Source organism: Micromonospora parva (assembly GCF_040649675.1).
GTDB lineage: Bacteria > Actinomycetota > Actinomycetes > Mycobacteriales > Micromonosporaceae > Micromonospora > Micromonospora parva.
The window spans coordinates 103,846-156,086 of sequence record NZ_JBEZFX010000015.1 but is presented as its reverse complement, the minus strand read 5'-3'; the positions used below and the strand labels follow the sequence as shown (position 1 = coordinate 156,086).

Below are 52,241 nucleotides of genomic sequence, written 5' to 3'. Positions count from 1 at the left end.
TCGTGTACGCACTATCAGACAACTTGTTCGCCGCCACCGCCGTACCGAAATACCGCCCCTTCTCCGCGGCCGACGCGCCCAGCGTCGTACCGGCGCTCGCCGTGCCCGGCAGGAACGCGGCGCTGGTTGCGGCGAGCAGAGCGGCGGCGGCGAGGACGACCGCCGTACGGGCTCGGGGGCCGAAGCGTGGGCGGGTGTCCTCTTGGCACCGTTCGATCATGTCTTTTCCTTCCGTGAACCCGGGGCAGCGCAGGTGACACGCACCGCCCCTGCGGTGGTGGGGTGCCGGGTCACGACCACGCGCGGGAGTGCGCCCGGGAAGTGGCACACACCGCTGGTCATCGACCTCGGTGGATGTGGAGTATGTCAGCGCCACTGATCGACAGGCAAGAATTTCCGGAAGGATTGCGAGAATTGATTCGGCCCGGGTACCGGAGCAGGACGTAGCTGCCCAGGCCGGGTGCCATCGGAAGGCGACGGCGGTGCCCTGTTACATCGGCCGGGTGGATTCACCAGCCGCAGGGCACCGCAAGTTCCGGAAGTTCTCTCGCAACGCTACCGGAGGTCGCGGCACACCGACCAGACCGCAGACGAGCTGGGGTCAGCGCTGCGCGGCAGCGTAGAGCCGGCTCACGGTCTCGGCCACGCAGACGGGCTTGCCGCCGCTGTCGCTCTCCACCACGACCGTCACGACCAGCTGCACGCCGCCGCTCACCGGCGACACGTCGGCGATGGTGGCGGTGGCGCGTACGGCGGCGCCGACCCGCAGCGGCGCGGGGAAACGCACCCGGTTCAGCCCGTAGTTGACACCCATCGCCACCCCCTCGACCCGGTAGAGCCCACCGGCCAGCGCCGGCAACAGCGACAGGGTGAGATACCCGTGCGCGATCGGCTGGCCGAACGGCCCGGCCGCGGCTCGGACCGGGTCGACATGGATCCACTGGTGGTCGTCGGTGGCGTCGGCGAACAGGTCGACACGGCTCTGCTCGACACGCTGCCACGGACCGGGTCCGAGGCTCTCACCGGTCGCGGCGGCCAACTCCTCGAACGAGGTGAACACTCTCATGCCAGGTCTCCCTACAGCTACTAGAAGGCGTTGACGCCGGTGAGCGCGCGTCCGATGAGGAGTTGCTGGATCTGACTGGTGCCCTCGTAGAGGGTGGCGACCCGGGCGTCGCGCAGGTACTTGCCGACCGGGTACTCGTCGATGTAGCCGTACCCACCGAACACCTGGACCGCGTTGTTGGCCGCGCGGACGGCGGCCTCGCTGGCGAAGAGCTTGGCCACCGACGCCTCGGTGGCGAACGGCTGGTCGCGGTCGATCAGGTCGGCCACCTGCCAGACCAGCAGCCGGGCCGCGGCGGTGTCCACAGCGATGGCGGCGAGCAGTTGCTGAACGAGCTGGTGCCCGGCGATCGGCCCGCCGAACTGGGTCCGCTGCCCGGCGTAACCGACCGCCGCGTCGAGGCAGCCCTGGGCGATGCCGACACACCCGGCGGCCACCGACATCCGCCCCTTGGCGAGGGTGGCCAGGGCCAGCCGGAATCCACCGCCCTCGGCACCGAGCAGCGCCGTGTCGGGCACGCGCACCTCGTCGAAGCCCAGCTCGCCGGTGGCCTGGCCGCGCAGGCCGAGCTTGCCGTGAATCTCCCGTCGGGTCAGCCCCGGACTGCCGGTGGGCACCAGGAACGCGCTGATCCCCCGGTGCCCGGGGCCGCCGGTGCGGGCGAAGACCAGCGCCACGTCGGCGGTGGTGCCGTTGGTGATGAACGTCTTCGTGCCGGAGATCAGCCAGTCGGTGCCGTCGCGGACCGCACGGGTGCGCAGTGCGGCCGCATCGGAGCCGCTGTCCGGCTCGGTCAGCGCGAAGCAGCCGAGCGCGGTGCCGGCGCAGAGCTTCGGCAGCCACTCGGCCCGCTGTTCCGCGCTGCCGTTGGCGGCGATCGACTTCGCGACCAGGCCGAGGGAGACCGAGACGATGCCGCGCACCGCCGAGTCGCCTCGGCCCAGCTCTTCCAGCACCAGGCAGTACGCGAGGTGGTCGCCGCCGGACCCGCCGTCGGTCTCGGCGATGGTCAGCCCCAGGAAGCCCAGGTCACCGAGCATGCCGACGATGGCGGGGTCGACCGATTCGCGGCGATCCCAGGCGGCCGCGTGCGGCAGCAGCTCGCGGTCGGCGAACTCGGCGGCCAGCTGGCGGACCGCCGCCTGCTCGGCGGAGAGGGTGAGGTCCATGACGATCAAACTAGCGGTGATAGTTTAACGCGTCCAGACCGGAGGGTCACCGGTCCGAGGCCAGACCGACGTGCCGTTCGGCGGTGAACGCGCGGGCCAGCTCGGTACGCGACCGGATGCCCAGCCGGTGGAACACGTTGCGCAGGTGGTGATCGACAGTACGGGTGGAGAGGAACATCCGGGCGGCGATCTCCCGGTTGGTGGCGCCCTCGGCGACCAGCTCGGCGATCCGCAGTTGCTGGCCGGTCAGCAATCGTGCCGCGGGCAGGTCCGGCGGGCCGATCGACTCCCCCGCCGCCCGCAGCTCCGTGGTGGCCTGCTCGGCCCAGCACTCCACGCCGAGCAGGCTGAACATCTCGCGGGCCTGGTGCAGGTGCGTCCGCGCGTCGCGGGGGCGTCGGTTGCGGCGCAACTCCTGACCGAAGAGCAGTTCGGTGCGGGCCCGCTCGAACGTGCCGGCCTCTGTCGGGTGCAGCCGCAACGCCGCCTCGAAGTGTCGTTCCGCCTCGGCGCCACTCCGCGGAGCGAGCAGCGCGTGGCACCGCGCGGACAGGGCCCGGCGCAGCGGGCTCGCGGTGCTGCTGGCCCACCTGTCGAAGGCGGCGAGCGCGGCCGTCGCCGCCGGCCGGTGCGCCAGGTGCGCCGCCGCCTCCACCAGGTACGGGGTGGCCATCACCTGCACGAGGACCTGACCTCGACCGGTGCCGAGCCGGGCCAGCGACGCCAGCCGGTCCGCCGCCTCGGCGTGCCGGCCGTCGACCAGGTCGAGCACCGCCAGGGCCCACGCGGCGAGCGCGTGCGGACGGCTGCCCGGCGTCGGTGACTCGCCGATCTCCCGAATCCGCCGCAGGCTGGTGGCCCGGTCGGCCCGGATCGCGGCCAGCACGGCCAGCATGCCCAGATGGACGTTGGCGCAGTTGACCTGGCCGGTGGCCCGGGCGACGCGCAGCCCGTCGCGGGAGGTCTCCGCCGCCGCCTCGTGTCGACCCAGCCAGTATTCGGCGACCGCCCGCAGCTCCAACGCCCGCGACAGCATCGACAGCTCGCCCCGTTCCCGGGCCAGCTCGACAGCGCGCCCGGCGAGCCGGTGGGCCGCGCCGTCCACCGCCACCAGCAGCCCGGCCGCCGCGGCGCAGCTGAGCGCGGTGGGGGTCAGCGCCCAACCGGTCAGCCGGCCGCCCAGCACCACGGCGCGGCGCAGCGCGGGTCCGGCCCGCTCGTGGTCGCCCCGCAGGGTCGCCGCCACCCCGGCGACCAGACAGCCCATCACCTCCAGGGCCGGCGGGTCGTCCGGGCGCCGCAACGCCAGCGCCCGGCGGCCGACCTCGGCGTAGCGGTACTGGTCGCCGGAGAAGCAGACCGCCTCACCGGCCCGCACCAGCCCGGTCAGGGCCAGGGCACGGTCGGTGCCGTCCACGGCCGCCGCGGCGGCCAGCAGCGTGACCGACGCGCCCGACGCGGTGCCGCAGCGCAGCTCCAGCTCACCGCGGAGCAGGTCGGCACGCGCGCGGACGACCGGATCGGGGCAGACCGCGCGGAGGCGGTCGAGCAGCAGCCGGGCCGCGTCGGGTTGCCCACCGGCCCAGGCGTAGCGGGCGGCGGTCAACAGCCGGGCGGCGGTCAACTGGGGTTGATCGCTCAACTCGGCGGCCCACCGCAGGGCCACCGACGCGGTGGCCCAGCCATCGGATCCGCCGACCGCGGCCTGTTCCAACTCGGCGGCGAGGGCCGGATCGGCGCCCGCCGTCGCGGCGGCGAGGTGCATCGCCCGGCGCAGCCGCTGCCCCTGCGCGACCAGCACCTCGGCGAGCAGTCGGTGCGCCGCGCGGCGCTCCGCGAGCGGTGCGCTGGCCGCGATCATCATGCGCACCAGCGGCTGCGGAAAGGTGACACCACGTTGCTCGACGCGGACCAGGCCGGCGACCTCCGCCGGGGCGAGCGCCTCGACCTCGGCGCCGGCGGCTGCGGCGGCCCGGATCAGGGTGCCCGGTGCGCCGTCCTCGTCGAGCGCGGCGAGCAGCAGCACCCGTCGGGTCTCCGGTGGCAGCCGGTCCAGCCGGGCCCGGTACGCCCGACCGAGCGCCCCGTCCGCCGGTGGCGCGGCGGGCAGCGGCTCCTCCCCCCGCCACTGCCCCGCGCTGAGCCCCTCGGCGAGGTCCACCAGGGCCTGCGGGTTGCCGCCGCCGGTCGTGGCCAACGCGGCCAGCGCCGACGCGGCCGGCCGTTCGGGGAGCCGGTCGACGCCCGCGCGCTCGGCGAGCCGACGAAGCCGGTCGGTGAGGACGGCGCTGCTCTCGTGCTCGGTCAGCGCCCGCAGCCGGTGCGCCGGTATCCCGTCGAGGTTGGCGGTGACGTCAGCGGTGAGCAGGACGGCCAGCGGCAGGTGCCGCAGTCGGCGGGCGACGAACGCGAGCACCTGCGCGGTCTGCGGGTCGCCCCGGTCGACGTCGTCCATGGTGGCGAGCAACGGCCGCGTGTGGGCGGCGGCGGCGAGCAGCCCGAGCACCGCCATCGACAGCGTCAGTTGCCGGTCGGCCGGGCAGCTCTCCCCGGCCAGCGCGCGCCGCAGCAGTTGGCGCTGCTCGTCGGGCAGGTCGGCGGCATGGTGCAGCACCGGGTCGACCAACCGTTGCAGGCCGGCGTACGGCAGGGTGGCCTCCTCGGCGAGCCCACTGCCGACGAGCACGGTGCGGTCCTCGGCGTGCCGGTGGGCGTAGCCGATCAGCGCGGTCCGGCCCGATCCGGGCTCTCCGCGTAACAGCAGGGCACCGCCGGCGTTGGTCATGCCGTCGAGCAGGCTCCGGACAGCCCGGCACTCGTCGTCCCGGCCACGCAGCACGGTTAGTTGCACTCTTGATGCAGTAACCATGCCTGCCAGTGTTACCCATCGGAAACCGAATGGAAAGAGGGGGCGATATCGGGCCGGGCCGGAATCAGTCGGGCGTGACCTCGGCCAGCAGCGCGCCCACGGTCCGGGACATCACCGCGCGGGCCTGGTCCACGCCCAGACCGAGCCCGTAGCGCAGCATCGACCAGGCCTGCCAGGTGCTCGCCGCCACCAGGGCGTGCACCAACTGTTCCCGCCCCGGCCCGGCCTCGGCCAGCTCGACGGCGAACAGCTCCTCGACCTCGTCGCGGACCCGCTCGATGTGCTTGAGTTTGTTGCGGTGCAGCTGCTCGGAGACGGGCTCACGCATCTGGGCGGCCCGCGCCGACGGCGCGATGAGCTGGAGCAGCCGAGCCCGCTGGCGGCAGTACGCGTCGACCCGCTTCGCCAGCGGCAGCCCGGGTGAGATCGGCCGGTGTGCGGCGTCCTGCTGACGGAGCACCTCCGCGCCGCTGGCCTCGAAGAGCGTCTCCATGTCCTTGAAGTTGGTCCAGAGGGTGCGCAGCGAGATCCCGGCCCGCTCGGCGATGCGCTCGCCGGTCGGGCGGAGGTCACCCTCGGAGATGAGCGCGAGGTGCGCCTCGACGATGGCCGCGCGGGTGCGTTCGGCGCGGGCGGTGCGCCCGTCGACCCGGCCCACCACATCGACCCCGTCCATCCGCCCCCGCCCCCTCACCGCCATGGCGTCCCCCGACGCACCGCCGAGTCTAGACAGGGGCTGATCAGCGTTCCCGGACGCGCCACCGACGCCGTCATCCGGCCCGGCCGGTCAGCGAGACGCCGCCGTCGCACCGACCCACCCGCGCGCCCTCGGCGACGAGGCACGACCGGCGCCGGTGACGATGGCGACCCGGTCCGCGAGGCGATCCGAATATGCATTCACGGTGCAGATAGTAGGAGCGTCAATCGGCATCGGTCAACGCCTCGGACGGTCGCGCCGGCAGACCGCGTCAGCAACACGCGCGCAGCCGTCCGACCGGGCGTGGTCACGCGAACCAGCCCGGTCGGACGTCCGGACACCCCGGCTCAGGAGCCGGTCGGCACCCCGTTCGCCGGCGGCACCGCCGCAGGGGCGGTGTACTCGTTGACCGCCCCGTCGGCCTCGTCCGTCTCGTACGCCGGCCCGAAGTAGGTCTGCACTCCCCCGCTCACCCGGCTCAACCGCTGGCCGCCGTACCCGGAGTGGTCCTTCTCGGAGAAGCGCAGCGGCACCAGCCCGGGGCCCTGGAAGCCACCCTTCTGCACGGCGTCCAGCACCTTCTCCCGGGTGAGGTCCTTGCCGGCGGCGAGCAGCACCTGCACGAAGAGGTACCCGACCGACATGCCGTAGACGGTGTTGCCGTCGAACGGCGCGTCCCCGTTGTGCTCCTTGTTGATCTTCGTGAAGAGCTGGATCCACGGGTTCGCGGTGTCGTTCTGCATCGGCAGGTAGTTGGTGCCGACCATGCCCTCCAGCAGCGGCGCGGCGGCGCCGAGCTGCTTGGCCAGGGTCGGGTGGTCGGCGCCGACGTTGGAGACCAGCCACTGCGGCTTGAAGCCCAGCCGTGCGGCGGTGCCGATGGAGAGCGCGGTGAAGCCGGGCACCGTGGCGAGCACGACGACCTGGCAACCGGCCGCCTTGAACGCGCCGATCTGCGGCGCCACGTTGGTGTTGCTGGTGACGTACGTCTGCTTGACCGCCACGGCCGACGCACCGAGCACCTTCTCCACGCCGACCAGGCTGTCCCGGCCGAAGTCGTCGTCCTGCCCGAGGAAGCAGACCTTCTGACCAGCCAGGTTCGTCTTCGCGTAGGTGGCGAGGATCTTGCCCTCGACCGTGTAGTCCGGGTTGAACCCGAACGTGCCCGGATACTTGTCGGGCTGGTCCCAGCTGCGGCTGCCCGAGGCGACGAAGAGATCCGGCACGCGGTTGCTCTTGAGGAAGTCGAGCACCCCGGTGTGCGTCGGCGTACCCAGACCGTTGAGGACGGCGAAGACCTTGTCCTGCAGGACGAGCTGACGGACCACCTGCTGGGTGTTCGCCGGGTTGTAGCCGTCGTCCATGATCTTGTAGGTGATCTTGCGGCCGTGCACGCCACCGTTGGCGTTGACGTAGTCGAAGTACGCCTTCGTCGCCGGGGCGATCTTCGAGTAGCCGGCCGAGGCCGGCCCGGTCAGCGGCATGTGGGTGCCGACGGTGATCTCGGTGTCGGTGACGCCCGGCACCGGCGCCCCGCCTGAGCCGGGGCCGTCGTCACCGCCGCAGCCGGCCACGGCGATGAGCAGGGCAAGGGTGCTGGCGATCGCGAGGCCGCGATGCGCTTTACGGTGCATGGGAAACACCGACCTTTCTCGGTCCGGTTGTCTGGGGAACGGTGTGGTGGTGGGGCGCCCGGCCGAGGCCGGACCGAGGACAGCTCAGGAACGCCGGGTCGGCCGCCTGGCCAGCAGAGCCCGGCCGAGACGCGACAGCAGACCTTGCACACCGCCCGGGGCGGCGATCATGACGACGATCAGGGTGAGTCCGAAGATCGCCAGCGGGAGGTTGCCCTCCAGCCGCTGCGCCACCGCGGGCGAGAGCGTCAGCAGCTCGGTCAGCGAGTGGGTGAGATCGGGCAGGGCGACCAGCAGGACCGCCCCCCACAGCGCGCCGCTCAGTCGACCCAGGCCACCGATCACCACCGCCATCAGCAGGAACAGCGACAGGGTCAGCGAGAACGCCCCGGGTGAGACGCTCTGCGCGAGCACCGCCAGCAGCGCGCCGCCGAGCCCGGCGGTGGCGGCGCTGACCACGAACGCGAGGACCTGGGTGCGGGCCACGTGGATACCGGCGAGGCGGGCCGCCACCTCGTCGTCGCGGACCGCCCGGAAGGTCCGCCCGTACCGGCTGCGGATCAGGTTCGCCAGCAGCAGCAACGCCAGCAGGGTGGCCGCGCCGGTGACCCAGAGCTGCCACCGCTCGTACGGGAAGTACGCGCCGAGCGACAACGGCGGCGGCTCCACCGGCACCGACAACCCCTGCTCGCCGTTGAACACGCCGTCGAAGGTGACGGCCAGCGCCGGCACCACCACGGCCACGGCGAGAGTGACCCCGGCCAGGTAGGGGCCGCGCAGCCGGGCCGCGGCCACCCCGACCACCGCGCCGACCGCCACCGTGCTGACGACCGCCGCCGCCAGCGAGAGCGGCAACAGCCAGCCGCCGGTCATCCCCCGGTCGGCGAACGCGGTCTGGCACAGCGCCACTGTGTACGCACCGGTGGCCATCAACGCGCCGTGCCCGAGCGACAGTTGACCGTTGAGCCCGGTGAGGACGGTCAGCCCGGCGGTCGCGCAGAAGTAAGCGGCCACCGTGGCGAGCTGGAAGTTGCGGAACGGCTCCACGGAGTAGCTGACCGCCACCAGCAGCAACCCGGCGGCGAGCACGACCGCCAGGTGACGCAGCAGGGTCGAGCCGCGCCGACGGTCGGCCGGTCGGCCCGCCCCGACGAGCTGCTGTTTCGGCGGCACCGCCGCCCTGGTGGCGCTCACACCCGCCTCGCCGCGACCGGGGCGAACAGCCCACCGGGCCGGACCAACAGCACCGCCAGCAGCAGGACCAGCACCGCGAGCGGCGTCAGGTCGCTGCCGGCGTAGCCACTCACGTAGGAGAGCAGCAACCCCACCACCAGGCCGCCGACCACCGCCCCCGGTGGACTGTCCAGCCCGCCGACCACCGCCGCGGTGAACGCCGAGACGAACACCAGGTCCATCGCGTGCGGGTGCAGGCCCAACTCGGTCGGAAGAACCAGCATGGCGGCCAGCGCGCCCACCCCGGAGGCGAGCGCCCAGCCGAGAGTCAGCATCCCACCCACGTTGACCCCGAGCAGCCGGGACACCTCGGGGGCGAACGCCGCCGCGCGCATCCGCAACCCCACCGGGGTACGCGCGAACAGCCACGCCAGGCCGCTGACCACCACCCCGATCGTGGCGAAGACGAACAGGTCGTACGGGGACAGCACGGCGACGCCGCCCACGGTGAGGGCGGACCGGCTGAACGGGGCCTGCGCGGGGCGGAACTCGCTGCCGTACACCATGCCCAGCACGGCCTGGATCAGCAGCACCAGCCCGAGCGCGACGATCACCGGATTCAGCGGTGAGGCGTGATCGACGTGCCGCATCACCACCCGGTCCACCAGCGCGCCGAGCAGCAGACCGGCGACGATCGCGACCACGAAGCCCAGCCAGTACGAGCCGGTCGCGGTGCTGACGGAGTAGGCGACGTACGCGGCGGCGACGGCCATCGCCCCCTGGGCGAAGTTGACGACCCGCGCCGCCCGCCAGATGAGCACCAGGGCCAACGCGAACGCGGCGTACACCGCGCCCCGGGACAGGCCGTCGACGGTGAGGAAGACGAAGCGGTCCAACAGTCCTCCCTCCGGGGGACGAGGTGGTGGTCAGAAACCGAGGTACGCATGGCGCAGGTCGACGTCGTCGCGCAGTTGCGCCGCCGGGGCGGCGATCACCACCCGACCGAGGGACATCACGACGCCCTGGTCGGCGACGGCGAGCGCGCTGCGCACGTTCTGCTCGACGAGCAGGACGGTCAGGCCGGTGCTGTCGCGCAGTTGGCGGAGCAGGGCCATGGTCCGCGCGACCACCCGTGGCGCCAGGCCGAGGGACGGCTCGTCCAGCAGCAGCAGACGGGGTCGGCCGACCAGGGCCCGACCGAGCGCGAGCATCTGCCGCTCACCCCCGGAGAGCTGGTGACCCAGGTGCCGACGGCGTCGGGCCAGTGGCTCGAAGAGCTGGTAGACCTCGTCGAGAGCCCGTCCCGCGTCGGCCCGGTCACGCCGCCACAACCCGCCGAGCCGCAGGTTCTCGTCAACGGTCAGCTCGCTGATCACGCCCCGGCCCTCCGGGACGTGCGCCATCCCGCGACGGACGAGCTGCTCCACCGGCGTACCCCGAAGGTCCTCCCCGGCCAGCAGCACCTGGCCGGCGGTCGGGCGGATCATGCCGGACAGCGCGCGCAGCAGAGTGGTCTTGCCGGCGCCGTTGGCGCCGACCACAGCGGCGATCGTGCCGGCCGGGACGGTGAGGTCGATGGCCCGCAGCACGGGCGCGGCGCCGTAACCGGCGGCCAGCCCCCGCACGACGAGCAGGTCGGTCCCGGTCACCGTGCCGCCTTTCGTTCGCGACTGCGGGGCTCGCAAACCCGGCTCACTCCTCGCGCTCACACCGTGCCGCCTTTCGTTCGCGACTGCGGGGCTCGCAAACCCGGCTCACTCCTCGCGCTCACGGGGAGACCTCTTCCTCGACGGTGGCACCGAGGTACGCGTCGGTGACCGCGGGGTCGTCGCGGACCTCGTCCGGGGTGCCGGCGGCGATGACCCGGCCGAAGTCGAGCACCACGATCTCGTCGCACACGGCCATCACCAGATCCATGTGGTGCTCGACCAGGAGCACCGCACAGGGATCGGTGTCCCGCCGGGGCAGTTGCCGCACCAGCTCCGCCAGCTCGGCGATGTCGTCGGCGCCGAGGCCACCGGCCGGCTCGTCGAGCAGCAGCAGCCGGGGCCGGGCGGCGAGCGCGCGGGCCAGGGCCACCCGCTGACGTACCGCGAAGGGCAGGGTGCCCGGCGCGGCCTCGGCGTGCCCGGCGATGCCCAGCTCGTCGAGGATGGCCAGGGCGTCGCCGCGCAGCCGGCGCTCGTCGCGGTCGCTGGCCGGCAGCCCGAGCAGCGCCGGGACGAAGCCGGCACGGGCGGTGTGCGACGCGCCGGTCATCACGTTCTCCACCACGCTGAGCCCGGCGAAGAGCCCGGTGCCCTGCAGGGTCCGGGCGATGCCGAGCCGGGTCAGCCGGTGCGGTCGGGGCCGCAGCGGCCGGCCGTCGAGGGTGAGCGAGCCCGTCTCCGGCGCGACGAAACCACAGATCACGTTGAAGAGCGTGGTCTTGCCGGCGCCGTTGGGCCCGATCACGCCCACCACCCGGTTGGGTGGCACCCGCAGGGACACGTCGTCGAGGGCGGTGAGGCCGCCGAAACGGACGCCGATGTGGTGCAGTTCGAGGCCGCGCTCCATCACCCATCCCTCTGTCGTGGCGGGTGTTTATTTACACTCGCAGTGTACGTTTCTCGGGTATGGCGTCAAGACCTTCAATGCTCCCGCGCGCAGGTGGACGGGGCGGCCGCCAACGGCGACCGCCCCGGTGACCGCCGTCAGGCGCTCGGACAGGTGTTGCGGTACTCCTGGATGGCCGAACCGCTCGGGCCGGGGCAGAGGAACTGCTCGTAGCGGGTGTCGTCGTCGACGAACCGCTTCAACCAGGCCACCATCTGCCGGGCGGTCGGCGTGTTGGTGGTCTGCGGGAAGAAGTGGCTCGCCCCGTTCAGCTCCAGGTACGCCTTCTCCGCCGAGGCCGGGATGCTGTTGTAGAAGGGCACCGAGTGCGTCGCCACCGGCGCGACGCTGTCGCTCTCCCCACCGATGATCAGGGTCGGCACCCGCAGCTCGGACCAGCTCTTGTCCAGGTTCCACGGCGCCAGTGGCACCGCGGCCTGCAACGAGGGCCGCGACGAGGCGGCCTCCAGGCTGCCCCCGCCACCCATGGAGTGGCCGGCCACAGCGAGTCGGCTGCTGTCGATCCGGGTCCGCACCGAGCTGCGTTCGGTGAGGTAGTCCAGCGCGGCGAGCAGCTGCCGGCCCCGGCTGTCCGGCTGGTCCAGCCGGGTGTTGGTCTCGATGCCGATCACCACGAAGCCGTGCGAGGCGATGCGCGGTCCGAGCCAGCTGATGCTCGACCAGCTGGCGGTGTAGCCGGGCGAGATGGCGATGGCGCCGAAGGTGCCCTCGCTGGTGCTGGTCGGGTAGTAGATGACGCCGCCGCCGAAGCCGGTGACGCTCAGCGAGGACACGCTCTGCGAGGCCGTGGCGAACGGGCCGCGACTGGCCTCCAGGATCGCGGTGGTCGGGGCCGGGCCCCGCTCGTACGGGCTCGCGGCCTGGGCGGCACCGGCCGAGCCGGCCACGACGCCGCCGGCGGCCAGGACGGCGGCCAGTGCGAACCGGGCTACGACGGAACGGGGACGGGTGGTGGTTGGTGAGGACACGTCGGGCACTCCCTAGAGTCGAGGGATATCGACGTGTGTCAGTTTCAGCCGCTCCGGCGGTCCCGGCATCGGCGAAATCACCAGTCCCCGCGAAGGATGCCGCGCCCAGATGTGTTTCGACCCTCTGACCAGGGGTAGCAGGGCAGGCGCCTGCCCGTACACGCGCCATGGAGAGGGTTCGTTCAGTGGATTCCAGCAAGCCCGCCGAGGCGGTCAAGAACGCCGTGAAGACCGCCTCAGGAAAGATCGCCGACGCCCTCACCCCGGACGTCCCCGGTGCGCCGGGGAGCGCGCCACCGCCCGTCGAGGAGCCGACGACGCCGCACGAACCGCTGCCGCCGAAGCCGGAGCAGGGGGCACCGCAGACGCGCACCCCGACCGGAGCGGAAACCGGCGCGCCGACGACCGCGAACGGTCAGCAGGGGGCCTACCTCACGACCGCGAACGGTGCGCGGCTGCGCGACACCGACCACTCGCTCAAGGCCGGCCCGCGCGGCCCGGTGCTCCTGCAGGACCACCACCTCCGCGAGAAGATCACGCACTTCGACCACGAACGCATCCCGGAGCGGGTGGTGCACGCCCGGGGCGCCGGCGCGCACGGCGTGTTCACCGCGTACGGCACCGCCGAGGCGGTCACCCGGGCCGGGTTCCTGAAGAAGGGGCGGGAGACCGAGGTCTTCGTCCGCTTCTCCACGGTCCTCGGTTCGCGGGGCTCGGCCGACACCGTCCGCGACACCCGTGGCTTCGCGACGAAGTTCTACACCGACGAGGGCACCTTCGACCTGGTCGGCAACAACATGCCGGTGTTCTTCATCCAGGACGCCATCAAGTTCCCGGACATCATCCACGCCGGCAAGCCGCACCCGGACCGGGAGATCCCGCAGGCGCAGAGCGCCCACGACACCTTCTGGGACTTCGTGTCGCTGCACACCGAGGCGCAGCACCACACCATCTGGAACATGTCCGACCGGGGCATCCCGCGTTCGTACCGGACGATGGAGGGCTTCGGTGTGCACACCTTCCGGCTGGTCAACGAGGCCGGTGAGACGGTGCTGGCGAAGTTCCACTGGAAGCCGAAGCTGGGTGTGCACTCGCTGACCTGGGAGGAGGCGCAGCTGCTCGGCGGCATGGATCCGGACTTCCACCGCCGCGACCTGTACGACGCCATCGAGGCCGGCGCGTACCCCGAGTGGGAGCTGGGCATCCAGGTCTTCCCGGACACTCCCGAGGAGACCTTCGCCGGCATCGACCTGCTGGACCCGACGAAGATCGTGCCGGAGGAGCTGGCCGAGGTGCAGCCGATCGGCCGGCTGGTGCTCAACCGGACGCCGACGAACTTCTTCGCCGAGACCGAGCAGGTCGCCTTCCACCTGGGCCACCTGCCGCCGGGCATCGACGTCACCAACGACCCGCTGCTGCAGGGCCGGCTCTTCTCGTACCTCGACACGCAGCTCACCCGGCTGGGCGGGCCCAACTTCGCGCAGATCCCCATCAACCGCCCGCACGCCGCAGTGAACGACATGCTGCGCGACGGCTTCCACCAGCACGCCGTGCACGCGGGCGTCGCGCCGTACCGGCCGAACTCGCTCGACGGCGGCAACCCGTTCCCCGCCGGGGACGCCGAGCACGCCTTCGTCGACGTGCCGGTCACGGTGGCGGAAGCGCCGAAGGTACGCGCCAACCCCGCCTCGTTCGACGACCACTACAGCCAGGTCCGCCTGTTCTGGCTGAGCATGTCGCCGGTCGAGAAGGAGCACATCATCCGGGCGTACACCTTCGAGCTGGGCAAGTGCTACCACCAGGCGATCAAGGAGCGTCAGCTGCAGAGCCTGGCCAACATCGACCCGGTGCTGTGTGAGCAGGTCGCCACCGGCCTGGGTCTGCCCGCGCCGCAGCCGAGCGTGCCGCTGGCCGACGTCGCGCCCAGCCCGGCGCTGTCGCAGGTCGGCCGGGAGTGGCCCGGCGACGGCCGTACCGTCGGGATCGTCGTCGACCCCGCCGGTGACCTGGACGGTGTCGACGAGGTCCGCCGGGCCGTGTTCGACGCCGGCATGGTGCCGCTGCTGATCGCCCCGCACGGCGGCATGGTGGGTGACCTGCCGGTGCAGCGCACCTTCGCCACCGGCCGGTCGGTCGAGTTCGACGCGGTCCTGCTGGCCGGAGCGCCGGCACCCGCGCCGGACGCCCTGCCCGCCCGCGACGCCAAGGCGGGCCGGCCGGAACCGACCACTGTCGACCCACGGGTGCTGCTGCTGGTCGAGGAGTGCTGGCGGCACGCGAAGGCGATCGGCGCCTGGGGCGCCGGCGTCACGGTGCTGGAGCAGGCCGGCGTCGCCGGCACGCCGGGTGTCGTCGCGGCGGGCTCGGGCACCGAGGCACTGACCGCGGTGCAGCAGTTGATGGCCGCGCACCGGGTGTGGGAACGATTCCCTGTCTCGGTCGCCTGACCTGACCTGACCGACCGACGAGGGCCGTCCTCCGCTCCACCGGGAGGACGGCCCTCGTCGGTGTCCTGACGCTGTCGCCGGATCCACCGCGGCTGTCTCGTGTCGACACCGCCAGTCGCGGCCCCCGTCAGCCGATGTCGGCCAACCGGGGCAGCACCTCGTCGCCGAGCCGCTGGGCGAACTCGACCGGGTGCCGATCTGGCGTCACCTGCACCTCGCTCACGCCGAGCGCCGCGTACGCGGACACCTCGGCGAGGAACGCGTCGGTGTCGTCCAGCGGCGCCTGGGCGGCGACCACCGTCTTCTCGATGGTGTCGTAGTCGCGGCCCTCGGCGGCGCAGTGCCCGCGCAGCACATCCAGCTTGCGCGCGACGTCGTCGATGCCCGCGCGCCCGAACAGGTTGCAGGCGTCGGCGTACCGGGCCACCAGCAGCAGGGTCTTCTTCTCGCCCCCGCCACCGATCATGATGGGCGGGTGCGGGCGGCTCAACGGCTGCGGCGAGTTGATGGTCTCGGCGAGCTGGTAGTGCTTGCCGTTGAACGGGCCGTCGTCGGCGCTCCACATCTGCAGGCAGATGCGCAGCGTCTCCTCCAACCGCTCGAACCGTTCGGCCACCGGTACCACCGGCACACCCAGCCCGAGCTGCTCCCGCTCGTACCAGGAGGCGCCGATGCCGAGGCGGGCCCGGCCGCCGGAGAGCACGTCGAGGGTCGTCACGGTCTTGGCCAGCAATCCCGGGTACCGGTACATCACACCGGTGACCAGCACGCCCAGCGTCATCCGCTGGGTCTTCGCCGCGACGTAGGCCAGCGTGGTGTACGCCTCCAGCATCGGTTCGTCGGCCGCGAACACCGCGTCCATCTGGAAGAAGTGGTCCATCACCGTGAACGACGCGACGCCGGCCTGCTCGGCGCTGGCGGCGGCCTGGGCCAGTGTCGGTGCGATGGCGGCCGGGTCGGCCGGGGTCGAGTAGTTCCAGTAGTGCAGCCCGAGCTTCATGTTCGGCACCTCCGCAACGAGCCTAGTGCCGCCCGGCCCGCGCCGGGGCGGCTCCGCGTCGCCGACGAGTCGGGTGCGGCCACGTCCATTACCGGATCATGACAATTCGGGGATCACGCGCGGATATCCGGCTGGCAGCTTTCGGTGGGTGATCCAACAGACCACCGAGTCCCGGCCCACCGAGCGGGAGCCCGACGCGACGCGTGTCCGGTTCCGCCACCGCCAGCGGACCGGACCCACCCCTGCCACCGTGTCCGCGCCCGCCGCCGGATCACCGCGGGCGCAGTGGGCCGATGCCGCGAAGGGCGTCTGCATCGTCCTCGTCGTGCTGTGGCACGTGGTGGTGAAGGACTACCTCCAGATCGACTGGCACATCGGCGTACCGGTGCCGGGCTTCTGGGGAACGCTCGGTGAACAGTTCCTCCCGCTGCGGATGCCGCTGTTCTTCACCATCTCGGGCGTCTTCGCGGCGAACGCCGCCCAGCGGCCCTGGCGGCTGGTCGCCCGCGGCCGGATCGCCGGGTTCCTCTACCTGTACGCCGTCTGGCTGCTGATCCACACGGCGGTGCTCGCCGCCGCGCCGCAACTGCCGACCGACCGGGCCACCTCGGCGCTCGGTCTGCTGGAGCAGCTCACCATCACGCCGTCCAACCTCTGGTACCTGTACGCCCTGGCGGTGTACTTCACGATCGCCAAGGCGACCCGACGGCTGCCCCGGACGCTGGTCCTGCTCCCCGCCGCCGCGCTGTCCGCCGTCGCCGCCGCCGGCCTGCTCGACACCCCGGGCAACCGTGCGGGTCTCTACCAGAACCTGGTCTTCTTCCTCGCCGGCCTGTCCCTGCGACAGCAGATCGAACGGTGGGCGGCCACTGCCAACCGCCGCCGGCTGGTGCTGACCTCGGGGGCCTACCTCCTGGCGCTCGCCGCGATGGCGGTGACCGGCGCGCAGCAGTGGTTCGGTGTGTGGCCGGCGGTCTCCGTGCTGGCAGTGATCTTCGGCATAACCGCCGCCGCCCGGCTGACCTCCTGGTCGGTGCTCAGCGATCCACTGGCTAGGCTCGGCCGCATCACCCTGCCGATCTACGTCGTCCACATGCCGGTCCTGGCCCTGCTGCACCGGCTGTTGCTCGTACCGGTTTCCGGGTTGGGTGGGTCTGCTCAGGGCCTGATCGTGTTCGGTTATCCGATTCTGCTGACCGGGCTGGTGATCGGCCTGAGCCTGGCCGTGCACCGCGCGCTGCTCGCGGTCCGCGCGGGCTGGCTGTTCGCGCTCCCCGGCCGGCGGCGGGTGGAGGCGGCCCGATGAGCATGCTCGCCGAAGCCCTGGTCGACCTGGAGGCGATCTCCACCAACGTGCGGACGATCGCGTCGGTCACCGGCACCGGGCTGATGGCCGTGGTGAAGGCCAACGGGTTCGGCCACGGCGCGGTGCAGGTGGCCCGGGCCGCGCTCCGGGCCGGCGCCGCCTGGTTGGGGGTGACGTCGACGGCCGAGGCGCTGAGCCTGCGCGAGGCGGGTGTGACAGCGCCCACGTTGAGCTGGCTGCACCGCCCGGACGACGACTTCGGTATGTTGATCAAGGGTGGCGTCGACATCGGCGTGTCCACGACGACGCACCTGCACGCCGTCGCCGACGCGGCCCGTCTGCTCGGCGCGCCGGCGATGGTGCAGCTCAAGGCGGACACCGGGTTGTCCCGCAACGGGGCCGCCGGGGACGACTGGCCCGAGATGGTCGGTTGGGCCCGCAAGTACGAACGGGAGGGCGGTATCCGGGTGCGCGGGGTGTGGTCCCACCTCGCCGACGCCGACCTGCCGGGCGCCCCCGCGCTCACCCGACAGGTGGCGATCTTCGAGGAGGCGCTGCGGATCGCACGGTCGGCGGGTCTGGACCCCGATCTCGTCCACCTGGCCAACTCGGCGGCCGCGTTCTGCGCACCAGAGACCCGCTTCGACCTCTGCCGGATCGGGATCGCCCTGTACGGCGTGGACCCGTTCGGCGCGAGTGGTCCCGGCGAGTACGGGCTGCGCGCCGCGATGACACTGCGGACGAGCGTGGTCAACGTCAAGCGGGTGCCGGCCGGTACGGGTGTCTCCTACGGGTTCGAACACGTGACCAGCGCACCGACCACGCTGGCGCTGCTGCCGCTCGGCTACGCCGACGGGCTGCCCCGGGTCGCGGGTGGGCGCGCCTCGGTGTGGCTCGGCGGTCGGCGGTGCCCGATCGTCGGACGCATCGCCATGGACCAGTGCGTGGTCGACGCCGGCGATCTTCCCGTGACGATCGGCGACCCGGTGGTGGTGTTCGGCCCCGCCGAGGGTGACCACCACCCTCCGACCGTCGTCGAGTGGGCCCGTTGGGCCGACACCAACCCACACGAGATCTTGACCGGCATCGGGGCTCGGGTGGCCCGCGACCACCTCGACGGAAGGGCACGGAAATCATGACAACGCGACTGGCGGTCCTCTACGGCGGGCAGAGCGGCGAGCACGAGGTGTCCTGCCGCTCGGCGGCGAGCATCCTCGCCCACCTGGACCGTGAGCGGTACCAGGTCACCGAGGTCCTCATCGACCGCGACGGCGGGTGGCACGTCGGCGGTCGACCGACGCCACTTCCCGCGGCGTTGCGTGTGCTGCGCGCCCAGGACGTGGTGTTCCCCGCCCTGCACGGCCCGTACGGCGAGGACGGCACCGTGTCGTCGCTGCTGGAATGGCTCGGCGTGCCCTACGTCGGCAACGGTGTGTTCGCCAGCGCCGCCGGCATGGACAAGGGCGTCACCAAGCGGCTCCTCGCGGCGGAGGGCCTGCGGGTCAGCCCGGGGGTGACAGTGCGTCCCGGCGAGGAACTGTCGCCCGATGACCAGCGCCGGCTGCAGCTGCCGGTCTTCGTGAAACCGGCCCGGGCGGGTTCGAGCCTGGGTGTGGTCAAGGTCGACGACTGGGCGGGGGTTCCCGCCGCGCTGGAGCAGGCCCGTCAGGTCGACCCGAAGGTGCTCATCGAGCAGGGCGCGCGCGGACGCGAGATCGACGTGGCCGTCCTCCAGCACCCGGACGGGCGGGTGCAGGCCGGCCCGCCGCTGGAGATCAGGGTGAGCGGCGCGGGTTTCTTCGACTACGACGCGAAGTACGACGGCGGGGCGACCTTCCAGATTCCGGCCCCGCTCGACGCGGCGACCACCGAGGTGCTCCAGGACCGTGCGATCCGCGCCTTCCAGGCCCTCGACTGCCGCGGGCTGCTGCGGGTCGACTTCTTCCTGCCCGCCGAGGGGTCGCCCGAGCCCATCGTGAACGAGGTCAACACCTTCCCCGGCTTCACCGCCGCGTCACAGTTCCCGCAGATCTGGCAGCAGGCCGGTATCGGGTTCGCCGCCCTGATCGACATCCTGATCTCCGGCGCGCTGGCCGATCAGGACCACCGCCACCACAGCGGCCTGCCCCGGCAGGCCCGAGCTGTCGACCTGGTGTGAGGCGGTGGGGCCCGGTCACCTGGCGGGACACCGGCGGGCTGGCTGGGCACCGTCGGACCCGACGATGGTGACCGGGCCCGAGCTTGCCACCACGCCGGCCTGGGCGGCGGCGTCGGACACCGTACAGATGATCTGGTCGGTCGCCGTCGGCGACAACGCCTGCGCCGTCCCGGTGACGCGCACCGTGAGACCACCGAACCGACCGGCCGTGGGCGTCACCTCGACGACCGGGTTCAACCCGGTCGGCACGTCGCTGGTCAGACCCTGGTCGCGTTCGTTCGGCTGCGGGCCGGCGGCGAGCAGGGCAAGTGCCTTGGTCGGTGAGGAATCCCCCCGGGCCGGGCGCAGGACCAGCACCAGTTCGCCCTGCGCGACCAGGTAGAGCCCGACTCCCTGCGCGGGGCCGCTGACCGCGGGACGACCGGTGATGACGAGGCTGGGCCGTACCCCGCACCCCGCCAGCAGCGGACCGAGCAGCAGTGCGCCGGCGAGCAGCGCCCGCCCGGTGCGCCGGCCGGTCACCGGGCACCCCCGGTGTCCGTCGTCTCGCGGGGCAGCCGGAGCGTGAAGACCGCGCCGCCACCCGGGGCGTTGCCGGCGACGAGAGCCCCCCGGCGCTCGCCGTGGCGGTGCAGCCGCGCGTTCTCCCAGGAGATGGCGAGGCCGAGGCCGCTGCCCTCGGAGCGGGTCCGCGCCGTGTCGGCCTTGTAGAAGCGGTCGAACACGTGCGGTAACACCTCCGGGTCCAGCCCCGGCCCCTGGTCGGCCACCTCGATGGTGACCCAGTCCGGATCGGCGCTCACGCGTACGGTCACCGGCTCGGCACCGTGCCGGAAGGCGTTGCCGACCAGGTTGGCGACGATGACGTCCAGCCGGCGGGGATCGAGCCGGGCCACCACAGCGGGAGGCAGGTCGGCGCGTACCCGGTCGGTCCAGCCGCGGATCCGCAGGGTCGCGGTCACCGCCGCGCCCACGTCCACGTCGTCGAGGGCGAGCCGGGCCGTGCCGGAGTCGAACCTGCTGATCTCGATGAGATCGTTGACCAGGTGGGTGAGGTTCTGCGTCTCCTGGCTGACCAGCCGAGCGGCCCGGCCCGCGTCCCCGGGCAGGTGCTCGGCCTCCTCGTCGAGCACGTCGGTGACCGCCGTCATCGCGGCCAGCGGGGTGCGGAGCTCGTGCGAGACGTCGGCGACGAAGCGGCGGGCGTCGGATTCCATCCGCCGCAGCTCACCGACCTGCCGCTCCAGCGTGCCGGCGGTGTCGTTGAAGGTCCGCGCCACGTCGGCCAGCTCGTCCACGCCCCGGACCGTCAGCCGGGTGCTCAGGTCGCCCTCGCCGAGGCGGCGGGCCGCTCGGCCCAGGTCGCGGACGGGTCGCAGGACCCCCCGGGCGGACAGCAGGGCCAGCAGGACGGCGAGGAGCAGGGACAACCCTCCGGTCCACCACGCCCTGGTGGCGAGCTGGTCGATGCTCTGCTGCTCGGGCACGAGATCGCGCACCGAGTAGACCTCCAACCCGGACGGGTGGGCCGTGCCGTCGGGGCGCTCGAGCCGCAGTTGGGTGCCGATGAGCAGCCAGGGCCGCCCGTGCTGCGAGACACGCTGCCAGGCGATCTGACCGTCGCCGACCTCCGCCCGCAGCTCGGGGCTGAGCGGGGCGGGTGTCTGCGAGCCCTGTGCCCGCATGTCCCGGTAGATGACCACCGCGAAGCCCTCGCGGTCGGAGAGCCGCTGGGCCAACAGGTCCAGGTCGTTCTGGGTCGGCGGAAGCTGGGCGATCGGGTAGACCTTGGTGAGCTGGTCGGTCAGCGACATCACCGCGGCGTCCTGCGCCTGCTGGAGGATGACGGTCCGGGCCTGGAAGTAGCTGCCGCTGGCCACGACGGCCGTGGTGGTGACCCCGAGCAGCGCGAACGCCAGCAGCAGCCGGACCCGCAGGCTCGATGCCTGGGCGGCGACCGAGCGCCAGAAGGTCACAGCGGCCCGAACCGGTATCCGAAACCACGCACGGTCTGGATGAAGACCGGCGCCGACGAATCGGCCTCGATCTTGGCGCGGACCCGCTGGACGCACGCGTCCACCAGTCGCGAGTCACCGAGATACCCGTGCTCCCACACGGCCTCCAGCAGTTGCTGCCGGCTGAGCACCTGACCGGGCGTGTGCGAGAGTTCGAGCAGCAGCCGCAGCTCCGTGGGGGCGAGGCTGACCGGCGTCCCGTCCTTGCTGACCACCAGGGCCGCCCGGTCGATGGTCAACGCGCCGTGCTGTTCCAGGCCGGCCCGCTCGCCGCCGCGCCGCGAGTCGCCACCGGTGCGTCGCAGCACCGCGCGGATGCGCGCCTCCAGGACCCGGGCCTGCACCGGCTTGACCACGTAGTCGTCGGCGCCGGCCTCCAGGCCGGCGACCACGTCCATGTCGTCGTTGCGGGCCGTGAGCATGATGATCGGCAGGTCACCGAGCTGCCGGATCCGGCGGCAGACCTCGAACCCGTCCATCCCGGGCAGCATGAGATCGAGCACCACGACATCGGACGGGGCCGCGCGCAGTCGCTCCAGCCCCTGCTCACCGGTGCCCACGGCGTGCACCGTGTGGCCCTGCCGGGTGAGCGCCAACTGCAGTCCGTCGCGCACCGTCTGGTGGTCTTCGATCAACAGCACCTGGGACATGTCGTCAAGTATCCCATCATGAGATCTTTCGGGCTTCGGTCGACGGCTGCGGCTGCGCGGGGCTCCGCGCCGCCCTCGGCACCGCGAAATCCGTCGAACGCACCAGGAACACCACAGCGCCCACCAGGAACATCGTCGAAACGGCCGCGGCCACGATCGCAACCAGCGGCCCGCGCTGCACCGACGCGGCCAGACCGGGCACGACCACCACCAGCGCCCAGACCAGCACGACCAGCCCGACCGCCGCCTCGGCCAGCCCGCGCCAGAGGCCGCCGCCGGCCGAACCGCCGGCCGCGTCGTGGTCGGTGGGCCGGGCCGCCAACGCGGCCGCGGCCAGGAGAAACAGTGTCACCCCCAGCAGTACGCCACCGAGCACGTCGCTGAACCGGTGCCAGCCCGCGATCATCGTGGCGGCGGCGATCACCGAGACTCCCGCCGCACCCGGCACCGCCAGCCAGCGCCGGGCCCAACCGGGAAGGACCAGCAGAAACGCCAGCAGCAGGGCGGTCGCCGCCGCGACGTGACCGCTGGGAAAGCTGTTGTGGGTGGTGGAACTCTCGATCTGCAGGTCCGGGCGGGGCAGTTGTGTCTTCACCGCGCCGGCCACCAGCACCGCGCAGACGACCATGCCCACGCCGACGACGCCCGCCACCAGCCGGCGGCGCAGCACACCCACCAGCAGCACCACGCCGAGCAGGGCCGCGATGAGCGTCGGGTTGCCGAAGGTGGCCAGCACGGTCTTGGCCGGGCCCACGAGCGCTGTCCGCTGCTCGTACCCGCCGCCGGATTCGGCGGGCGGCAGGAGCACCCCGTCCAGCCACTGCCCGGGATAGGTCCGCACGAAGACAGCGGCGGTGAGGGTCAGCGCGAGCAGACCACACAGCGCCGCGGCGAGCAGTCGGAGCCCCAACGGCACCGCCGCGCGGGCGTGGGGCAGCGGGCGCGCCGGACCGGGTGTCGGGCGCCCGACGGAGTACAGCGATCCGGTGGACATGGCGACCATGCTCGCCCCCGCAGGTCCGTACGCCGTCCTCGGATTGTCTTGGTTCTGTCACAACCACCCCCGCCGCTTCCGGAGAAGCGCATGGTCGGCGGTGGGGTCGGGTGGCCTGGTCGGCGCAACGGGATTCACATGCTTACATGCAACTATGTTTTACCCAGCCGAGATCAGCCACCACTAGGGTCAGGACGCCGATCGATGTCTCGGTCGGCGGTACGACAATCCATCCGGAGTGATGTGGGGAACCGGAAGGTGTTGGCACATGCAGGAAATTCCAGTCGCCAGCCTGGTCATCGGCATCGCATCCTCGCCGGCCGAGCGGCGACATCTGGCCCGGCTGCTCGGCGGCAGCGACGCCTTTCTGATCGTCTCGACAGTCGACCAGGCGCGAGAGTTTCTCGGGGTGGTCGAGGCGCCCGCCGCACCGGCCCCGCCGACCACCGCGGCGCGCGCCGAGGTGGCGCCGAGCCCGCAGCCCCCGCCACCGGACCTGGCGGTCGACTCCGACCGTCGGGTGCTGCGGTGGCGTGACCAGGAGATCGACCTGACCCGGTTGGAGCACGACGTGCTGCTCTGCCTTGTGCACGCCCCCGGGCAGGTGTGGACCTACGAGCGGCTGCACCTGGAGGTCTGGGGCAACCGGCACCTCGGCCGGGGCTCGGACATGCACTCGGTGGTCCGCCGGGTGCGCGCCAAACTCGCCAGGCTCAACGCCGCGGCGACGATCCACTCGGTACGCGGCGTCGGATTCCGGCTCGCGCCCGTCTGATCACCCCGGGCGCGGTCCGGCCCGCCTGGTCGAGGACCAGGCGGGCCGGACGTCACGCGACTAGTGCTCGGCCGTCAGCACCTGATGGGCGCCAACCCGAAGTTCTCCACCGTGGGGGTCGCGGTGTCGATCCGGGTCTGGCGGGTCTGCGGCTTCCAGCCGTCCTTGGCCACGATCATCGTGAGCGGGTTGTTGCGGCGGTCCACCCAGTAGGCGTACTTGCCCTCGGCATCGGTGGCGAAGGTGTACGACGCCGCCCACGAGTCGACCTGCACGACCGCACCGGCGAGCGGCGAGGTCGCACCCTGGCAGCTGGTGCCGGTGACCGTACCCATGAGCTTGCCCCAGGTCTTCGGGGGGTTCGCGGTCATGGTCACCGCGACCGGCGCGACCGAGTACGGGGTGTTCTCGGAGATCGCTACCGCGCCGGAGTAGGTGCCCGGCTGGTCCACGTTCGCCGTCAGACCGACGGTGACAGTGACCTTCGCACCCGGTGCGAGGGTGACCTCCGACTTGTCGACGGTCATCCAGCTGACGTCGGCGGCCGACTCGGAGCATCCCTCGAAGCCCGGGAGCACCTCACTCTCGGGAGCCGCGTCGAAGCTGCCGGACGAGCCGCCGATCTTGTAGAAGCCGCACGCCGCGCCGCCGCGGTACCGCGCGGTGTTGGCGTTGGGCAGGTTGGACCACGAACCGGCGGCCGGGTCGTAGGCGAAGCCGGCGTTGCTGATGGCCCCGCCCTGCGAACCACCGACGACGAGCAGCTTGCCGCTGGCGACGGCGTACGCGCTGGCCCAGTTGTCGGTCGGCGCGTCGGCGATGGCGGTCCACGTGTTGGCACCCGGGTCGAAGGCGTAGCTGGACTTCTGCGCGGCGGAACCGTCGTTGCCGCCGGTGCAGTAGAGGACGCCGTCGATCCCGCCGCAGGAGGCGAAGGCCACCGACTTCGGGTAGTTGGCCATCGTCTCCCAGGTGTCACTGGTCGGGTCGTACCGGACCACGCTGTTCGACATCGGCGTGCAGGACGCGGTCGTGCAGCCACCGACCGCGTACAGCTTGCCGTCGACGACACCCTGACCGGCCGCGGCCCGGGGCGCCGGGTTGTCGGCCAGCTCGGTCCAGGTGTTGGCCCCGGGGTCGTACGACCAGGTGGCGGAGTCCGGGCCGGCGTCGCCCCAGCCACCACTGACGATGATCTTGCCGTTCACCACGCCGGCGGTCACGGCGTTGCGGGCGCCCGGAAGGTCGGCGATCGCCGTCCAGGTCTGCGCGGCCGGGTCGTAGGCGTAGTTCTTGGTGGTGGACGCCTCACCGTTGCCGCCACCGAGCGAGTACACCTTGCCGTCCAGGTTCACCACCCGGTTGTCCATGATCGTGGCCGGGTAGTTGGCGATGTCGGTCCACGGCGCCGCGTTCGGGCCGACCGCAGCGGCAGCGGCCTTGGCCTCCTTGCCGGACGCCTTGGCGGCGAACGACGTCGGCACGGTGAGCCGCTGCTCCGGCGCGCCGCCGGACCCGAGCACCTGCTGCCGGGTGACAGTGGAGCCGTCCGCCCGCAGGAGTTCGAACCCGTTGTCCCGCTCACCGAACTTCACCTCGACCGGCGCGCCGCCGGTGTTGGTCACCGTGAACGTCTTGCTGGTCTTGCCGTTGGGCATCTGGAGGGTGGCGCTGAGCTGCGTCGGCGTCACCGACAGCCGGCCGGCCGCGAGCTGGAAGTTCGCGGTGGTCGCCCAGTCGGCCTCGACGTCGACAGTCTTGGTCTGGCCGACGTAGTTGCCGGCGGACGCGGTGAACGGGTGCTCGCCGGTCAGCGACGAGTAGATCCAGTAGAAGCCGTCGGCCAGCTCCGGGTCGTCCGGGGTCGCCACCGTGACGGCCTTCTCGGCGGGCCGGTCCTTGCTGGTGACGGTCGCGCCGTTGACGTAGCTGCCGTCGTTCTTGTCACGGACGTTGCCGACGACCAGACCACCGTCGACCGGCACGCAGGTCACCTGGCTGCCGATCAGGACGTTGTCGACCTCCCACCACCACTCGTACGAGGCGTCGTAGTAGTGGAACCGGACCTGCACCCGCGCCTGACCGGCGGCCTGCGGGATCGGGATCTCGGTCAGCTTCGGTCCCCGGACGTCCGTCTCCTGCCGGAGCACGTTGGTCCAGGTGGCACCGCCGTCGATGCTCAGGTCGACGTCGGCGGTGTCGTCGTTGAGCTGGTTGAAGTCCTGGTTGAACCGGATCACCGGGGCGGTGACGGCGGTCAGGTCGACCACCGGGCTGACCAGGGAGGTGTCCTGGCTGGTGCCCGCACCGTAGTCGTCGCTGTCGATCATCGCGAAGTTGCCGCTGCCGCCGGTCAGGTTGCCCCGGTTGCCGTCGTCGGTGAACTTCCAGACCTGACCGCTGCCCGCGTTGTCCACGACGGTCCAGCCGGCCGGCGTGGTGGTGGCGTCGAAGGTCTCGTACTCACCGTCGGAGCCGAACGTGTACCCGGCGGCGGTGGTGCAGTCGGTGGTGTCCACCGGCACGGCGACGTTGGCGGTGACGTTGCTCGAGCCGACCACTACCTGCTTGGTGACGGTCTGGTAGCCGGGGTACTGCGACTCGTACGTCAGGGTGTACGTCTGCCCGGCCGGCAGCTTGATGCTGTAGCGGCCGTTCGACGGGGTGGTGTAGTCGTAGACGCCGGACACGCCGGTCACTGTCACCTTCGCGTACAACGGCCAGCCGTGGCCGGAGCCGTCGGTGACCGCTCCGGTGACGTTGACACTCGGCACCGCGGTGAGGGCGACGTTGAGCGTCGTGGTCGTGCCCTTGGCGATGGTTGCCGTCGTGGTGGTGCCGCCGTACCCGAACGCCGCGACGGCGACCTGGTAGTCACCGGTGGGCAGCTGGGTCGAGAACTTGCCGTCGGCACCGGTGGTGAGCTCACGCTCGGACGGGCCGGTGAGCGTCAGCGTCGCGCCGGCGATCGGGGCGCCGGAGGTCGCGTCGGTGACGGTGCCGGCCAGCGTGCCGATGTCGCCGGTCGGGGCGGCGTTGAGCAGCGCGAGGGCGTCCAGTCGGCCTTCGCCGTAGACGTTGTTGTCGGCGGCGGTGCCACCGCACTGGTCGTCGGCCTTGTCGATCGCGGCGCCGTTGAGCAGTGCGCGGGTCGCGTTGACGTCACCGACCAGCGACGGCGCCGCCGAGTACAGCAGCGCGATCGCGCCCGCGAGGTGCGGCGCGGCCATCGAGGTGCCGCTGATGCTGCCGTAGGCGCTGCCCGGGATGCTCGACCGGACATTCACGCCCGGCGCGGAGATGTTGGGCTTGATCTCGCCGTTCTGCCCGGCGCCGCGGGAGGAGAAGCCGGCGACGTTGTTGTTGATGTCGTACGCGCCGGTGGAGTAGTTGCTGGCGAGGCTGCCCGGCGAGCCACTGGTCTGGCAGGCCGGTCCGCTGTTGCCGTTGGACCAGACGCCGAAGATGCCGGACGCGGCCCAGGCGTTCGTCACGTCCTCCATGAACGGCTCGTTGGACGGGTCCCGGGTGCCCCACGAGTTGTTGATGATGTTCGGTCGCTTGCTCGCGTCCGCGTTCTGACCGTTGAGGTCCAGCGGCTCCAGCATCCACTGACCGGATTCGATCAGGGCGGCGTCACTGGGGCAGCACCCGTTCGCCGCGATCCACCTGACCCCGGGGGCGACACCGATCTGGTTCGCGCCGTCGGAGCCGGCCATGGTGCCCATCGTGTGCGTACCGTGACCGTCGCCGTCGCAGGGAGCTGTCGCGCAGGCCCCGGTGGCGTTGGCGGCGTTGAACCAGTTGTAGTTGTGGTCGAAGGTCCCGTCACCGTTGTTGCCCCGGTAGGAGTTCACCAGCGCCGGGTGGTCGAACTGCACCCCGGTGTCGATGTTCGCGATGGTGATGCCCTCGCCCTTGACGCCGTACTGGGACCAGACGTCGTCGGCGTTGATGTTGGCGATGCCCCACTCCAGGGCGTTCACCGTCTTCTCGTCGGCGCCCTTCGTCGTCTCCGGCACCTTGTACGCGACCGGGGCGTAGAGGCCCTCGACCTCCGAGTGGCCGGCGAACTTCTGCGCCATCGCCAGCGAGCCGCTGTTCACCTTGATGGCGTTGGTGGCCCAGAAGGTCTGGTACTTCGTGCCCGAGCTGTCGAGGTCGGCCCGGATCTTGCCCTGGCTCGCCGCGGCGGTCTTGCGCAGCGCGTCCGCCACCGCTGTGCCGCGCTTCGACCAGTCCTTGATGGCGCTGGCCTTGCTCAGGTCCGCCCGGTCCTTGAACCGGATCCAGAAGTCCCCTTCACTCTTGGCCTGGAGCTGCTTGGCGAGTTCGGGTCGGATCTTGTCCCCGGTCGAGGTGCCCGCCCCCATCGCACCGCCCGGCGCGGCCTGCGCGCCCGAACCGATGGTGACCAGGCATGTCGCGGCGAGGATCGTCGCCGCACCGGCGCTCACCAGCGATCTGGCTGCGCGCCGCCATTGTGGACGTCTGAACATAGGTGCTGCCTCCCTCAGAACGACCCAGGGTGTAGTGGGCCATGGTGGACCTCCCCATGCACCGCGCGGGTCACGCCGGTTGCCCGAGTGGACACTATGATCGAGAAGAACGGACGATCAAGAACTTGCCGTGAGCAACTTGTCGCTAAGAGTCGCAGTGGCCGGCGGCGCGCTTGCCAATCATTGTCAGAACCGTGACGAGAGCTGGGCAGGGATGCCCATCGATCCCGGGTGGTGCGGTGGCCAAGGACGAGGCAACGGTGAACAGGGGTGATGCGGCCGACGAGCCGTTCCCGCTGCTGATCGCGGTCACCCCGTCGCCGGCCGAGCGCATCCGGCTCGCGGAGCTTCTCGACGGCATCGCGCCGCTGCTGCTGGTCGCCGACCTCGACGAGCTGCGCCGGCTGATCGCCGCTCCGCAGCAGGTCGCCGCCGCGTCCGAACCGGCGCCGGTCGCCACCCTGGTGATCGACTCCGCCCGCTCCAGCGCCCGCTGCGGAGATCGGGAGATCGACCTCACCCGGCTGGAACACGACCTGCTGACCTGCCTGATCACCGAGCCGGCCCGGGTGTGGAGCTACGCCGAGCTGCACCGGTCGGTCTGGGGTGACGAGGGGCGCGAACGCAAGGCGGACGTGCAGTCGCTGGTGAAGCGACTGCGCCGCAAGCTGACCGACCTGGGCACCGGGGCCACCATCGACGTGGTGCGCGGGGTGGGGCTACGGCTGACCGATCACCAGCAGGCCCGGGTCGAACGGGCCTGACAGCGACGTCGCCTGAACCGATCTCGACCGGAAGATCAGCAACAACCCCGGACCCCCCACGCTGTCGCCCCAGGTGACGACCGGTCAGATCAGCCCGGCCCGGGCCCACAGCAGACGCCCCGGCCCCGCCACCAGGCCGACACCCGCCAGGTTGGCGTGCACCCGCGCCGCCGACCAGCGCAGGGTGGCTCGCCAGTGCGGGTTGGCGCGGGCGGCGGCACGACCGACCGCCGGTGGAATGCCCACCGCCGCGTACACGTCGGGATGGACCAGGCGGTTGGCGATCGTGTAGGCGGCGCGGCCGACCAACAGCCGGGCGTACGCCATGCCCACCGGGCCGGTGGCCGCCACCGCGGCGGCCAACTCCTCGCGGGCGAACCGGACGTGCCGCGCCTCCTCCACGACGTGGATGCGGGAGACCATCCGGATCAACGGTTGGAGCGACTCGTCCGCCATGATCTCGCGCTGGAACGCGTCGAGGATCTCCTCCGCGATGAGGATCGCGGCGTACATCCGGGGTCCGCTGGCGGTGGCCTTGAGGAAGCGCCCGAGGTGGTGGTCCACAGTGCTCGCGCGGTAGACCGGGCAACCCATCGCCTCGATCAGCCGGCCGAACATGATGGAGTGGCGGCACTCGTCGGCGACCTCGGTCAACGCGTACTGGGCCTGGCGGCTGGTCGGGTCGGCGCGGTAGTACTCCCGGATCAGCATCTGCATGAGGATCGTCTCGAACCACAGCCCGGCGCTGGCGGCGCTGGCCACCTCGTGCCTCGTCAGTTCGACGCGCTGCTCCTCGCTGAGCCGCTCCCACAACGGCGTGCCGTAGAGGCTGCTGCGTTGTGGGGGCAGCCAGTAGGCGCCGGGAATGTGCGGGGCGTCCCAGTCGATCTCGACGGTGGGGTCGTAGCTGGTCCGCAGTGTGGACGTGAGCAGTCGCTCGGCGACCGCCGCGCGCTCGGTTTTCGCCGGTGCGGCCTCCATGACTCCTCCATATTGACGTGACGGCCGGTAACTGTTACGAGTAGTAGCATGCAATCGCCGCTCACTGATGTCAATGCATCCGACCCACCTCCGGCCGACGATCCGAAAGCGAAGGGCAACGGCCGCCGGGACCGCTGGGCAGACCATCGTGAGCACCGACGGCAGGAGTTGGTCGGCGCCGCCGTGCAGGCGCTGCTGCGACACGGCCCGGACGTCGACATGGAACAGGTCGCCGCCACCGCGGGCGTCAGCAAACCGGTCCTGTACCGCTACTTCGCCGACAAGTCGCAGCTCTGGGTCGCGGTGAGCGAGGTGGTGGCGGCCCGGGTGGTCGACGCCATCGCGCCGGCGATCGAGCAGGTCCGCGAGGAACGTGACCTGGTCGAGGCGACGATCGACGCGTACCTCGGGGTGATCGAGTCACAGCCCACGCTCTACCGGTTCCTGATGCGACAGTCCGGTCAACCCGGCATCCACCAGGTGGTCGCCGGCACCAGCCGGCAGGTCGCCGCCGGGCTGGCCCGGGTGATCGGTGACCGGTTACGGGCGCTGGGGCTGGACGCCGGCCCGGCGGAGCCCTGGGCGTACGGCCTGGTGGGCTTCGTGCAGGCGGTCGGCGACTGGTGGACCACGCACGGCCAGCCGATCAGCCGGGCCGCCCTCACCGACTACCTGACCACTCTGCTGTGGAGCGGCATCGAGGGGGTACGCGCCAGCGCCGACCTGCCGCCCGAGCTGACCCGCGCCCACGAACGGATCGTGCCGTGACCTACCACGGCCCGGCGGGTGTCGAGGGCATCTCGGTCCGGGTGCATCTCAGCGGGCGGTGGGAGCCGGTCGACGGTCGCTTCCACTGGGGTGGGCGGATCGAACCGGCGCCACTGGTGACCCACCTGCTGCGCCGCGGGCGGCGCGACGTCGAGGTGCGCATCGCCGACCGGGTCCGACCCGCCCGACTGGCCGAGGTCGACCCGTGGGGCGGCGTACGCGTCACCGGCGTGGGCGATCCGCCCTGGCCGCCCGAGCCCGACCCAGCCGCCGCAACCGAGCCCACGGAGGAGTGAATGGAGACAGACGTTGCCATCATCGGCGCCGGCTTCGGTGGCCTGGGCGCCGCCATCCGCCTGCAGCGGGCCGGCTTCACCGACTTTCTCGTCTTCGACCGGGGTGACGACGTCGGCGGCACCTGGCGGGACAACAGCTACCCCGGCTGCGCCTGCGACGTCCCGTCGCACCTCTACTCGTTCTCCTTCGCGCCCAACCCGAACTGGTCCAACACCTTCTCCGGTCAGCCGGAGATCTGGGACTACCTGCGCGGCTGCGTCGACCGCTTCGGGATCCGCCCGAGGTTGCGGCTGCGCCACGAGGTGCACGAGGCGAGGTGGGACGATCAGCGCCAACGGTGGCTGCTGCGCACCTCCGGCGGCGAGCACACCGCCCGGGTCCTGATCTGTGCGGCCGGCCCGCTCAGCGACCCGGCCATCCCCGACCTGCCCGGGATCGACGAGTTCGCCGGCACCGTGTTCCACTCGGCGCGGTGGCGGCACGATCACGACCTCACCGGCCGCCGCGTCGCGGTGATCGGCACCGGCGCCTCCGCCGTCCAGTTCGTGCCCCAGATCCAGCCGACGGTCGAGAAGCTGACGCTCTTCCAGCGCACCCCCGCGTGGATCATGCCGAGGCTGTCGCGCCGGATCAGCGCTGTCGAGCAGGCCGCGTTTCGCACAGTGCCCGGCGCGCAACGCCTCGCCCGGGCACGGCTCTATCTGCTCCGCGAGAGCCTGGGCCTGGGCTTCCTGTACCCGGCGCTCAACCGCTTCGCCTCCCGGCTGTCACTGCGTACGCTGCGCCGGCAGGTCCCCGACCAGCACCTGCGGGACAAGCTCACCCCCCGGTACACGATGGGTTGCAAGCGGGTGCTGATCTCCAACGACTACTGGCCGTCGCTCACCCGGCCCAACGTCGACGTGGTGACCGCCGGCATCGCCCGGCTCGTGCCGGACGGCCTCGTCACCGACGACGGTGTGCACCACGCGGCGGACACGGTCATCTTCGGCACCGGCTTCCATGTCACCGACTCCCCCGTCGTGCGGCGCATCCACGGCCGTGCCGGACGTAGCCTGAGCGAGGCCTGGACCCCGAGCATGCACGCGTACCGGGGCACCACCATCGCCGGCTTCCCCAACCTGTTCTTCCTGCTCGGCCCGAACACCGGGCTCGGGCACACCTCGGTGGTGCTGATGATCGAGGCGCAGTTGCGCCTGGTCCTCGCGGCCCTGCGGCACATGCGGGCCACGGGCATCCAGGCCATCGAGCCCACCGCGCAGGCGCAACAGCGCTGGACCGAGCGGATCGACCAGAAGATGGCCGGCACCGTCTGGCAGACCGGCTGTTCGAGCTGGTATCTCGACGCCACCGGCCGCAACACCACCGTCTGGCCGGGCCTCGCGACCAGCTTCCGGATGCGTCTGCGCCGCTTCCGCCCGGCCGACTACCGGACCGTTTCGGCCGGCAGCACCCCCAACGACTCGGAACGGGAGCATGCCGATGCGCTATGACCTGGCCGGCAAGACCATTCTCATCACCGGCGCGGCGCGCGGCATCGGGGCGCAACTGGCCCGCGAGGCCGTCGCCCGCGGGGCCCGGGTCGCCCTCGTCGGCCTGGAGGGCGAGCTGCTCGAGCGGCTCAGCGCCGACCTCGACGCGCACTGGTACGAGTGCGACGTCACCGACCAGGCGGCGTTGGACGCCGCCGTGGCCTCGACCGTGGACCGCTTCGGTGGCATCGACGTCGTCGTGGCCAACGCGGGCATCGCGAACCTCGGCACCGTCGCCGTGGGACCGGTCGACGCGCTGGTCCGTACCGTCGAGGTGAACCTCTGCGGCGCGATCCGCACGGTCAGCGCGGCGCTGCCCCACGTCACCGCCGCCCGTGGTCACGTCCTGATCGTCTCGTCCGCCGCGGCCTTCACGGCGATGCCCGGCATGGCCGCCTACTGCGCGTCCAAGGCGGGGGTGGAGCAGTTCGCCAACGTGCTGCGCCTGGAGACCCGCCCGCAGGGCGTCACCGTCGGCACCGCGCATCCGATCTGGATCGACACCGACCTGGTCCGCGACATCCGTGACGACCTGGCGTCGTTCCGCACCGCGCTGCGCCGGCTGCCACGGCCGCTGTCCACGGTCGTCCCGGTCGAGCAGTGCGTCGAGGCCCTGCTGCGCGGTGTCGAGCGCCGCAGACGCAAGGTGTACGTGCCACGCTCGCTCGCCGTGGTGCAGGCGCTGCGACCGGTGGTGCTGAGCGGCTTGACGGACGCGTTGATCACCAGGTTCGGCGGCCGGACGATGGTCGACCAGATGGAGGACGAGGTGCGCCAGCTCGGGCGGTCCTTCGGCAGGACGTCGGTGGGAGGGCGGTCATGACAGTTCATTTCCGCCGGGCGGGCAGCGGGGAGCCGCTCGTGCTCGTCCACGGCATCGGTCACCGTCATCAGGCGTGGGAGCCGGTGTTCGACCGGCTCACCGCCCACCACGACGTGATCGCGCTCGACCTGCCCGGGTTCGGGAACTCGCCGGTGCCCGGCACCGGCATGCCCGCCGACATGGCCGCCACCGTGGCCGGGGTCCTGCCGGTCCTGACCGGGTGGGGGCTGACGCGTCCGCACGTCGCCGGCTACAGCCTCGGTGGGGCGATCGCCCTGGAACTCGCCGCCGCCGGGGCGGTCGCCTCGGCCACCGCACTTTCCCCCGCCGGCTTCTTCACCCCGGCGGAGCGCCGCCGGGCGCTGGCCATCCTCCGGATGCTCCGGGCCAACTCGTACCTGCCCACGCCGATCATGCGGGTCGCGCTGCGCTCGGCGTACCTGCGGGCGTTGTGCTTCGCGCCGCTGATGGCCCGCCCGACGCTGCTGGACGTCGAGCGCGCGCTGGGCGACGCGCTCGCCCTACGCCGTGGACGCGGCTTCAACGCGGTGGCCAGAGCCGCCCGCGACTACCGCTTCGACTGCCATCGACTGTCCGACCCGGCGGTGCCGGTGACCGTCGGCTGGGGCGACCGCGACCGGATCTTCGGCGTTCACCAGGCCGAGCGCGTCCGGGCGGGCCTGCCGGCGGCACGGGTGGTGACGCTGCCCCGTTGCGGTCACGTGCCGATGAGCGACGACCCGGACCTGGTCGCCGCGCTCATCCTGGAGACCACCGGCGCCGTCCCCCGCGGCGACCGGCCGGATCCGTCGGTTGCCGTCTGACGGTCCCGAGTCAGGAAGATCACTTCACACGCTAAAAACTTGCAGTCTGTGCAACTTCGCTCCTAGCCTCGCTCGCGTGACCGACACCGACAACGTCGCCATCGGGCGTCGGGACCGCAAGAAGGCACAGACCCGGGCCGCGCTGACCGCCGCCGCGTTGCGACTGGTGGCCGAACGCGGCCTGGAGCACGTGACCGTGGAGGAGATCAGCGAGGCCGCAGACGTCTCCTCGCGGACCTTCTTCAACTACTTCACCTGCAAGGACGAGGCACTCACCGACGATCCGGCACTCGACGGCACACCGGTCGTGGCGCGTCTGGCCGCCGTCCCCGCGCACGTGCCGGCCTTGCGGGCCGTCCGGCTGGCCCTCGACGAGGCGATCGACACGATCCAGGCCGACCGGGAGCTGTGGCGGTTGCGGCTCACGGTCATCACCCAGAACCCCACGCTGCTGCCTCGGCTGGTGTCCAGCAACATCGCGACCGAGCGGGCCATGGTCTCGGTCATCGCCACCCGCCTCGGCGTGGGCCCCGACCACGGCCTCCCGCCACTGATCACCGCTGTCACCAGCGCCGCCTTCCACACCGCGATGCTGCGGTGGGCCGCCGGCGACGACACCCGCCCGCTCCGCGACCTCGTCGACGAGGCCTTCGCCGCGGTGGCCGCCGGCCTGCCGGATCCGCCACCCGCCTCGTGAACCCCCACCGGTCCCGCCCCGCCGCATCAGCGCCGGGGCCAGTCACTCCGCCACAAACCCGATAAGGGAGCGTCAATGACCACAACCGCCCCGCCCGCCGACGTCGCCGCCGGCACGCGCATGTCGCGTCGGGAGGTGCTCCAGGCCCTGTCCGGCCTGATGGTCGGCATGTTCGTGTCCATCCTCGCCTCCACGGTGGTGGCGAACGCGCTGCCGCGGATCATCGCCGACCTCAACGGCAGCCAGACCGTCTACACCTGGATCGTCACCAGCGAACTGCTCGCCATGACCGCGACGGTGCCGCTGTGGGGCAAGATGGCCGACCTGTACAGCAAGAAGCTGCTGATCCAGCTGTCGCTGGGACTGTTCGTGGTCGGTTCGCTCATCGCGGGCTTCACGCCGAACGTCGAGGTTCTGCTGCTCAGCCGGGTCGTCCAGGGCATCGGCGCCGGCGGCATGACAGCGCTGGCCACGGTCGTCATGGCGGCGATGATCCCGCCGCGTGAGCTGGGCCGCTACGCCGGCATCTTCGGCGCGGTCTTCGGTGTGGGCACCATCGCCGGTCCGCTGATCGGCGGCCTGCTCGTCGACACGTCGTGGTTGGGCTGGCGGTGGTGCTTCCTGATCGGCGTCCCGTTCAGCATCATCTCCATCGCCCTGCTCCAGCGCACCCTTCACCTGCCCGTCGTCCGCCGCAAGGCGACGATCGACTGGCTGGGCGCCCTGCTCATCACCTCGGGCGTCTCCACGCTGCTGATCTGGTCGTCGCTGGCCGGGAACAAGTTCGACTGGGCCTCCGGCTGGACGGCCCTGATGGTCGCCGGCGGCCTGGTCCTGCTGGCGCTGGCCGTGGTCGTCGAGTCGCGGGCGGCGGAGCCGATCGTCCCGCTGGACATCTTCCGCAACCGGACGGTCTCCCTGGCCACGATCGCCAGCGTGCTGGTCGGCGTCGCCATGTTCGGCGGCACCGTCTTCCTGTCCCAGTACTTCCAGATCTCGCTGGGCAAGTCGCCCACCGTCGCTGGCCTGATGAGCCTCCCGATGATCTTCGGTCTGCTGGTCTCGTCGACGGTGGCCGGCCAGCTCATCACGAAGTACGGCCGCTGGAAGGCGTACCTGGTCGCCGGCGCCGCGGTGATGACCGCCGGCATGCTGCTGCTCGGCACCATCGACGCCAACACCAGCGTCGTCGTCCTGTCGATCTACATGGCCGTGCTGGGTGTCGGCGTCGGCATGCTCATGCAGAACCTCGTGCTCGCCGCGCAGAACGACGTGCCAGCGCAGGAGCTCGGCGCTGCCACCTCCGTACTGACGTTCTTCCGCAGCATGGGCGGCGCGATCGGGGTCAGCGCCCTCGGCGCGGTCCTGGCGAGCCGGGTGACCTCACTGACGACCGAGCGTCTCGGCCCGGCGGCCACCGCCGGTGGTGGCTCCACCGAGGTGCCCGACCTGTCCACCCTGCCCGAACCGGTGGTACGCATCCTCCAGGACGTGTACGGCATCGCCACCGCGGACCTCTTCCTGGTCGGCGCGCCGTTCGCGCTGCTGGCGCTGATCGTCGTGCTGTTCATCAAGGAGAAGCCGCTGCACACCGTCAGCGGGGACGAACGACGCGCCCAGGAGGAGGCGGCCGCAAAGGCCGCGATGCACTGAGCGGTACGACAGAGAGTCGGGGGCGGGCCGGAGGGCCCGCCCCCGCTTCGTGCCCCCTTCCGGCCTCAGCCGCGGGCGCCGACGTCGCCATCCCCGCGTTTTTCGGTAATCACATGACGTGCACAAGTCGCCACGTAACGTGAGGTAGAGCCGGTAATCGGCTGATCGCCAGACGTGCGCCCGGCCGCCACTGCGGCGGCGCCGCTCGGCCAACTGCCGGGTCGGACAGCTCCGCAACGTCGCTCAGCCGCAGGAGGTGTGGACGATGCCCATGCTCTCGGTCTTCGATCCTCGGCACACTGTCGCTCCCCCGGGATACAGCCGCTGGCTCATCCCAACCGCGGCACTGGCTGTGCACGTGTGCATCGGTCAGGTCTACGCGACGAGTGTCTACAAGAACTCCCTCATCGCGCACTTCGACAGCAGCCAGACGGCGATCGGGGCGATCTTCAGCATCGCCATCGTCATGCTGGGTTCGTCCGCCGCGGTGGGTGGCCGTTGGGTGGAAAAGAACGGGCCGCGCCGGGCGATGTTCGCCTCCGCCTGCTTCTGGGCCACCGGGTTCCTGGTCGGCGCGCTCGGCATCGCGACGCAACAACTCTGGCTGCTCTACCTCGGATACGGCGTCATCGGCGGCATCGGGCTCGGCATCGGCTACATCTCACCCGTCTCGACACTGATCAAGTGGTTCCCGGACCGCCCCGGCCTGGCCACCGGGCTGGCCATCATGGGGTTCGGCGGTGGCGCCCTGGTCGCCGGCCCGCTCGCGCGCCAACTGCTCTCCCTCTACGACTCCGGCTACAACCCCGACAACCCGGCCGCCGTGGCGTCGGGCAGCGCCCTCGTGGCGCTCTTCGTCACGTTCGGCATCGGGTATTTCGTGATCATGATGTTCGGCCCGTTCAACGTCCGGGTTCCGGCACCGGACTGGCGGCCCGCCGGGTTCGACCCGGCGAGCGTTGCCGCCAAACCTCTGGTGACGACGGCGAGCGTGTCGGCGTCGAACGCGGTGCGTACCCGGTCGTTCTGGTTGCTGTGGATCGTGCTGTTCTGCAACGTCACCGCGGGCATCGGCATCCTGGAGCAGGCCAGCCCGATGATCCAGGACTTCTTCCGGGACAACGGGACCGCCACCACGGTCTCGGTGTCGGCGGCGGCCGGCTTCGTGGGGGTGCTGTCGCTGTTCAACATGGCGGGCCGGTTCGTCTGGTCCACGACGTCCGACCTCATCGGCCGCAAGCCCATCTACATGGTCTACCTCGGCGTCGGCATGGTGTTGTACCTGCTGCTCGCCGTGGCCGGGCACTCCGCGACAGCGGTCTTCGTGCTGATCGCCGCCGCGATCATCTCCTTCTACGGCGGTGGCTTCGCCACCATGCCGGCCTACCTGCGTGACCTGTTCGGCACCTTCCAGGTCGGGGCGATCCACGGCCGGATCCTCACCGCCTGGTCGGCCGCGGGTGTCGCCGGCCCGCTGATCGTCAACGGGATCCTCGACACGCAGGGCAAGCCCGGCACACTCACCGCGGCGGCGTACCGGCCCGCGCTGTTCACCATGGTCGGCGTCCTCGCCATCGGGTTCATCGCGAACCTGCTGGTCCGTTCGGTGCCCGAGCGGTTCCACGAACCAAACCGGGGGCCGACGTCGCCCGTGGCGAAGGCGACCATCACCGAACCGGTGGCCATCGGGCCGCAGAGCCAGCCGCCCGCGCCGCCACGAGTCGGTAGCCAGACCGGACGACTGTGGTTGTCGTGGCTGCTGGTCGCGGTGCTCCTCGGGTACGGCATCGTCCAGACCGCCATCACCGCCGCGAAGCTGTTCACCGGCTGACCGGCCGCGCCGGCGGTGGCCCGTCGCGCCCACACCTCTCCTCGGATCCGAGGAAGGCGCCCCGTCGGGGGGCGCCTTCCTCGTCGGTCCGCTCAGAGTGGGGTCGTCGACCGGCTCTCGTCGAGCCGCTCCCGCTGGGGCACGACCGTGTACTTCGGATCGCGCGCCGAGACCCGTCCCGCCTCGAAGACACCGAACCGGGTCGCGATCGACGACGCCACCAGGGCGGCGCCGGAGAGCGCCGACAGGATCCGGCTGCGTCGACTGACCAGTGCGGCGACCGTGCCCACTGTCAGCAGGACGCGTCCCGCCTTGACCAGCCGGCCGCTGCGTCCGTGCGTGTAGGGCTCACCGGTGAGGCCCTGCCGCTCCAGATGGTGCCCCCCACCGAACTCGACGGCCGCCGCGGCCACTGCGAGTCGCCGTAGTGGGGCGGTCTCCGAGGGCGGTGCCGCGATCAGTCCGACCCCGGACGCGGCGGCGAGCGCGCTGCCGGCGAAGACGAACGGCAGCGAGGGGTAGGCGTCGTGCCAGGACGGCACGGCCGTGTCGGCGAGCAGCACCCCGGTGTACGTCGCCAGCGCCGGTGCCGTGGCCGCGGCGGCCAGTCCGGCGACGTTCCCGACGGGCGGTCCGATCCGGCGGGCGAGGCCGAGCACACCATGCCGCGGGAGCAGCGGTGCGAGTTCGGCGACCGCTGCCACGCCTGCGAGGGGCCCGAACGCGGCGAGGATCCAGGTGCCGACCGACATCGGCGAGGTCACCTTGGCCACCCGGAGCATGTGATGGAACCGGGTCGGCCGGCCGAGGTCGTGGATCAGCAGGTACGTGCTGGCGGCGACGCCGCCGAGCGCCGTCCACCGGCCCACCTTGCGCAGCCCCGGTCGTCCGGTCAGCTGGGCGCCCGCGCCGACCAGCGCGCTTCCGGCGGCGAGGCCACCGGTGAACAGGTAGCCGGCGATGTCGTACTTCCACACCGGCGGCTTCAGCACGGGCCGGCCGTAGTAGGAGGCGAAGTCGGCCGGCGGCACGGTGAGCTGCTCACCGCCGTCGCCGCGTCGCCGGCCGGGCTGCCGGTGGCGCTTCCCGTCGGGCTGGTCGAGGCCGGCCTGGAACTCGCGGAACCGGGCGCCGACCGACTCGTTCGATGGTGTCTCGTCGGTCATTGCCGCCTACCCAGGAACGCGACCGCCGCGGCGACCGCCATCGTCATCGCCGCCAGGCCGGCGCGTTTCCACATGGCCGGTAGGTCGCGGGTGGTCACCACCGGGTCGGGTGGCAGGCCGTACACCTCGGGCTCGTCCAGGAGCAGGAAGAACGCCCCGTCCCCACCCACACCGTCGTTCGGGTCGTGCCCGTACAGTCGCGCCTCCGCAACCCCCCGCTCGTGCAGCGTCGCCACCCGCGCGGCAGCCCGCTCCCGCAACTCGTCCAGTTCCCCGTACTGGATCGACTCGGTCGGACACGCCTGCGCACACGCCGGCGTCATCCCCACACCCAACCGGTCGTAGCACAACGTGCACTTCCACGCCCGACCATCGTCCTTACGCTGGTCAATCACCCCGTACGGGCACGCGGAGATGCAGTAACCGCAGCCGTTGCAGATGTCCTCCTGCACCACCACCGTCCCGAACTCCGTCCGGAACAACGAACCCGTCGGACACACGTCCAGACACGCCGCATGGGTGCAGTGCTTACAGACATCCGACATCATCAACCACCGGAAATCCGTCCGACCCTCCGCACCCGAACCCCGCCCCGGCGGCTGCGCACCCGGCATCCCCAGAAACTCCGGCCCACCCGACATCCGCGCCGCCGCCCCCGGCGAACCGGTGGGCAGACCCGGATCCGTACCGGTGTCGGTCTCGGTACGCGCGCCGACGGCAGCCGTGAGCGGACTGACCGCCGGCCCGTCCGGGTTGTCCTCGAACGCCGCAGTCGCCCAGCCCACCGAGCGGGGCTGTTCGATGAACGCGACGTGCCGCCACGAGTTCGCGGTCAACGCACCCGTGTTGTCGTACGACATGCCCAGCAGGTCGAGGCCACTCTCCGGCACACCGTTCCACTCCTTGCAGGCCACCTCACACGCCTTGCAACCGATACAGACGCTGGTATCGGTGAAGAACCCCATCCGCGGCGGCGCGTCCTCGTAGCCCGCGTCCGGTGCGGGGTCCAGCGGCCCGTACAGGGCGTTGGCGTGGGGCATCGGTCAGGCCTCCTGGTCGCTGGCGCTGTCGGCGACGTCGGTCGTGACCATCGGTGGGTAACGGTGCACGAGGTTCCCCGACCGCCGTCGGTAGTCGACGACGAGGTCCAACAGCTCCTGGCCTCTGGGGCGTCGTCCGGGCCGGACGTCGCACGTGCCGACCTTGCTCTCCTGAATCAGGACGTTGGGGTCGAGGGTGATGCCGAACAGGTCGTTGGCCGAGTCGCCGGTCACCAGACCCTCAAAACCGAAGTGGTACGGCAACCAGACCTGGTGGATGATCCGGCCGTCCACCCGCAACGGCGTGACACGGTCGGTCACCAGCACCTTCGCCTCCACCGACGCGCGGCTGGTCACCAGATGGGCCCAGCCCAGATGGCTCAGCCCTCGCAGGGCAGCCAGCTCCGGCGACACCTCGACGAACATCTCGGGCTGCAACTCGGCCAACGGCGACACGTTGCGGCTCATCGCGCCGGCGGTGTGGTGCTCGGTGAGCCGGCTGACAGTGAACACGTACGGGAACACCTGACTGTGCTCCTGCGGCGGGCTCGGATTCAACGTGTTGATCGGGTGCGTGTAGACCTTGCGGGTCGGGTTGGCCTGCTGCCGGTAGAGCGGGTTACGCACCGGCGACTCCACCGGCTCGTAGTGGGTCGGCAGGGGCCCGTCCAGGACGCCGGTGGGCGCGTACAGCCAACCCTTGCCGTCGCCCTGAAGGATGAACGGGTCGTCGCCGGCGATGCCCGCCACGCCTGCGGCGTCGTGCTCCGGTCGGTAGGACGGCGGTTTGGTCTTCTCGAAGTCCGGCACGTCGTAACCGGTCCACTCGCCCTTGTCCGCGTCCCACCACACGTAGCGTTTGCGCTCACTCCATGGGTTGCCGTCCGGGTCGGCCGAGGCCCGGTTGTAGAGGATGCGCCGGTTCGCCGGCCACGCCCAACCCCACTCGGGCGCCACCAGTGACTGCTGCGCGCCGGGTTTGCGCCGGGCGGCCTGGTTGACGCCGTCCGCGTACACCCCGGTGTAGATCCAACAGCCGCCGACGGTGGAGCCGTCGTCCTTCATCTCGGTGAACGACGCCAGCGGCCGGCCGGTGGCCACGTCGTACCCGTTGATCTCGCGCAGCACCGCCTCGGCGCTCGGCTCCGCGTACGGACCGTGCGTGGGATAGTCCCAGGCGAGGTCGAGCAACGCCCGGTCGCGCGGCATGGTCGACGCCGCCAGCCGTTCCCGGATGATGCGCCCGAGGTGGTAGAAGAACCACAGCTCGGAGCGGGCGTCGCCCGGCGGCTCGACGGCCTTCTCCCGCCACTGCAACAACCGCTGCGTCTGCGTGAACGTGCCTTCCTTCTCCACATGCGACGCCGCGGGCAGGAAGAACACCTCGGTACGGCACTCCTCGGGCACGATCTCCCCGGTCTCGATCTCCGGCGCGTTCTTCCAGAACGTGGCGCTTTCGATCTCGAACAGGTCCCGGACGACGAGCCAGTCGAGGTTGGCCATGCCGAGGCGCTGGGCCCGACCGTGGGCCGACCCGACGGCCGGGTTCTGCCCGAGCAGGAAGTACCCCTTGATCTTCCCGTCGATCATGTTCAGCACCTGCTGGTAGGTGCCGTGATCACCGGTCATCCGCGGCATGTAGCCGTAGCAGAAGTCGTTCTCGGCGGTGGCGGCATCTCCCCAGTACGCCTTGAGCAGGTTGACGCCGTAGGTGCGGGCGTTGCCCCAGAACCCCTTCTGCCCGGGGTGCGCGATGCTGTCCACCCACTCGGTCAGGGTGGGGTGGTCGGCGTGGTGCGGCATCGGCAGGTAACCGGGCAGCAGGTTGAACAGTGTCGGGATGTCGGTCGACCCCTGGATGCTGGCGTGCCCGCGCAGGGCCATCACCCCGCCGCCCGGGCGACCCATGTTGCCCAGCAACAGCTGGATGATCGCGCCAGTTCGGATGTACTGCACACCCACGCTGTGCTGCGTCCACCCCACCGAGTAGACGAGCATGCCGGTGCGGTCCCGGCCGGAGTTCTGCGTCCAGGCCTGGGCCAGTTCGAGGAACTTCTCCTGTGGGATGCCGCAGACCCGTTCCACCATCTCCGGCGTGTAGCGGGCGTAGTGCCGCTTGAGGATCTGGTAGACGCAGCGCGGGTGCTGCAACGTCTCGTCACGCTCGGTCTCGCCGCCGACGGGGGCGCCGTGTGACTCGTGTTCCAGCCCGGCCCCGGTCTCCCGCTGCGTCTCGGTGTCCCGGGTCGTCTGGTTCTGGCCTTGGCCCTCGTAGCGCCAACTGGTCTGGTCGTACGAGGCGTTCTCCTCCTGGAAACCGGAGAAGAGCCCGTGCATGTCCTCGGTGTCGACGAACTCCTCGGTCACGATCGTCGCGGCGTTGGTGTAGGAGACCACGTACTCCCGGAAGTCCAGTTCGTTGTCGAGGATGTAGCGGATCACCCCGCCGAGCAGCGCGATGTCGGTGCCCGCCCGGATCGGCAGGTACGCGTCGGCCAGCGCGCTGGTGCGGGTGAAGCGAGGGTCGATGTGGAAGACCTTCGCCCCCCGGCGCTTGGCCTCCATCACCCACTGGAAACCCACCGGGTGCGCCTCGGCCATGTTCGAACCCTGGATGACGATGAGGTCGGAGTTCGACAGGTCCTGCTGGTACTGGGTGGCGCCGCCACGACCGAAGCTGGTCCCCAGACCGGGGACGGTGGAGGAGTGTCAAATACGAGCCTGATTCTCGATCTGAAGCGCCCCCATCGCGGTGAACAACTTCTTGATCAGGTAGTTCTCCTCGTTGTCGAGCGTCGCCCCGCCCAGACTGGAGATGCCCAGCGTCCGGTTGAGCGGTCGTCCCTCGGCGTCGACGTCCTCCCAGGTTTCGTCCCGCGCGGCCAGGACCCGATCGGCGATCATGTTCATCGCGGTGTCGAGGTCCAGGTCCTCCCACTCGGTGCTGTACGGGCGGCGGTAGCGCACGGTGGTCTGCCGCAGCGGGCTGGTCACCAGGCTCTTGCTGGCCGAACCCTTCGGGCAGAGCCGACCCCGGGAGATCGGGCTGTCCGGATCGCCCTCGATCTGACTGACCTGCCCGTCCTTGACGAACACCCGCTGACCACACCCCACCGCGCAGTACGGGCACACCGACCGCGCCACGCTGTCAGCGGTATCGGTACGGGCAGTCAGCGCGCGGGACCCGTCCGACTTCGCGGCGGCACCCCGGCCCAGCGGGTCCGTGCCGGTGAGCTGGCGGTACACCGGCCAACCCGCGAACCAGCTGCGCACCCCCATCGCCGCACCTTCCCGACCAATCCGCCATATATGAACACTCTGACGGTAGATGAGGTGCCGGTCCGGTCGCAGCGGGATCACCAACAGTCATGCCTGCCCCAGCTGTTCGTGCCGGCCGGGCGCGGCATGAAGTACGGCGATGGTTAGTGCGGTTGCAACTCGCCGACCGGGTGCTCGCCGAAGGTGCGGTAGCGGCGCAGCGCCCAGAACAACCAGCCGATGCTGATGATCGCCACCACGACGAAGACCAGCGAGCCGGAGAACGTGTCCCAGAGGGTGTGCAGGGCGACGACACCCAGAAACGTGCCGATGAACCCGAAGATCCGACCGACACTCGGGCTCGCCAACAACGCCCACAGCGCGCCAGCGGTGAGCCCGGTCCAGGCGGTGTGCCCGGCCGGCGCGGTCAGCCCACGGATGAACAAGGTCTGCTCCACCGCGCCGATGTTGCCCTGCGAGCTCAGCAGCGCGGTGAAGGCGTAGCCCATCGTCTCCAGCGCGGCGAAACCCATGCCGGCCGCGACCCCGATGATCAGCCCGTCCGAGGGCACCCGACGCCGGTGCTGGGCCACCACCGTGAACAGCAGGATCACCGGGACGATCAACTTCGCCGACTCCTCGATCAACGCCACGAACAGCATCGGCAGGGTGCCGAGCCCCCGCAGGGTGTCGTACTCCAGCGTTCCGGCGACCACCGTGCCGATCACACCACCGAAGAACGCCGACGTCACCAGGACCGACGCCGGCACCTGCCACCGCCCGGTACGAGCCTGCGCGAACGTCAGGAACGTCAACGGCACCAGCGTCGCCCCGAGCAGGATCAACGCCGGTACGAAGTTCGGATTCTTGGTGCTGACCAGGGTGCGCAGCACCGCCAGATAAAGGATCAGCCCGACGACGAACACCCCGACCCACGCCCACCGGCGCCAACCATCACGCATACCGCGCAGTCTGTCGGACCAAGGTTACGAAGACGAACAACGGCACTGAGATCCTGGCGACGTCCCGGCGGCAGCGCTGCTCCCTCGATCGTTGGCAGCTGAGCTGTTCGACACGCCGAGCGCTGCCCCGCTGAGCTGCCACCGATCGACGTGCCAAACCCCGCCTACTCCGCTTGCCCGGAAGCAGGGTGGGCACTGCCGCCTGGCTGCGGCCGGCGATCCCACAGCACCAGGCCCGCGAGCAGCATTGCCACACCCAGGCCGATCATGGCCAACCCCACGGCGGTGCGCGCACCCCCGCTCAGGTGGCCCGCCACGATCCACCCACTGTCGATTCCGAACGCCAACGGCATCACCCCCTGCGGGATGACCGGGATCCACCCCACGGTGAGCAACCCCAGCGCCCACGCGGTCAGCTTGTTCTCCCGGAACCACTGTGCGTCCCAGGTCGGCGGGAGCACCGTCTCCGTGGGCCGGCTGCGCTGGCCGGCGGCGGCGAGCACGTCGAGCCCGCGTCGGGTGAGACGTTCGTCGGCCAACCAGATGCCGCCTCGCCAGGCCGCGGCGCCGCTGAGCAGCCCGACCAGTGGCAGCAGCGGCGTCACTCCCGACGGACCCCAGATCACCAGGGCGAGCACCGGCGCGGCAGCGACCAGCCCTGACCCGGTGGCGACCAGCACGCTGACGATGTCCGTGGGGTTGTCGGCCGCGGTGGGGTGCCGGGGGTCGGCCACCGGCCGTACCCGCAGCAGCGACACCCACACCGGCACCGACGCGCCCGCGCCGAGCAGAGCCGGCAGGGTGCAGAGCGCGGCCAGCGGGTCGACGTCCGGCGCGAGCAGGACACCGGCGACGGTGAGCAGCACCCCGATCGGGGTGACCAGCACCAGCCAGGCCAGGGCCCGTCCCCGGACCTCGGCTCGTTCGCCGCCGGGCGTGGTGAGCGGCAGCCACAACGCGGTGCCGTCCAGCCCGACCAGGCCGGCCGACATGGCCGCCGCGCCGAGCACGGCGAGCGGCCCGGCCCACGGCAGCAGCAGGTCCACGTCGGACAGCAGCGGCAGCCCGGCGAGCAGCGCCCCGTACACCACCGCGAACGCCAGATACTGCAACCGCAACGGATGCCGCATCCAGGCCCGCAGCTCACGACCGGTGACGGCCCGCGTCGCGGCCGGCACCCATCCCAGCCACTCGCGGTCAGGTGCGGCCAGCGACGCCGCGGTGGTCCGGCGCGGCCGGAACGGCACGCCAGCGGCGATCACCCTTCGGACAAGCATGAGGTACGCGGCGGCGCAGAGCGCCACGATGCCCACCAGGGCCGCCATCATGCCCACCCCTCGCCCGGTTGGCCCGGTCACGGCGGCGATCGGCCAACCGCTCGGCACGTACGCCATGGCCCGGACCACCTCCTGCGGCGCTGCCACGAGCAGGACCGACACCCACGGGAAGACCGCCCAGAGCGACCCCGCGACACCCATCGCCGTGCCGGTGAAGACGCCGGTGAGCAGCGCCCCGGCGGGACCACCGGCGTGGCCGACGACCTCCAGCGCGATGGCCGAGCCGATCAGCCCGAGCAGCCAGAGGAGCACCGCGCCGCCGGCGGTGACGAGGACCGCGACGGTGCCGTGCCGGGCGGCGTGCACCGGCAGCGCGGCGAGCGCCACCAGCGAGACGGCCGGACCGATGCCGATCGCCGACGCGGTGAGCAGACCGATCGCGGCCGGGACCCCGCCGATCGGCTCCAACCTCAGGTGGGCCGGGCGGACCCGGCCGCGCCCGCCGCCGAGCAGCAGCGGCAGGACGATCCAGCCGAGCACCCAGGCACCGGCGAGCAGGCCGAGGGTGTGCTGGTCGCCGCGCAGCGCGTACCGGATCAGCCAGGCGGCGGCCAGCAGACCGACCAGGGCGGCCACGGTCGGCCCGGGGTGCTCGCGCAGCGAGCGGCGCAGCATCGTCGTGCGCATCCGGGCCGGCACCGCGATCGCGCCGAGGGTGTCGGCCAGCGGGGCGAGGGAGGGTTGCGCGCTCATCGTGCCCCGGTCAGCCAGTCCAGGCCGGCGCTGCCGGAGGTTTCGGCGCCGACCAACTCGACGAACCGGTCCTCCAGGCTGCTGCCGGCGGCGACCTCGGCGACCGGCCCGGCGGCGACCACCCGGCCCTGGTGGATCACGGTGACGTCGTCGCACATCTGCTCGACGAGCAGCATCGAGTGGGTGGACAGCACACAGGTGCCGCCGCCGGCCACGAACCGGCGCAGCACCCGGCGGATGGTGGCCGCCGACACCGGGTCGACCGCCTCGAACGGTTCGTCGAGCACGAGCAGCCGGGGCGCGTGCAGCAGCGCCTGGGCGAGGCCGAGCTTCTTGCGGGTGCCGGTGGAACAGTCGGCCAGGGGTGTGCCGGCACCCTTGGTCAGGCCGAGCACATCGATCAGTTCGGCGGCCCGGTCGGTGGCCGCGGCCCGGGACAGCCCGCGCAGGCCGGCGCTGTAGCGCAGCAGCTCGGCACCGGTGAGGCGTTCCGGGAAGTCGAGGCCGTCGGGGAGTACGCCGGTCAGCGCGCGGGTCACGCCGCGCTCGCGCAGCGCGTCGTGGCCGAGGATCCGGATCTCGCCGGAGTCCGGGGTGACCAGGCCGACGGCCATCCCGATGGTGGTGGACTTGCCGGCGCCGTTGGGACCGACGATGCCGTGGAAGGTGCCGGGGTGGACGGTCAGATCGACGCCGTCCACCGCGCGATGCGCCGCGAAGGTCTTGACCAGGCCACGGATCTCGAGTGCCGGGGGGATCACGCGCCGAGCATAGGTGACCTTGCACGACCGTGTGGCCCGTCGCGGACCGGTGCACGGCGGCTCCGGTCGCTCAGACGACGTGCACCAGCCGGAAGCGTTCGGTCACGACCAGGGTGTCGTCGTCCACTGTGAAGTCGGGGTCGCCCAGTTCGGCGCGCACGGCGGCGCTGTGCCAGAACGTCTCGTGTCCCGCGCGCCACTGGGCCACCGACTCGTCGCCCTCCCCCTCGGCAAGGGCGTGTGCCAGGTCGACGTCGGCGAGCCGGATCACCCGTACGTCGGTCAGCTCGATGGCCGCGACCCGCCGACCGGCGGAGTCCACCACGGCGGACAGTTGGCCCACCGTCGGCAGCGGCTCGTCGGCGCGCTGGTAGCCGATCAGCAGACCGGTCGTCGAGGTCTTCGCCCCGGACAGGATCGCGCCCACGAGTTTGTCCCGCAGTGGCCCCGGAAACGCGAACTCGGCGAGCGGAAGATCATCGAGGTCCATCCGCGAAGGCTACCCGGATCATCGGAGGGGCTGTTGCGGTGACCGACCGGTACGGGGGCACCCGGATCGCCACGAATCTGCGCGCCCTGCTCACCTCCCACCACGCGGAGGCGACCCGCGGGGCGGTGGTGGTGATCGGGTCGGACGGCTGGGACGCCGATCCGCCGGCCGAGCTGGCCGCCGTGATGGCCCGGCTGAGCCGCCGCGCGTCGAATTCCCTGCACATCCCGGTCATTGCATTCGGCCATCATTCCCTCACTCGATTGGGTGACCACGTATCGGGTGATTCTGTCTGGCGTTCGCGATTTGAGATCGTCAGGCGCGGTCGGAACGCCACTACTGCGACTCCTGCAGGCCGCATGACGGGGGAAACGAATATGGTTCGCGGGGAACGCCGATGGTTCACATCAGCGCTGGCGGCGGTCGGCGCGTTTGCCGCGTCGTCCACGCTGGTGGTTGTGGCGTCAAGCCAACCCGCATTGGCGACCGTGCCGGGCCTGCCCGGAACGCCTCAGCCCGGCACCCCGATTTTCACTGAGGACTTTTCCAACGAGAGCGCGGCTGCGGCGCCGATTCGCATTGGTTCCTACACCGGATCGCCAGGTTCCGTTTACGTGCCGGGGCCGGGTGGCAGCGGCGCGGACGGTGAGACCTATACGGCGGATCCCGCGTGGAGCCCCGGCGCGGGCGCGTGCAACGGCTGGATCATGCGTCAGACGTCGCCGCTGCCGCCCAACGGTGGCGACCCGCCGGTCACCAACAACGACCAGTGCGGTCGTTCAGACGCATGGGGCCGGCTACAGGAGATGGCCCGTGACATGGGGCTGTTTCAGGGGCAGAGCCCCGGGGAGGCCGCCACGAACCAGGTACTCACCGAGTACACCAACAGCGTGACCGGCGCGCAGCTTCCCGGATACCAACTGGAGACCGACAACAACACCATTCCGGCGATCGGTGGCCACTTCTACTCGGTCTCGGCGATCTTCGCTGAGAGGAACTGCACCGTTCCGTCCGCCCAGCGGGCGCGACTTCGGTTCGAGCTGCTTCTCAACGGCGTCCCGACGGTGCTCGCACAGAACCTGAGCCCATGCACGGATCCCGGCGCCGAGATCGTCAACAACACCTGGATAGCCAAGCTGCAATCGTTGGCACTGCAATTGTCGGTGGCTGATACACCGACCCTGGGCCTGCGCCTCTACAACGCGACCGCAACGGGCATCGGCAACGACGTCGCGTTCGACCTTCCGCAGATCGTCGACGTCACCCCCCAACTCGACAAGGCTTTCAACCCCACCACCATCGGGCAGGGGCAGACGTCCACGCTGACGTTCACCATCACCAACACCGACGATCTGCAAGCCAAGAACGGGATGAGTTTCACCGACACCCTTCCCGCCAATGTGACCGCCACCGGGGTCAACAGCACCACGTGCTCGGACGCCACTGTGACCGCTCCCGCCGGCGCCACGTCCGTCGACTTCGCCGGCAACCTGGACCTGAACGTCGCCTCCTGCACGATCTCCATCCAGGTGACCAGCACTGTGGTCGGCTCGTACACCAACACCGGATGCGTCGCCCCGGACGGCTCCACGATCCCCGGCTGCGAGAGCAACTTCCCACCATCGTCGGGATCAACCCGCCCGGCTCCACCACCCTCACCGTCATCCCCACTGTTGACCTCGCTGTGGTGAAGACCGCGTCGCAAAGTCCCTACGTGCCGGGCGCGCCCTTCTCCTACACGGTGGCAGTGACCAACGGCGGACCGTCCGATGCGGTTGGGGCAACCCTGACCGACCCGCTGCCCGCACCGCTGGCCGGGTTCACCTGGAGCTGTGAGGCGTCCGCGGGAAGTTCCTGCACCGCGTCCGGCACCGGCAGCATCAACGACACCATCACCGTTCTCGCAGGCGGGACCGTGACGTACACGATCAGCGGGACCGTGCCGTCGGGCACCACGGGCGACCTGACCAACACCGCAACGCTCACCCCACCAGACGGCGTCTCGGATCCGGAGTGCACACCGAACTGCTCGTCGACGGTCGTGACCCCGGCGACGCTGACGGTGGATCTGGCGGTGGTGAAAACCGCAAACCCGAGCCCGTACGTGCCGGGTGCACCCTTCTCCTACACGGTGACAGTGACCAACGGCGGACCGTCCGATGCGGTCGGGGCAACCCTGACCGACCCGCTGCCCGCACCGCTGGCCGGGTTCACCTGGACCTGCGAGGCGTCCGCCGGCAGTGCGTGCACCGCCTCCGGCACCGGCAGCATCAACGACACCATCACCGTCCTCGCGGGCGGGACCGTGACGTACACGATCAGCGGAACCGTGCCCTCCGGAACCAGCGGCGATTTGACCAACACGGCCACGCTCACCCCGCCCACCGGCGCGACTGACCCGGACTGCACCCCGAACTGCTCGTCGGCTGTGGCCACGCCCGCCGGACCAGTGGTCGACCTGGCCGTCGTGAAGACCGCATCCCCCAACCCATACGTGCCAGGCACGCCGCTGACCTACACGGTGACAGTGACCAACGGCGGGCCCTCCGACGCCGTCGGCGCGAACCTGACCGATCCCCTGCCTCCGCCGTTGGCCGAATTCACCTGGACCTGTGCACCATCCCCTGGCAGCGCGTGCACCGCGTCCGGAACGGGCACCATCAACGACACGATCACCGTCCTCGCGGGCGGAACGGTGACGTACACGATCAGCGGAACGGTCCCGTCGGGCACCACCGGCGACCTCACCAACACGGCCACTCTCACCCCACCGGAGGGCGTCTCAGATCCGGACTGCACGCCTAGTTGCTCATCGACCGTCGTGACTCCGGCGACGCTGACGGTGGATCTGGCGGTGGTCAAGACCGCAAACCCGAGCCCGTATGTTCCGGGCGCGTCCTTCTCCTACGCAGTCACCGTGACCAACGGCGGCCCGTCCGACGTCGTCGGCGCGAACCTGACCGACCCGCTGCCCGCACCACTGGCCGGGTTCACCTGGACCTGCGAGCCGTCCGCCGGAAGTTCCTGCACCGCCTCCGGCACCGGCAGCATCAACGACACCATCACCGTCCCGGCCGGCGGGACGGTGACGTACACGATCAGCGGCACCGTCCCGGCGGGCACCACCGGCGACCTGACGAACACCGCAACGCTCACCCCGCCGGAAGGCGTCACCGACCCGGACTGCACACCGAACTGCTCTTCGACAGTGGTCACCCCCGCCGGACCAGTGGTCGACCTCGTCGTCGTCAAAACCGCGTCCCCAAGCCCCTACGTGCCGGGCGCAGCCTTCTCCTACACGGTCACCGTCACCAACGGCGGACCCTCTGACGCCGTCGGCGCGAACCTGACCGACCCGCTGCCCGCACCACTGGGCGGATTCACCTGGACCTGCGAGCCGTCCGCCGGAAGTTCCTGCACCGCCTCCGGCACCGGCAGCATCAACGACACCATCACCGTCCCGGCCGGCGGGACAGTGACGTACACGATCAGCGGCACCGTCCCGTCGGGCACCACCGGCGACCTGACGAACACCGCAACGCTCACCCCGCCGGAAGGCGTCACCGACCCGGACTGCACACCGAACTGCTCGTCGACCGTCGTGACCCCGGCGGCGCTGACGGTGGACCTAGCCGTCGTGAAAACCGCGTCCTCAAGCCCGTACGTGCCGGGTGCACCGCTGACCTACACGGTCACCGTCACCAACGGCGGACCCTCCGACGCCGTCGGTGCGACAGTGACCGACCCGCTTCCCGCACCCTTGGCCGGGTTCACCTGGACCTGTGCGCCAGCTACCGGAAGTTCCTGCACCGCTTCGGGTACCGGCACCATCAACGACACCGTCACCGTCCTCGCCGGTGGGACGGTGACGTACACGATCAGCGGAACGGTGCCGTCCGGCACCACCGGCGATCTGACCAACACCGCCACCGTCAGCCCACCGGCCGGAGCCTCGGATCCGGAGTGCACTCCGAACTGCTCGTCGACCGTCGTGACGCCGGCTGCCCTGACGGTGGACCTCGCCGTCGTCAAAACAGCCACCCCGAGCCCCTACGTGCCAGGCGCAGCCTTCTCCTACACAGTGACCGTCAGCAACGGCGGCCCTTCGGACGCGGTCGGCGCGAATCTGACCGACCCCCTGGCCGCACCCTTGGCCGGATTCACCTGGACCTGTGTGGCATCCCCCGGCAGCGCGTGCACCGCGTCTGGCACAGGCAACATCAATGACAGCATCACCGTCCTCTCGGGCGGGACCGTGACCTACACGATCAGCGGAACCGTGCCCTCCGGCACCACCGGCGACCTCACCAACACCGCCACCCTCACCC

Annotated in this window: 38 protein-coding genes and 3 pseudogenes; 16 read left to right on the top strand and 25 right to left on the bottom strand. The window is 71.2% G+C overall.

Annotated features, from left to right (window positions below; genetic code table 11):
* The 11 genes and pseudogenes from AB0C03_RS29555 to AB0C03_RS29505 all read right to left on the bottom strand — a co-directional run.
* A pseudogene (locus AB0C03_RS29555) lies at nt 1-220 on the bottom strand (endo-1,4-beta-xylanase); the annotation flags it as partial.
* A 381-nt stretch (nt 221-601) separates the two neighbouring features.
* Complete coding sequence (locus AB0C03_RS29550) at nt 602-1,066, bottom strand: MaoC family dehydratase (protein ID WP_030336986.1); 465 nt, start codon at nt 1,064-1,066, stop codon at nt 602-604.
* A gap of 20 nt (nt 1,067-1,086) precedes the next feature.
* A complete protein-coding gene (locus AB0C03_RS29545) occupies nt 1,087-2,235 on the bottom strand; it encodes an acyl-CoA dehydrogenase family protein (protein WP_357640373.1) in 1,149 nt (382 codons plus the stop codon).
* A 46-nt stretch (nt 2,236-2,281) separates the two neighbouring features.
* Complete coding sequence (locus AB0C03_RS29540; protein WP_357640370.1) at nt 2,282-5,104, bottom strand: AAA family ATPase; 2,823 nt, start codon at nt 5,102-5,104, stop codon at nt 2,282-2,284.
* Between the two features lie 64 nt (nt 5,105-5,168).
* Nucleotides 5,169-5,780 (bottom strand): TetR/AcrR family transcriptional regulator, encoded by a 612-nt coding sequence (locus AB0C03_RS29535; protein ID WP_030336992.1) that lies wholly within the window; start codon nt 5,778-5,780, stop codon nt 5,169-5,171.
* A 368-nt stretch (nt 5,781-6,148) separates the two neighbouring features.
* Nucleotides 6,149-7,435 carry an ABC transporter substrate-binding protein gene (locus AB0C03_RS29530; RefSeq protein ID WP_030336994.1) on the bottom strand — a complete coding sequence of 429 codons (1,287 nt, stop codon included), beginning with the start codon at nt 7,433-7,435 and terminating at the stop codon, nt 6,149-6,151.
* Nucleotides 7,436-7,519: 84 nt separating this feature from the next.
* Nucleotides 7,520-8,629 (bottom strand): branched-chain amino acid ABC transporter permease, encoded by a 1,110-nt coding sequence (locus tag AB0C03_RS29525; protein ID WP_210858723.1) that lies wholly within the window; start codon nt 8,627-8,629, stop codon nt 7,520-7,522.
* Nucleotides 8,626-9,504, bottom strand: a complete 879-nt coding sequence (locus AB0C03_RS29520) for a branched-chain amino acid ABC transporter permease (RefSeq protein ID WP_210858724.1) — start codon at nt 9,502-9,504, stop codon at nt 8,626-8,628. The genes AB0C03_RS29525 and AB0C03_RS29520 overlap by 4 nt, the downstream gene beginning before the upstream one ends.
* Nucleotides 9,505-9,534: 30 nt before the next feature.
* Nucleotides 9,535-10,257, bottom strand: a complete 723-nt coding sequence (locus tag AB0C03_RS29515; RefSeq protein ID WP_210858725.1) for an ABC transporter ATP-binding protein — start codon at nt 10,255-10,257, stop codon at nt 9,535-9,537.
* A 118-nt stretch (nt 10,258-10,375) separates the two neighbouring features.
* Nucleotides 10,376-11,164: an ABC transporter ATP-binding protein gene (locus AB0C03_RS29510; protein ID WP_030337000.1), complete on the bottom strand. Its 789-nt coding sequence runs from the start codon at nt 11,162-11,164 to the stop codon at nt 10,376-10,378.
* A 137-nt stretch (nt 11,165-11,301) separates the two neighbouring features.
* The gene (locus AB0C03_RS29505; protein WP_030337001.1) at nt 11,302-12,192 is read right to left on the bottom strand and encodes an alpha/beta hydrolase family protein; all 891 of its coding nucleotides are present in this window, start codon (nt 12,190-12,192) and stop codon (nt 11,302-11,304) included.
* Nucleotides 12,193-12,377: 185 nt separating this feature from the next.
* Here AB0C03_RS29505 and AB0C03_RS29500 point away from each other — a divergent pair, with 185 nt between their 5' ends.
* Nucleotides 12,378-14,639: a catalase gene (locus AB0C03_RS29500; protein WP_030337003.1), complete on the top strand. Its 2,262-nt coding sequence runs from the start codon at nt 12,378-12,380 to the stop codon at nt 14,637-14,639.
* Nucleotides 14,640-14,766: 127 nt separating this feature from the next.
* Here AB0C03_RS29500 and AB0C03_RS29495 read toward each other — a convergent pair whose 3' ends face one another.
* A complete protein-coding gene (locus tag AB0C03_RS29495) occupies nt 14,767-15,639 on the bottom strand; it encodes an LLM class F420-dependent oxidoreductase (protein WP_030337005.1) in 873 nt (290 codons plus the stop codon).
* A gap of 148 nt (nt 15,640-15,787) precedes the next feature.
* On the opposite strand from AB0C03_RS29495, the gene AB0C03_RS29490 reads away from it, so the two are divergent.
* From AB0C03_RS29490 to AB0C03_RS29480, 3 genes are read left to right on the top strand one after another with little or no spacing between them, the layout of a single operon-like run.
* Nucleotides 15,788-16,945 (top strand): acyltransferase family protein, encoded by a 1,158-nt coding sequence (locus AB0C03_RS29490; RefSeq protein WP_357640360.1) that lies wholly within the window; start codon nt 15,788-15,790, stop codon nt 16,943-16,945.
* Nucleotides 16,942-18,084, top strand: a complete 1,143-nt coding sequence (gene alr, locus AB0C03_RS29485; RefSeq protein ID WP_210864359.1) for an alanine racemase — start codon at nt 16,942-16,944, stop codon at nt 18,082-18,084. The genes AB0C03_RS29490 and alr overlap by 4 nt, the downstream gene beginning before the upstream one ends.
* Complete coding sequence (locus AB0C03_RS29480; RefSeq protein ID WP_357640356.1) at nt 18,081-19,103, top strand: D-alanine--D-alanine ligase family protein; 1,023 nt, start codon at nt 18,081-18,083, stop codon at nt 19,101-19,103. Before alr ends, AB0C03_RS29480 begins: the two co-directional genes overlap by 4 nt.
* Nucleotides 19,104-19,118: 15 nt before the next feature.
* Here the strand turns inward: AB0C03_RS29480 and AB0C03_RS29475 are convergent, their stop codons facing one another.
* The 4 genes from AB0C03_RS29475 to AB0C03_RS29460 are packed head-to-tail and all read right to left on the bottom strand — an operon-like array spanning nt 19,119 to nt 22,762.
* Nucleotides 19,119-19,625, bottom strand: a complete 507-nt coding sequence (locus tag AB0C03_RS29475; protein ID WP_245233750.1) for a hypothetical protein — start codon at nt 19,623-19,625, stop codon at nt 19,119-19,121.
* Complete coding sequence (locus AB0C03_RS29470; protein WP_210860918.1) at nt 19,622-21,079, bottom strand: ATP-binding protein; 1,458 nt, start codon at nt 21,077-21,079, stop codon at nt 19,622-19,624. Before AB0C03_RS29470 ends, AB0C03_RS29475 begins: the two co-directional genes overlap by 4 nt.
* Nucleotides 21,076-21,768 carry a response regulator gene (locus tag AB0C03_RS29465; protein WP_030337016.1) on the bottom strand — a complete coding sequence of 231 codons (693 nt, stop codon included), beginning with the start codon at nt 21,766-21,768 and terminating at the stop codon, nt 21,076-21,078. Before AB0C03_RS29465 ends, AB0C03_RS29470 begins: the two co-directional genes overlap by 4 nt.
* Nucleotides 21,769-21,784: 16 nt before the next feature.
* Complete coding sequence (locus AB0C03_RS29460; RefSeq protein ID WP_357640352.1) at nt 21,785-22,762, bottom strand: phosphatase PAP2 family protein; 978 nt, start codon at nt 22,760-22,762, stop codon at nt 21,785-21,787.
* 268 nt (nt 22,763-23,030) lie between these two features.
* Here AB0C03_RS29460 and AB0C03_RS29455 point away from each other — a divergent pair, with 268 nt between their 5' ends.
* Entirely contained in the window at nt 23,031-23,537 is a 507-nt protein-coding gene (locus tag AB0C03_RS29455) for a winged helix-turn-helix domain-containing protein (protein ID WP_030337020.1), read from the top strand.
* 74 nt (nt 23,538-23,611) lie between these two features.
* Here AB0C03_RS29455 and AB0C03_RS29450 read toward each other — a convergent pair whose 3' ends face one another.
* The gene (locus tag AB0C03_RS29450; protein ID WP_357640348.1) at nt 23,612-27,994 is read right to left on the bottom strand and encodes a S8 family serine peptidase; all 4,383 of its coding nucleotides are present in this window, start codon (nt 27,992-27,994) and stop codon (nt 23,612-23,614) included.
* Between the two features lie 302 nt (nt 27,995-28,296).
* Between AB0C03_RS29450 and AB0C03_RS29445 the strand changes: the two genes are divergently transcribed.
* On the top strand, nt 28,297-28,800 hold the full coding sequence (locus AB0C03_RS29445; RefSeq protein ID WP_245233752.1) for a winged helix-turn-helix domain-containing protein: 504 nt from the start codon (nt 28,297-28,299) through the stop codon (nt 28,798-28,800).
* 84 nt (nt 28,801-28,884) lie between these two features.
* Here the strand turns inward: AB0C03_RS29445 and AB0C03_RS29440 are convergent, their stop codons facing one another.
* On the bottom strand, nt 28,885-29,781 hold the full coding sequence (locus AB0C03_RS29440) for an AurF N-oxygenase family protein (protein WP_030337025.1): 897 nt from the start codon (nt 29,779-29,781) through the stop codon (nt 28,885-28,887).
* A 48-nt stretch (nt 29,782-29,829) separates the two neighbouring features.
* Here AB0C03_RS29440 and AB0C03_RS29435 point away from each other — a divergent pair, with 48 nt between their 5' ends.
* From AB0C03_RS29435 to AB0C03_RS29400, 8 genes are all read left to right on the top strand, one after another.
* Nucleotides 29,830-30,549, top strand: coding sequence for a TetR family transcriptional regulator (locus AB0C03_RS29435; RefSeq protein WP_030337026.1), 720 nt, complete (start codon nt 29,830-29,832; stop codon nt 30,547-30,549).
* The gene (locus AB0C03_RS29430) at nt 30,546-30,845 is read left to right on the top strand and encodes a DUF4873 domain-containing protein (RefSeq protein WP_030337027.1); all 300 of its coding nucleotides are present in this window, start codon (nt 30,546-30,548) and stop codon (nt 30,843-30,845) included. Before AB0C03_RS29435 ends, AB0C03_RS29430 begins: the two co-directional genes overlap by 4 nt.
* A complete protein-coding gene (locus AB0C03_RS29425) occupies nt 30,846-32,339 on the top strand; it encodes a flavin-containing monooxygenase (RefSeq protein WP_051708821.1) in 1,494 nt (497 codons plus the stop codon).
* Nucleotides 32,323-33,201 (top strand): SDR family oxidoreductase, encoded by an 879-nt coding sequence (locus AB0C03_RS29420; protein ID WP_036412428.1) that lies wholly within the window; start codon nt 32,323-32,325, stop codon nt 33,199-33,201. Before AB0C03_RS29425 ends, AB0C03_RS29420 begins: the two co-directional genes overlap by 17 nt.
* Nucleotides 33,198-34,025 carry an alpha/beta fold hydrolase gene (locus AB0C03_RS29415; RefSeq protein WP_036412430.1) on the top strand — a complete coding sequence of 276 codons (828 nt, stop codon included), beginning with the start codon at nt 33,198-33,200 and terminating at the stop codon, nt 34,023-34,025. The genes AB0C03_RS29420 and AB0C03_RS29415 overlap by 4 nt, the downstream gene beginning before the upstream one ends.
* A 76-nt stretch (nt 34,026-34,101) precedes the next feature.
* Entirely contained in the window at nt 34,102-34,722 is a 621-nt protein-coding gene (locus tag AB0C03_RS29410; RefSeq protein ID WP_036412433.1) for an acyl-CoA-like ligand-binding transcription factor, read from the top strand.
* Between the two features lie 75 nt (nt 34,723-34,797).
* Nucleotides 34,798-36,375 (top strand): MDR family MFS transporter, encoded by a 1,578-nt coding sequence (locus tag AB0C03_RS29405; RefSeq protein WP_357640339.1) that lies wholly within the window; start codon nt 34,798-34,800, stop codon nt 36,373-36,375.
* A gap of 271 nt (nt 36,376-36,646) precedes the next feature.
* A complete protein-coding gene (locus AB0C03_RS29400) occupies nt 36,647-38,206 on the top strand; it encodes an OFA family MFS transporter (RefSeq protein WP_036412435.1) in 1,560 nt (519 codons plus the stop codon).
* A 92-nt stretch (nt 38,207-38,298) separates the two neighbouring features.
* On the opposite strand, the gene nrfD is transcribed toward AB0C03_RS29400, so the two are convergent.
* The 7 genes and pseudogenes from nrfD to AB0C03_RS29365 all read right to left on the bottom strand — a co-directional run bounded on the left by nrfD (nt 38,299) and on the right by AB0C03_RS29365 (nt 47,913).
* Nucleotides 38,299-39,372, bottom strand: coding sequence for an NrfD/PsrC family molybdoenzyme membrane anchor subunit (nrfD, locus tag AB0C03_RS29395; protein WP_030337041.1), 1,074 nt, complete (start codon nt 39,370-39,372; stop codon nt 38,299-38,301).
* The gene (locus AB0C03_RS29390) at nt 39,369-40,412 is read right to left on the bottom strand and encodes a 4Fe-4S dicluster domain-containing protein (RefSeq protein WP_357640336.1); all 1,044 of its coding nucleotides are present in this window, start codon (nt 40,410-40,412) and stop codon (nt 39,369-39,371) included. Before AB0C03_RS29390 ends, nrfD begins: the two co-directional genes overlap by 4 nt.
* 30 nt (nt 40,413-40,442) lie before the next feature.
* A pseudogene (gene fdh / locus AB0C03_RS29385) lies at nt 40,443-43,691 on the bottom strand (formate dehydrogenase); the annotation flags it as partial.
* Between the two features lie 143 nt (nt 43,692-43,834).
* Entirely contained in the window at nt 43,835-44,632 is a 798-nt protein-coding gene (locus AB0C03_RS29380) for a PrsW family intramembrane metalloprotease (protein WP_357640330.1), read from the bottom strand.
* Between the two features lie 164 nt (nt 44,633-44,796).
* A complete protein-coding gene (locus AB0C03_RS29375; RefSeq protein WP_357640327.1) occupies nt 44,797-46,662 on the bottom strand; it encodes a hypothetical protein in 1,866 nt (621 codons plus the stop codon).
* Nucleotides 46,659-47,423, bottom strand: a complete 765-nt coding sequence (locus AB0C03_RS29370; protein ID WP_030337046.1) for an ABC transporter ATP-binding protein — start codon at nt 47,421-47,423, stop codon at nt 46,659-46,661. Before AB0C03_RS29370 ends, AB0C03_RS29375 begins: the two co-directional genes overlap by 4 nt.
* A gap of 70 nt (nt 47,424-47,493) precedes the next feature.
* Nucleotides 47,494-47,913: an ASCH domain-containing protein gene (locus AB0C03_RS29365; RefSeq protein ID WP_030337047.1), complete on the bottom strand. Its 420-nt coding sequence runs from the start codon at nt 47,911-47,913 to the stop codon at nt 47,494-47,496.
* Between the two features lie 38 nt (nt 47,914-47,951).
* On the opposite strand from AB0C03_RS29365, the gene AB0C03_RS32380 reads away from it, so the two are divergent.
* Nucleotides 47,952-49,604, top strand: coding sequence for a DUF7933 domain-containing protein (locus AB0C03_RS32380; protein ID WP_245233753.1), 1,653 nt, complete (start codon nt 47,952-47,954; stop codon nt 49,602-49,604).
* A pseudogene (locus AB0C03_RS29355) lies at nt 49,598-52,241 on the top strand (hypothetical protein); the annotation flags it as partial. The gene AB0C03_RS32380 and the pseudogene AB0C03_RS29355, both read left to right, overlap by 7 nt.

Coding starts and splice junctions, on each gene's coding strand:
- AB0C03_RS29495 (WP_030337005.1), bottom strand. CDS start 15,639: ATGAAGCTCGGGCTGCACTACTGGAACTACTCGACCCCGGCCGACCCG.
- AB0C03_RS29365 (WP_030337047.1), bottom strand. CDS start 47,913: ATGGACCTCGATGATCTTCCGCTCGCCGAGTTCGCGTTTCCGGGGCCA.
- AB0C03_RS29455 (WP_030337020.1), top strand. CDS start 23,031: ATGCAGGAAATTCCAGTCGCCAGCCTGGTCATCGGCATCGCATCCTCG.
- alr (WP_210864359.1), top strand. CDS start 16,942: ATGAGCATGCTCGCCGAAGCCCTGGTCGACCTGGAGGCGATCTCCACC.
- AB0C03_RS29425 (WP_051708821.1), top strand. CDS start 30,846: ATGGAGACAGACGTTGCCATCATCGGCGCCGGCTTCGGTGGCCTGGGC.
- AB0C03_RS29530 (WP_030336994.1), bottom strand. CDS start 7,435: ATGCACCGTAAAGCGCATCGCGGCCTCGCGATCGCCAGCACCCTTGCC.
- AB0C03_RS29390 (WP_357640336.1), bottom strand. CDS start 40,412: ATGCCCCACGCCAACGCCCTGTACGGGCCGCTGGACCCCGCACCGGAC.
- AB0C03_RS29375 (WP_357640327.1), bottom strand. CDS start 46,662: ATGAGCGCGCAACCCTCCCTCGCCCCGCTGGCCGACACCCTCGGCGCG.
- AB0C03_RS29535 (WP_030336992.1), bottom strand. CDS start 5,780: ATGGACGGGGTCGATGTGGTGGGCCGGGTCGACGGGCGCACCGCCCGC.
- AB0C03_RS29440 (WP_030337025.1), bottom strand. CDS start 29,781: ATGGAGGCCGCACCGGCGAAAACCGAGCGCGCGGCGGTCGCCGAGCGA.
- AB0C03_RS29420 (WP_036412428.1), top strand. CDS start 32,323: ATGCCGATGCGCTATGACCTGGCCGGCAAGACCATTCTCATCACCGGC.
- nrfD (WP_030337041.1), bottom strand. CDS start 39,372: ATGACCGACGAGACACCATCGAACGAGTCGGTCGGCGCCCGGTTCCGC.
- AB0C03_RS29545 (WP_357640373.1), bottom strand. CDS start 2,235: ATGGACCTCACCCTCTCCGCCGAGCAGGCGGCGGTCCGCCAGCTGGCC.
- AB0C03_RS29480 (WP_357640356.1), top strand. CDS start 18,081: ATGACAACGCGACTGGCGGTCCTCTACGGCGGGCAGAGCGGCGAGCAC.
- AB0C03_RS29540 (WP_357640370.1), bottom strand. CDS start 5,104: ATGGTTACTGCATCAAGAGTGCAACTAACCGTGCTGCGTGGCCGGGAC.
- AB0C03_RS29435 (WP_030337026.1), top strand. CDS start 29,830: ATGCAATCGCCGCTCACTGATGTCAATGCATCCGACCCACCTCCGGCC.
- AB0C03_RS29460 (WP_357640352.1), bottom strand. CDS start 22,762: ATGTCCACCGGATCGCTGTACTCCGTCGGGCGCCCGACACCCGGTCCG.
- AB0C03_RS29400 (WP_036412435.1), top strand. CDS start 36,647: ATGCTCTCGGTCTTCGATCCTCGGCACACTGTCGCTCCCCCGGGATAC.
- AB0C03_RS29415 (WP_036412430.1), top strand. CDS start 33,198: ATGACAGTTCATTTCCGCCGGGCGGGCAGCGGGGAGCCGCTCGTGCTC.
- AB0C03_RS29405 (WP_357640339.1), top strand. CDS start 34,798: ATGACCACAACCGCCCCGCCCGCCGACGTCGCCGCCGGCACGCGCATG.
- AB0C03_RS29380 (WP_357640330.1), bottom strand. CDS start 44,632: ATGCGTGATGGTTGGCGCCGGTGGGCGTGGGTCGGGGTGTTCGTCGTC.
- AB0C03_RS29465 (WP_030337016.1), bottom strand. CDS start 21,768: ATGTCCCAGGTGCTGTTGATCGAAGACCACCAGACGGTGCGCGACGGA.
- AB0C03_RS29510 (WP_030337000.1), bottom strand. CDS start 11,164: ATGGAGCGCGGCCTCGAACTGCACCACATCGGCGTCCGTTTCGGCGGC.
- AB0C03_RS29550 (WP_030336986.1), bottom strand. CDS start 1,066: ATGAGAGTGTTCACCTCGTTCGAGGAGTTGGCCGCCGCGACCGGTGAG.